The 57,671-nt window shown below is 72.1% G+C and carries 49 protein-coding genes (1 of these 49 running past the window's edge); 35 read left to right on the top strand and 14 right to left on the bottom strand.

Annotated features, from left to right (window positions below; all coding sequences use genetic code 11):
- Positions 1-230 precede the first annotated feature (230 nt).
- Positions 231-2,438: a 1,4-alpha-glucan branching protein GlgB gene (gene glgB, locus IC607_RS12820; protein ID WP_191787806.1), complete on the bottom strand. Its 2,208-nt coding sequence runs from the start codon at positions 2,436-2,438 to the stop codon at positions 231-233.
- Positions 2,439-2,664: 226 nt separating this feature from the next.
- Between glgB and IC607_RS12825 the strand changes: the two genes are divergently transcribed.
- Genes IC607_RS12825 through IC607_RS12835 form a run of 3 tightly spaced genes read left to right on the top strand, consistent with a single transcriptional unit; the run spans position 2,665 to position 5,803 of the window.
- The gene (locus IC607_RS12825) at positions 2,665-3,999 is read left to right on the top strand and encodes an ABC transporter substrate-binding protein (RefSeq protein WP_191787807.1); all 1,335 of its coding nucleotides are present in this window, start codon (positions 2,665-2,667) and stop codon (positions 3,997-3,999) included.
- Positions 4,000-4,007: 8 nt separating this feature from the next.
- A complete protein-coding gene (locus tag IC607_RS12830; protein WP_191787808.1) occupies positions 4,008-4,973 on the top strand; it encodes a carbohydrate ABC transporter permease in 966 nt (321 codons plus the stop codon).
- Entirely contained in the window at positions 4,970-5,803 is an 834-nt protein-coding gene (locus tag IC607_RS12835; protein ID WP_191787809.1) for a carbohydrate ABC transporter permease, read from the top strand. Before IC607_RS12830 ends, IC607_RS12835 begins: the two co-directional genes overlap by 4 nt.
- Before the next feature lie 46 nt (positions 5,804-5,849).
- Here the strand turns inward: IC607_RS12835 and IC607_RS12840 are convergent, their stop codons facing one another.
- Complete coding sequence (locus IC607_RS12840; RefSeq protein WP_191787810.1) at positions 5,850-7,985, bottom strand: alpha-galactosidase; 2,136 nt, start codon at positions 7,983-7,985, stop codon at positions 5,850-5,852.
- Positions 7,986-8,193: 208 nt separating this feature from the next.
- Between IC607_RS12840 and IC607_RS12845 the strand changes: the two genes are divergently transcribed.
- The 3 genes from IC607_RS12845 to IC607_RS12855 are packed head-to-tail and all read left to right on the top strand — an operon-like array spanning position 8,194 to position 11,281.
- Positions 8,194-9,180: an acetylxylan esterase gene (locus IC607_RS12845; protein ID WP_191787811.1), complete on the top strand. Its 987-nt coding sequence runs from the start codon at positions 8,194-8,196 to the stop codon at positions 9,178-9,180.
- A complete protein-coding gene (locus IC607_RS12850; RefSeq protein ID WP_370526208.1) occupies positions 9,177-10,394 on the top strand; it encodes an AGE family epimerase/isomerase in 1,218 nt (405 codons plus the stop codon). Before IC607_RS12845 ends, IC607_RS12850 begins: the two co-directional genes overlap by 4 nt.
- On the top strand, positions 10,391-11,281 hold the full coding sequence (locus tag IC607_RS12855) for a carbohydrate kinase (RefSeq protein ID WP_191787812.1): 891 nt from the start codon (positions 10,391-10,393) through the stop codon (positions 11,279-11,281). Before IC607_RS12850 ends, IC607_RS12855 begins: the two co-directional genes overlap by 4 nt.
- A 5-nt stretch (positions 11,282-11,286) precedes the next feature.
- Here the strand turns inward: IC607_RS12855 and IC607_RS12860 are convergent, their stop codons facing one another.
- From IC607_RS12860 to glgX, 5 genes are all read right to left on the bottom strand, one after another.
- On the bottom strand, positions 11,287-12,534 hold the full coding sequence (locus tag IC607_RS12860) for a phosphotransferase (RefSeq protein ID WP_191787813.1): 1,248 nt from the start codon (positions 12,532-12,534) through the stop codon (positions 11,287-11,289).
- Positions 12,531-14,246: a maltose alpha-D-glucosyltransferase gene (treS, locus tag IC607_RS12865; RefSeq protein WP_370526260.1), complete on the bottom strand. Its 1,716-nt coding sequence runs from the start codon at positions 14,244-14,246 to the stop codon at positions 12,531-12,533. The genes IC607_RS12860 and treS overlap by 4 nt, the downstream gene beginning before the upstream one ends.
- Positions 14,247-14,335: 89 nt before the next feature.
- Positions 14,336-16,447: an alpha-1,4-glucan--maltose-1-phosphate maltosyltransferase gene (locus IC607_RS12870; RefSeq protein ID WP_191788096.1), complete on the bottom strand. Its 2,112-nt coding sequence runs from the start codon at positions 16,445-16,447 to the stop codon at positions 14,336-14,338.
- 258 nt (positions 16,448-16,705) lie between these two features.
- Positions 16,706-18,361 (bottom strand): FAD-binding dehydrogenase, encoded by a 1,656-nt coding sequence (locus IC607_RS12875; protein WP_191787815.1) that lies wholly within the window; start codon positions 18,359-18,361, stop codon positions 16,706-16,708.
- A gap of 52 nt (positions 18,362-18,413) precedes the next feature.
- A complete protein-coding gene (glgX, locus tag IC607_RS12880; protein WP_191787816.1) occupies positions 18,414-20,603 on the bottom strand; it encodes a glycogen debranching protein GlgX in 2,190 nt (729 codons plus the stop codon).
- A gap of 102 nt (positions 20,604-20,705) precedes the next feature.
- Between glgX and IC607_RS12885 the strand changes: the two genes are divergently transcribed.
- Together IC607_RS12885 and IC607_RS12890 are read left to right on the top strand one after the other, a co-directional pair.
- A complete protein-coding gene (locus IC607_RS12885) occupies positions 20,706-21,494 on the top strand; it encodes an electron transfer flavoprotein subunit beta/FixA family protein (protein WP_191787817.1) in 789 nt (262 codons plus the stop codon).
- A 68-nt stretch (positions 21,495-21,562) separates the two neighbouring features.
- Positions 21,563-22,534, top strand: a complete 972-nt coding sequence (locus tag IC607_RS12890) for an electron transfer flavoprotein subunit alpha/FixB family protein (RefSeq protein ID WP_191787818.1) — start codon at positions 21,563-21,565, stop codon at positions 22,532-22,534.
- Between the two features lies 1 nt (position 22,535).
- Here the strand turns inward: IC607_RS12890 and IC607_RS12895 are convergent, their stop codons facing one another.
- On the bottom strand, positions 22,536-23,525 hold the full coding sequence (locus IC607_RS12895; protein WP_191787819.1) for an aminoglycoside phosphotransferase family protein: 990 nt from the start codon (positions 23,523-23,525) through the stop codon (positions 22,536-22,538).
- 90 nt (positions 23,526-23,615) lie between these two features.
- On the opposite strand from IC607_RS12895, the gene IC607_RS12900 reads away from it, so the two are divergent.
- From IC607_RS12900 to IC607_RS12925, 6 genes are read left to right on the top strand one after another with little or no spacing between them, the layout of a single operon-like run.
- Positions 23,616-24,797 carry a cysteine desulfurase family protein gene (locus IC607_RS12900; RefSeq protein ID WP_191787820.1) on the top strand — a complete coding sequence of 394 codons (1,182 nt, stop codon included), beginning with the start codon at positions 23,616-23,618 and terminating at the stop codon, positions 24,795-24,797.
- Entirely contained in the window at positions 24,797-25,885 is a 1,089-nt protein-coding gene (gene mnmA / locus IC607_RS12905) for a tRNA 2-thiouridine(34) synthase MnmA (protein ID WP_191787821.1), read from the top strand. The genes IC607_RS12900 and mnmA overlap by 1 nt, the downstream gene beginning before the upstream one ends.
- Positions 25,886-25,913: 28 nt before the next feature.
- A complete protein-coding gene (locus tag IC607_RS12910) occupies positions 25,914-26,930 on the top strand; it encodes a hypothetical protein (RefSeq protein ID WP_191787822.1) in 1,017 nt (338 codons plus the stop codon).
- Positions 26,927-27,334 (top strand): hypothetical protein, encoded by a 408-nt coding sequence (locus tag IC607_RS12915; RefSeq protein WP_191787823.1) that lies wholly within the window; start codon positions 26,927-26,929, stop codon positions 27,332-27,334. The genes IC607_RS12910 and IC607_RS12915 overlap by 4 nt, the downstream gene beginning before the upstream one ends.
- A gap of 47 nt (positions 27,335-27,381) precedes the next feature.
- Entirely contained in the window at positions 27,382-29,769 is a 2,388-nt protein-coding gene (ligA, locus tag IC607_RS12920) for an NAD-dependent DNA ligase LigA (RefSeq protein WP_370526209.1), read from the top strand.
- Complete coding sequence (locus IC607_RS12925) at positions 29,766-31,001, top strand: N-acetyltransferase (protein WP_191787824.1); 1,236 nt, start codon at positions 29,766-29,768, stop codon at positions 30,999-31,001. Before ligA ends, IC607_RS12925 begins: the two co-directional genes overlap by 4 nt.
- A gap of 8 nt (positions 31,002-31,009) precedes the next feature.
- Here the strand turns inward: IC607_RS12925 and IC607_RS12930 are convergent, their stop codons facing one another.
- Positions 31,010-32,191, bottom strand: coding sequence for an ROK family protein (locus IC607_RS12930; RefSeq protein ID WP_191787825.1), 1,182 nt, complete (start codon positions 32,189-32,191; stop codon positions 31,010-31,012).
- Positions 32,192-32,330: 139 nt separating this feature from the next.
- Here IC607_RS12930 and IC607_RS12935 point away from each other — a divergent pair, with 139 nt between their 5' ends.
- From IC607_RS12935 to gatB, 9 genes are all read left to right on the top strand, one after another.
- Positions 32,331-33,857, top strand: coding sequence for a sugar ABC transporter ATP-binding protein (locus IC607_RS12935; RefSeq protein WP_191787826.1), 1,527 nt, complete (start codon positions 32,331-32,333; stop codon positions 33,855-33,857).
- Positions 33,854-34,903: an ABC transporter permease gene (locus IC607_RS12940; RefSeq protein ID WP_191787827.1), complete on the top strand. Its 1,050-nt coding sequence runs from the start codon at positions 33,854-33,856 to the stop codon at positions 34,901-34,903. Before IC607_RS12935 ends, IC607_RS12940 begins: the two co-directional genes overlap by 4 nt.
- Before the next feature lie 57 nt (positions 34,904-34,960).
- Complete coding sequence (locus IC607_RS12945; protein ID WP_191787828.1) at positions 34,961-36,019, top strand: substrate-binding domain-containing protein; 1,059 nt, start codon at positions 34,961-34,963, stop codon at positions 36,017-36,019.
- A gap of 103 nt (positions 36,020-36,122) precedes the next feature.
- Positions 36,123-37,283, top strand: coding sequence for a Gfo/Idh/MocA family protein (locus IC607_RS12950; protein ID WP_191788098.1), 1,161 nt, complete (start codon positions 36,123-36,125; stop codon positions 37,281-37,283).
- A gap of 2 nt (positions 37,284-37,285) precedes the next feature.
- Positions 37,286-38,287 (top strand): sugar phosphate isomerase/epimerase, encoded by a 1,002-nt coding sequence (locus IC607_RS12955; RefSeq protein WP_191787829.1) that lies wholly within the window; start codon positions 37,286-37,288, stop codon positions 38,285-38,287.
- A gap of 61 nt (positions 38,288-38,348) precedes the next feature.
- Complete coding sequence (locus tag IC607_RS12960) at positions 38,349-38,765, top strand: pilus assembly protein CpaE (RefSeq protein ID WP_191787830.1); 417 nt, start codon at positions 38,349-38,351, stop codon at positions 38,763-38,765.
- A 44-nt stretch (positions 38,766-38,809) separates the two neighbouring features.
- On the top strand, positions 38,810-39,109 hold the full coding sequence (gatC, locus tag IC607_RS12965) for an Asp-tRNA(Asn)/Glu-tRNA(Gln) amidotransferase subunit GatC (protein WP_191787831.1): 300 nt from the start codon (positions 38,810-38,812) through the stop codon (positions 39,107-39,109).
- Positions 39,106-40,614: an Asp-tRNA(Asn)/Glu-tRNA(Gln) amidotransferase subunit GatA gene (gene gatA / locus IC607_RS12970; protein ID WP_191787832.1), complete on the top strand. Its 1,509-nt coding sequence runs from the start codon at positions 39,106-39,108 to the stop codon at positions 40,612-40,614. Before gatC ends, gatA begins: the two co-directional genes overlap by 4 nt.
- Positions 40,611-42,116, top strand: coding sequence for an Asp-tRNA(Asn)/Glu-tRNA(Gln) amidotransferase subunit GatB (gatB, locus tag IC607_RS12975; protein ID WP_191787833.1), 1,506 nt, complete (start codon positions 40,611-40,613; stop codon positions 42,114-42,116). The genes gatA and gatB overlap by 4 nt, the downstream gene beginning before the upstream one ends.
- 90 nt (positions 42,117-42,206) lie before the next feature.
- Here gatB and IC607_RS12980 read toward each other — a convergent pair whose 3' ends face one another.
- On the bottom strand, positions 42,207-42,800 hold the full coding sequence (locus IC607_RS12980) for a TetR/AcrR family transcriptional regulator (protein ID WP_191787834.1): 594 nt from the start codon (positions 42,798-42,800) through the stop codon (positions 42,207-42,209).
- Between the two features lie 96 nt (positions 42,801-42,896).
- Between IC607_RS12980 and IC607_RS12985 the strand changes: the two genes are divergently transcribed.
- Complete coding sequence (locus IC607_RS12985) at positions 42,897-43,946, top strand: hypothetical protein (RefSeq protein ID WP_191787835.1); 1,050 nt, start codon at positions 42,897-42,899, stop codon at positions 43,944-43,946.
- A 106-nt stretch (positions 43,947-44,052) separates the two neighbouring features.
- The gene (locus IC607_RS12990; protein ID WP_191787836.1) at positions 44,053-44,598 is read left to right on the top strand and encodes a GNAT family N-acetyltransferase; all 546 of its coding nucleotides are present in this window, start codon (positions 44,053-44,055) and stop codon (positions 44,596-44,598) included.
- A gap of 31 nt (positions 44,599-44,629) precedes the next feature.
- Here the strand turns inward: IC607_RS12990 and IC607_RS12995 are convergent, their stop codons facing one another.
- Both IC607_RS12995 and IC607_RS13000 read right to left on the bottom strand, forming a co-directional pair.
- The gene (locus tag IC607_RS12995; protein WP_191787837.1) at positions 44,630-45,208 is read right to left on the bottom strand and encodes a DoxX family protein; all 579 of its coding nucleotides are present in this window, start codon (positions 45,206-45,208) and stop codon (positions 44,630-44,632) included.
- A gap of 122 nt (positions 45,209-45,330) precedes the next feature.
- The gene (locus IC607_RS13000) at positions 45,331-46,692 is read right to left on the bottom strand and encodes a deoxyribodipyrimidine photo-lyase (RefSeq protein WP_191787838.1); all 1,362 of its coding nucleotides are present in this window, start codon (positions 46,690-46,692) and stop codon (positions 45,331-45,333) included.
- Positions 46,693-46,783: 91 nt separating this feature from the next.
- On the opposite strand from IC607_RS13000, the gene IC607_RS13005 reads away from it, so the two are divergent.
- From IC607_RS13005 to IC607_RS13025, 5 genes are all read left to right on the top strand, one after another.
- A complete protein-coding gene (locus IC607_RS13005; protein WP_191787839.1) occupies positions 46,784-48,370 on the top strand; it encodes a peptide MFS transporter in 1,587 nt (528 codons plus the stop codon).
- A gap of 36 nt (positions 48,371-48,406) precedes the next feature.
- Complete coding sequence (locus IC607_RS13010) at positions 48,407-49,117, top strand: VOC family protein (RefSeq protein ID WP_191787840.1); 711 nt, start codon at positions 48,407-48,409, stop codon at positions 49,115-49,117.
- Between the two features lie 179 nt (positions 49,118-49,296).
- Positions 49,297-51,159 (top strand): dihydroxy-acid dehydratase, encoded by a 1,863-nt coding sequence (gene ilvD, locus IC607_RS13015; protein WP_191787841.1) that lies wholly within the window; start codon positions 49,297-49,299, stop codon positions 51,157-51,159.
- A 26-nt stretch (positions 51,160-51,185) separates the two neighbouring features.
- A complete protein-coding gene (locus IC607_RS13020; protein ID WP_191787842.1) occupies positions 51,186-51,440 on the top strand; it encodes a hypothetical protein in 255 nt (84 codons plus the stop codon).
- Positions 51,437-51,778 carry a type II toxin-antitoxin system PemK/MazF family toxin gene (locus IC607_RS13025; protein ID WP_370526262.1) on the top strand — a complete coding sequence of 114 codons (342 nt, stop codon included), beginning with the start codon at positions 51,437-51,439 and terminating at the stop codon, positions 51,776-51,778. The genes IC607_RS13020 and IC607_RS13025 overlap by 4 nt, the downstream gene beginning before the upstream one ends.
- A gap of 12 nt (positions 51,779-51,790) precedes the next feature.
- On the opposite strand, the gene IC607_RS13030 is transcribed toward IC607_RS13025, so the two are convergent.
- Positions 51,791-52,474, bottom strand: coding sequence for a TIGR00266 family protein (locus IC607_RS13030; RefSeq protein WP_191787844.1), 684 nt, complete (start codon positions 52,472-52,474; stop codon positions 51,791-51,793).
- A 130-nt stretch (positions 52,475-52,604) separates the two neighbouring features.
- Between IC607_RS13030 and ilvD (IC607_RS13035) the strand changes: the two genes are divergently transcribed.
- Positions 52,605-54,299: a dihydroxy-acid dehydratase gene (ilvD, locus tag IC607_RS13035; RefSeq protein WP_191787845.1), complete on the top strand. Its 1,695-nt coding sequence runs from the start codon at positions 52,605-52,607 to the stop codon at positions 54,297-54,299.
- Between the two features lie 54 nt (positions 54,300-54,353).
- Here the strand turns inward: ilvD (IC607_RS13035) and IC607_RS13040 are convergent, their stop codons facing one another.
- Positions 54,354-54,758, bottom strand: coding sequence for a DUF3224 domain-containing protein (locus IC607_RS13040; RefSeq protein WP_191787846.1), 405 nt, complete (start codon positions 54,756-54,758; stop codon positions 54,354-54,356).
- Between the two features lie 93 nt (positions 54,759-54,851).
- Here IC607_RS13040 and IC607_RS13045 point away from each other — a divergent pair, with 93 nt between their 5' ends.
- From IC607_RS13045 to IC607_RS13060, 4 genes are all read left to right on the top strand, one after another.
- Positions 54,852-55,430: a pyridoxamine 5'-phosphate oxidase family protein gene (locus tag IC607_RS13045; protein ID WP_191787847.1), complete on the top strand. Its 579-nt coding sequence runs from the start codon at positions 54,852-54,854 to the stop codon at positions 55,428-55,430.
- Between the two features lie 92 nt (positions 55,431-55,522).
- The gene (locus IC607_RS13050; protein WP_370526210.1) at positions 55,523-56,515 is read left to right on the top strand and encodes an ABC transporter ATP-binding protein; all 993 of its coding nucleotides are present in this window, start codon (positions 55,523-55,525) and stop codon (positions 56,513-56,515) included.
- Positions 56,512-57,495, top strand: a complete 984-nt coding sequence (locus IC607_RS13055; protein WP_191787848.1) for an ABC transporter permease subunit — start codon at positions 56,512-56,514, stop codon at positions 57,493-57,495. The genes IC607_RS13050 and IC607_RS13055 overlap by 4 nt, the downstream gene beginning before the upstream one ends.
- A gap of 83 nt (positions 57,496-57,578) precedes the next feature.
- Positions 57,579-57,671, top strand: the 5' end (the start) of a protein-coding gene (locus IC607_RS13060) for an ABC transporter ATP-binding protein (protein ID WP_191787849.1). 831 nt of this gene lie beyond the right edge of the window; only the first 93 of its 924 coding nucleotides appear in the window; it begins with the start codon at positions 57,579-57,581; its stop codon lies beyond the right edge, outside the window.

Raw genomic sequence — 57,671 nt, forward strand, 5'->3', positions numbered from 1 at the left:
AACCCGGAAGCTAAGCCCCTCAGCGCCGATGGTACTGCACTCGCCAGGGTGTGGGAGAGTAGGACGCCGCCGGACATCATTCAGAAAGAGCCACCCCTACGGGGGTGGCTCTTTCTGTTTCCCCAGGAACCGTGACGTCCTGTGTCGAGGCTGATCTCGCAGTAGGCATGGGGAGACGTAGAAAGGGCCCAGCGCGACGCGCCGGGCCCTTTCTGGGTCGAAGAGCGTCCTCAGAACAGGTCGGGCTCCTGGCCGGCGGACGGAGCGACGAAGATCACGGCACCGAGCGGGGGGATGCGCACGAGAGCCGAGTAGGGGCGTCCGTAGTGGGGGTCGGGCATGGCGTCGACCGAGCCGAGGTTCCCCACGCCTGAGCCGCCGTAGAGCTCGGCGTCGGAGTTGTACGCCTCCGTCCACCGGCCGCCGCTCGGCAGCGCCAGGCGGTAGCTCTCGTGGGGTGTGCCGGCGAAGTTCACGACCACGACCGCGTCAGGTACGTCGTGGCCGTGGCGGATGTAGGCGAGCGTGTTGCGTCCGCTGTCGTCGGAGTCGATCCACTCGAACCCGTCGGGCGTGTGGTCGAGCTGCCACAGGGCCGGCGTGGCCTTGTAGACGGCGTTGAGGTCGCGCAGTGCCCGTTGGACACCCTGGTGGCCGGGGTCGTCGAGTGCCCACCAGTCGAGGCCACGTGCCTCTGACCACTCGTGCTGCTGGGCGAACTCCTGTCCCATGAACAGCAGCTGCTTGCCGGGGTGGGTCCACTGGTAGGCGAGCAGCGCGCGGACGCCCGCCAGCTTCTGCCAGTGGTCACCGGGCATGCGGCCATAGAGCGAGCCCTTGCCGTGCACCACCTCGTCGTGGCTGATGGGCAGGATGTACCGCTCGGAGTACGCGTACACCATGGAGAACGTGATCTCTCCGTGGTGGTAGCGGCGGTTGATCGGCTCCTCCTGCAGGTAGTGCAGGGTGTCGTTCATCCAGCCCATGTTCCACTTGAGCCCGAAGCCGAGTCCGTTGTAGTCCGTGGGAGCGGTGACGCCCGGCCACGCCGTGGACTCCTCGGCGATCATCATCGTGCCCGGGCTGCGGCGGTAGGAGGTCGCGTTTGCCTCCTGGAGGAACGAGATCGCCTCGAGGTTCTCGCGGCCGCCGTAGCGGTTGGGGCGCCACTGCCCCTCGTTGCGGGAGTAGTCGAGGTAGAGCATCGAGGCGACGGCGTCGACGCGCAGGGCGTCGACGTGGAACTCCTCGAGCCAGTACGTGGCGTTGGCGACCAGGAAGTTGCGCACCTCGGCGCGGCCGAAGTTGAAGATGTAGGTGCCCCAGTCGGGCTGCTCGCCGAGCAGCGGATCGGGGTGCTCGTACAGGGCCGTCCCGTCGAACTGGGCCAGGGCCCACTCGTCCTTCGGGAAGTGGCCGGGCACCCAGTCGACGATGACACCGATGCCGGCCCGGTGGAGGGTGTCGATGAGGTAGCGCAGGTCGTCGGGGTGCCCGAACCGTGAGGTGGGGGCGAAGTAGGACGTCACCTGATAGCCCCAGGAGCCGCCGAAGGGGTGCTCGGCGACGGGCATGAGCTCGACGTGCGTGAACCCCAGGTCGAGGACGTACTCGGTGAGCTGGTGGGCGAGGTCGCGATAGGACAGACCCTCGCGCCACGAACCCAGGTGCACCTCGTAGACGCTGAGCGCCTGGGTGTGGGGGTCGTTCGTGCGTCGGGCCGTCATCCAGTCGTCGTCGGACCAGCGGTGCGCGGACTGGACGACGACGGACGCGGTGGCCGGCGGCACCTCGGTCCCGCGGGCCATCGGGTCGGCCTTCTGCCGCCACGAGCCGTCGTTCGCGAGGATCTCGAACTTGTAGCGGGTGCCGGCGACGACGCCGGGGATGAACAGCTCCCAGATGCCGCTCTCGCCCAGCGAGCGCATGGCGTGCGTGGCGCCCTGCCAGTAGTTGAAGTCGCCGATGACACGGACGGCGCGCGCGTTCGGCGCCCAGACCGCGAACGAGGTGCCGTGCACCTGACCGAGCTCGCCGGGGTACTGCTGCACGTTGGCGCCGAGCACGGTCCAGAGCTGCTCGTGGCGACCCTCGCGGATCAGGTGGCGGTCGAGCTCCTGGACCGTCGGCAGGAACCGGTAGGGGTCGTCGATCTCGGTGGTCGTGTCGCCGTAGGTCGCCTCGACGCGGTAGTCGGGCACCTGGGTACCCGGGAGGACCGCGACCCAGACGCCGTCCTGCTCGTGCTCGGCGTCGTGCCTGCCCGAGGCGGTGCGGATCGACACCCTGTCCGCCAGGGGTCGCAGGACCCGGACGGTGACCGAATCGGCGCCGACGTGCGGACCGAGGATGCCGTGCGGGTCGAACCATGCGCCGTGGGCGACGGCGCGCAGGTGATCGGAGTCGACGGGGACCGGGGAGTGGGCGACCGGGCTCATGTCCCTACCCAACCACTGACCAGGTCACGGCGCAGGGAACACCGGTGTGGTCGCGCTCCCGCACGGGCGTGGCGGTGATCGAATCGAGACCAAAACGACATCGTCGAGGCGCTTGCGAGAACTTTATTCGTCTGTCAAAGTTACTCCATCGCGTCACCGACGACGCGCCGGGCATCGAAGCCCGGACCGCTTCCCGCTCCCTGCGGGCACCCCGAGGAGACCTACGATGCGCTCCATCCGACGACGCCGGGCCGTGCTCGGCACCACTGCCCTCCTGTCCGTCACGGCGCTGCTGACCGCGTGCGGTGGCAGTGACGACGACGCCACGTCGCAGGACTCGGCCAGCGCCGGCACCCCCAGCGGCTCGATCACCGTGCTGACGTGGCGCACCGACCTGGTCAAGGACGGCACGTTCGACAAGTACGTGACCGCGTTCAAGGCGAAGTACCCCGACGTCAAGGACGTCAAGGTCGAGGGCATCACCGACTACGAGGGTGAGGTCAAGACCCGGATGAGCACCGACGACTACGGCGACGTGCTCGCCATCGTCGGCTCGGTGAAGCCCCAGCAGTTCCAGCAGTTCTTCGAGCCGCTCGGGGACACCGCCGAGATGAGCAAGACCTACCGGTGGCTGAACGACAAGTCCTACGAGGGCAAGGCGTACGGCATCCCCGTGGTCGGCAACGTCCAGGGCATCGTCTACAACAAGAAGGTCTTCGAGCAGGCCGGCATCACCGAGTTCCCGACGACGCCCGACGCGTTCATCGCCGACCTGCAGGCGATCAAGGACAAGGTCCCCGGAACCGACCCGCTGTACACGAACTACAAGGACTCGTGGCCGGTCAGCGCGTGGGAGTACTACCGCGGCATCCCGTCCGCGGACCCCGACTACGTCAACGAGATGACGACGTGGGACGCGCCGTGGGCCGACGGCCACGACCACGAGGTCATCGACGGCCTGCTCTTCGACGTCGCGTCGAAGAAGCTCATCGAGGCCGACCCGACGACGACCAACTGGGAGCAGTCCAAGCAGCTGCTCGGCACCGGCAAGATCGGCACGATGCTGCTGGGCTCGTGGGCCATCCCGCAGATGCAGGCGGCCGCGGTGGCAGCCGGCAACTCGGCGGACGACATCGGCTACATGCCCTTCCCGGCGCAGAAGGACGGCAAGTTCCACGCCACGGCCGGCGGTGACTACAACCTCGCCATCAACATCCACTCGGACAACAAGGTGACGGCCCGCGCCTGGATCGACTGGTTCAACAACGACTCGGGCTACTCCGAGTCGCAGGTCGGCCTCTCGCCGCTCATCGACGGTGCGGTCCCGGCAGCGCTGAAGGACTTCACCGACCAGGCAGAGCTGATCACGCCGAACCCCGCGCCCGCGGGCAAGGAGTCCCTGTTCAGCGACATCGACACCGCGTCCGGCATCATCCTGACCGACGCCGGCTACCGCAAGAAGATCATCGACGACGCACGCTCCGGCAAGCGCACCAAGCAGCAGGTCTTCGACGACCTGAACAAGGCCTGGGCGAAGGGGCGCGCCGAGGCGGGTAGCTGAGTCGCTCCATGGCCAACGTCACCGGGGTGGTCCCCACCCCTGCCAAGAATGCCGGTGACGTCCGCAGCCGTGCCGCCCGGCTCATCAAGCCGGGCGGCACGCGCGGTGGGCGCCGCCGATCGCTGACGCCGTACTTGTTCCTGGTGATCCCGGTCGGGCTGCTCGTGCTGCTGACCTACGTCCCCGTCGCGAACATGTTCTTCTACTCGATCACCGACTGGGACGGCTTGGACAAGACCAAGAACGTCATCGGGTTCGACAACTACGTCTCGGTCTTCACCGAGCCCGACAACCTGCGCGTCTTCGTCGTCTCGCTGTACTACTTCGCGGGATCCTTCGTGCAGATGGCGCTGGCGCTCTACTTCGCGACGCTGCTGAGCTTCAAGGTGCGTTTCAAGAACCTCTGGAAGGGATTCCTGTTCTTCCCGTACCTGATCAACGGGGTCGCGATCGGGTTGATCTTCCTCAACTTCGTCAAGCCCGGCGGTGGGCTGGACTCGACGCTCATGGCGCTCGGGCTCGACAGCCTCGTCAAGCAGTGGACGGGTGACCCGGACGTCATCAACTACACGCTCGCCGGCGTCTCCGTCTGGCGGTACATGGGCCTGAACTTCGTGATGTTCCTGGGGGCGATCCAGTCGGTCCCGCGCGACATCTACGAGGCCGCCGACCTGGACGGTGCGACGCGATGGCACCAGTTCCGCCACATCATCCTGCCGTCGATCCGACCCATCGTCGGCCTCTCGTTCATCCTGGCGATCTCCGGTTCGCTGTCGGTGTTCGAGATCCCGTACATCATGACGGGCGGCGCGAACGGGTCGGAGACGTTCGTGATCCGCACGGTGCGGATGGCGTTCGTCAACAACAAGGTCGGCCTCGCGTCGGCGATGGCTGTGGTGCTGCTGATCATCGTGCTGCTCGTCACCTGGCTGCAGCGCCGCCTGGTCCCCGACGAGGAGGTCGACATCGTATGAACGGCGTGAAGAAGGGCGTGGGCGGAACCCTCAAGTACGCCTCGCTCGTGCTGGGCGCGGTGCTGGCGATGCTGCCCCTGGTCCTGATCATCACGGGCTCGTTCAAGACCGACCAGGAGTTCCTGTCGACCGGCCCGTTCAAGGCCCCGGCGAGCTGGACCAACTTCTCGAACTACGCCACCGCCTTCACCGAGGGCGGGATGCTGCGGGCGTTCGGCAACACGATCATCATCTTCACGGTGGCGATCATCGGGACGATCTTCATCGGGGCGGCAGCGGCGTACGCGCTCGACCGGTTCACGTTCTTCGGTCGCAAGGCGGTGCTGGGCCTGTTCCTGCTCGCCACCCTCGTCCCGGCGGTCACCACGCAGGTGGCGACGTTCCAGATCATCAAGGCGCTCGGCCTGTACAACACGCAGGGCGCGCTGATCCTGCTGTTCACGGGGACGGACATCGTCTCGATCTACATCTTCGTGCAGTTCATGCGGTCCATCCCGCGCTCGCTCGACGAGGCCGCGAAGATGGACGGAGCCGGCCACGTCCGGATCTTCCTGCGGATCATCGTGCCGAACCTCAAGCCCGCGATCGCCACCGTGGTGATCATCAAGGGCATCGCGATCTACAACGAGTTCTACATGCCGTTCCTCTACCTGACGGACCCGGAGAAGCGGCCGATCTCCACCACGTTGTTCGCGTTCAAGGGGCCGTACGGCTCGCAGTGGGAGGTGATCAGCGCGGGCATCGTGATCACGATCATCCCGATCCTGCTGCTGTTCCTGTTCCTGCAGAAGTACATCTACAACGGGTTCACGTCCGGCGCCACGAAGTGAGCGGGTCGCGGCCGCCCGTGGCGGCCGCGACCGTGCGTCACCCCGCTCAGGCGGTCGTCAGGTGCACGACGATCGCCTGAGCCGGCCACAGGGCCGGGATCTGCAGCCCCACCTCGGCCAGCACCCGTCCCGGCAGGACGACCTCCCGCGTCATCCAGCCGGGCGTGATCCAGCCGTGCCGAGCAGGTCCCACCTCGCCGCGCACCGCGACGCGGTAGCGCACGTCGGGCGCGAGGCCCGGCAGGACGACGCACTCGGGGCGGGCCTCTTCCACGGTGGCGACCGTCGCGATCGTGAAGACGGCCTCGTCCTGGTTGGCGCTGACGGCGCCGACGACGCGCAGCGCCGGGTCGGTCGTGTCGGGGTGGACCGCCGTCCCACCGTGCAGGACCGGTCGGAGCTCGCGGTACAGCGCGGCGAATGCCTGCAGCGTGGCGAGCTCGTCGTCGTCGCACTCGAGCACGTCCCACTCGAAGCCGGCCGAGCCCATGAGGCTCGTCGCCAGGCGGAACGCCAGGTCCGTGGTGCGCCCGGAGCTGTGCGCGGTGGGCGGTCCGACGTGGCCGCCGACGAGCTCGGGCGGCAGCAGGAGCTGCGTCCACCGCTGGATGTCCTGGCGTTCGACGGGGTCGTTCGAGTCGGACGCCCACACACAGTCCGTGACGGCGAGGATGCCGAGGTCGGTGCGCGCACCGCCGCTCGAGCACGACTCGATCTCGAGGCCGGGGTGGTCGGCCTTGAGGCGGGCGATCAACCGGTATGCCGCCAGCGTCTGGGCGTGCGTGCCGGGGCGGCCGTCGTGCAACGACTCGACGAGGTCGCGGTTGTGGTCCCACTTGATGAAGTCGATGCCGAGCCGGCCCACCAGCGCATCGATCTGGCCGTGCACGTGGTCCCAGGCCGCCGGGTTCGCGAGGTCCAGGACGTGCTGCGTGCGCCAGGAGACGCCCGGGGTGCCGGCCGCGTGCTCCGGACCGTGCAGCAGCCAGTCGGGGTGCGCGCGGGCGGCGTCCGAGTCCAGGTTGACCATCTCGGGCTCGAACCAGAGGCCGAACTGCATGCCCAGGCCGTGCACGCGCTCCGCGAGCGGCTCCAGCCCGTCGGGCCACACCGCCGGGTCCACCCACCAGTCGCCCAGGCCGCGCGTGTCGTCGCGCCGGTCGTGGAACCAGCCGTCGTCCAGCACGAACCGCTCGACGCCGATCGCGGCCGCGCGCTCGGCGAGCCGAAGCAGCGTGGCGGGGTCGTGGTCGAAGTAGACCGCCTCCCACGTGTTGAGCACCAGCGGGCGAGGGGTCCGCGGATGCTGCGGGCGGGCGCGCAGCCAGGTGTGGAAGCGCGCGCTGATCCCGTCGAGGCCCTCGTCGGACCAGGCGAAGTACGCCGGCGGCGTCGTGTACGACTCACCTGCGGCGAGCACGACCTCGCCGGGACGCAGCAGCTCGCCGGCGCCGGCGAGCGTCGTGTGCTCGGTCAGCCGGTCCGTACGGTACGTGGTGTCGGCGCTCCAGCCCAGGTGCACCGCCCAGAGGTGGCCGTCGCGGTTGCGGGGCGCGCCGTCCGAGGCGATCAGCAGGTGCGGGTTGTCGTGACCGGGGCGCCCGCGACGCGACTCGCGGGCGATCGAGCCGCGCGGGAACGCGATGGTCTGCGGCGCCTTCTCGCGCGTCCAGCGACCGGTGAAGGTCGTCAGGTGCGAGGCCGTCCGGTGCACGGGCATCGTCGCCTCGAGCCACCCGACCTCGAGCGGGGAGTCGGCGCGGTTGTCGAGGCGGTGCGTCACGGTCACGAGCCCGCCGACCTCCACGGCGACCCGCGTCGTCACGGCCAGCCCGGTGGCCTCGTCGTACGCGACGGCCTCGACGGACGTCGACGTCGTCGTGACCGCGCCGCGCTGCCAGCGGGGGAACACGGGCCGGCCCGCGCGCGTCACCTGGATGCCGGGCCGTCCGGCCCAGCCGTCGCCCTCGGTCGGCAGGACGGACAGCGACCATGCGGCGTCGAGGGTGCCGGGCGGCGTCTGGCGGTCCGTCGCGAGGACCAGGTTCGTCAGCTCGTCGGGCGTGAGGTCGCCCAGGTCGGCGCCCCACGTCACGACGCGTGCCATCGGGCCGCGCAGGTCCACGACCACCGCCGCTCCGTCGCGGCGCAAGTGGGCCCAGTCGGTGGTCTCGTGCGTCATCGCATGCAGTCCGTTCGTGCGTCCGGTTTGGTCTCACATTGTTCGGTCGCTAAATTTAGTCCATGTCAGGCCTCGGACGACGAGGCCCGACCGATCCCGCTCACGGGGCCGGTCGTACGGTCGACCACACGCTGGAGTGCATGGTGACGAACGAGGATCTTGCGAACCGCCGGGCTGTGCCCACGACGTACCGGGACGGGGCGGCGGCATGACCGCGATCGAGCTCGACGAGGCCTCGCTCGAGACCTACCGACCTACGCAGCACGCTCCCGCCGACTTCGACGACCTGTGGGCGCGGACCCTGCAGGAGGCGCGCACGTACCCGGTCGCGGTGGAGACGCGGCGCGTGGACGCCGGGCTGAGGCTCGTCGACGTGGACGACCTCACCTTCGCCGGGTTCGGCGGCGAGCGCGTCTCGGCGTGGCTCGTCCGTCCCGCGAACGCGACGGGGCCGCTGCCCGTCGTCGTCGAGTACAACGGCTACGGCGGGGGCCGCGGGGTCGCGCACCAGCACCTGCTGTGGGCGGCGGCCGGGTTCGCGCACCTGTTCATGGACACCCGGGGCCAGGGTTCCGCGTGGGGCAACGGCGGCGACACGCCGGACCCGCACGGCTCGGGCCCCGCGCTCCCGGGTTTCATGACGCGGGGGATCGAGAGCTTCGAGACGTACTACTACCGGCGCCTCATCACCGACGCCGTCCGGGCGGTCGACGCGGTGCGCGACCTGCCGGGCATCGACACCGACCGGATCGTCGTCAAGGGTGCGAGCCAGGGCGGCGGGCTCGCGCTCGCGACCGCCGGCCTCGTCGACGGTCTGGCCGGTGCACTCATCGACGTGCCGTTCCTGTGCCACATCCGCCGGGGCATCGAGGTGAGCGACACCGACCCGTACGGTGAGATCGTGCGCTACCTGGCCGTGCACCGAGGTGCGATCGAGCAGACCCTGGCCACGCTCGACTACGTCGACGGGATGCATCACGCCGCGCGGGCGAGTGCCCCGGCGCTGTTCTCCGTCGCGCTGCGCGACAACGTGTGCCCGCCGTCGACCGTCTTCGCGGCCCAGCACGCCTACGCCGGGCCGAGCGAGATCACCCGTTACGCGTTCAACAACCACGAGGGCGGGCAGGGGCACCAGGAGCGCGTCCAGCTCGACTGGCTCCGCGCGCGTGGCCTCACCCCTGCGGAGGCATCGTGATCGCGTGGCCCGATCTGCCCACCCACCACGACTGGCTGCAGCGCGAGCTGGTCCGCCTGCTCGGCTTCGGGCGCGAGCTGCCAGCGGCCGGTGGCGGCGCGGCGTGGCTGGACGACGACGGGCACCCCGACGCCTCCCAGCCCGTGCAGACCTGGATCACGGCGCGCACGGTCCACGTGTACTCGCTCGCGACGATGCTCGGCGAGCCCGGTGCGTCGGCGATCGCCGACGCCGCGCTGGCCGGCCTGACGGGTCCGCTGCACGACGACGAGCACGGCGGCTGGTTCGCCGACGCGGGGCCCGGCCGCGACGAGGGCACGAAGGCCTGCTACGACCACGCGTTCGTCGTCCTGGCGGCGTCGACCGCGACCCTGGCCGAACGTCCCGGTGCCCGTGCGCTGCTCGACGAGGCGCTCGAGACGTGGCTCACCCGCTTCTGGGACGACGAGGCGGGCATGTGCGTCGACACCTGGGACCGCACGTTCACCACGCTCGACGCGTACCGCGGGGTCAACGGCAACATGCACAGCGTCGAGGCGATGCTCGCGGCCTACGACGTGACGGAGGACCGGGCGTGGCTGGAGCGTGCCGCGCGCATCTGCACGAACGTCGTCGCGCACGCGAGCGCGGGCGACTGGCGCATCCCCGAGCACTACGACGCCGACTGGACGCCGCAGCCCGAGCTCAACGCCGACAAGCCGGGGGACAAGTTCAAACCCTACGGCGCCACGATCGGGCACGGCCTGGAGTGGGCGCGGCTGCTGCTGCACGTCGAGGCCGCGGGCGGCGAGGTGCCGGGCGGCGGGTTGGAGGCGGCGGCCGCGTTGTTCGAGCGGGCGGTCGCGGACGGCTGGGCCGCCGACGGCGCACCCGGCTTCGTCTACACGACCGACTGGTCGGGACAGCCCGTCGTGCACGACCGCATGCACTGGGTGATCGCCGAGGCGACTGCCGCGGCCGCCGCGCTGTACCGCCGCACGGGCGACGAGCAGTACGGCGCGGCCTATGCGCGGTGGTGGGACTACGCCGAGCAGCACGTGCTCGATCGTGAGCGCGGGTCATGGCACCACCAGCTCGACCGCGACAACCAGCCCGCTGCGACGGTCTGGCCCGGCAAGGCCGACCTGTACCACGCCGTGCAGTCGGTGCTCATCCCGCGGCTTCCGCTCACCCCGGCCATCGGCCTCGCCGTCGCACGGGGGCTGGTCGCATGAGCGTCCTGGTGGTGGGGGAGGCGCTCGTCGACATCGTGCGGCGGGCGGACGGCAGCATCGTCGAGCACCCCGGCGGGAGCCCGGCCAACGTCGCGCTCACGCTCGGGCGGCTCGGGCGCTCGCCCCGGCTGCTGACGTCCTTCGGCGACGACGAGCGCGGCGCCGAGCTCCGCGCCTGGCTGCAGGAGTCGCACGTCGACGTCGTCGTCGCGCCCTCCCCGCGGACGTCGACGGCGGTGGCGACACTGGATGCGGCGGGTGCCGCGACGTACGAGTTCGACCTCACCTGGGACCTGGGCGACGTCGACGTCGAGCCCGCCGACGTGCTGCACATCGGCTCAATCTCGGCGATCCTCGACCCGGGTGGGCGGCAGGTCGCCGAGCTCGTCGAGCGGGCGCGCCCCACGACGACGATCACGTACGACCCGAACGCGCGACCGGCCCTCATGGGCGACCCGGCCGTGGCGGCGGAGCGCGTCGCGCGGCTCGTCGCGCTCGCGGACGTCGTGAAGGTCAGCGACGAGGACCTCGCCTGGTTCCACCCCGACCGCGAGCCGCTGCAGGCGGCGCAGGACTGGTTGGCGCTGGGTCCGGCGATCGTCGTCGTGACGACCGGCGGGAGCGGCGCGCACTACCTCACCGCGGCCGGCGCCGGGCACGTCACGGCCCCGAAGGTCGCGGTGGTCGACACCGTGGGTGCGGGGGACACGTTCATGGGGACGCTCGTCGACGGGCTCGTGGGGGCGGGCGTCGCCGGGGACCGTGCCGCGCTGGGCGCGCTGGGCCACGACGCGTGGGACGCGATCCTGTCCCGCGCGGCGCGGGCCGCGGCCGTGACGGTGTCGCGGTCCGGGGCCAACCCGCCGCGGTCTAACGAGCTGGACTGAAGGCCTCAGCCGAGCAGACGCTCCAGCCCGGCCAGCGGGATCGGCAGCCAGGTCGGGCGGTTGCGGGACTCGTAGACGGCCTCGTACAGCGTCTTGTCGAGCTCGAGCACGGTGGTGAGCAGCGGGTCGCCCGCCTCGCCGTACCCGGTGGTCAGAGCGGCGCGGGCGTCCGCGGTCCAGGCTGCTGCCGCGTCGCCGGTGAGCCCGCCGACGGCCGCCGCGTAGTCCATCGAGCGCAGCATGCCTGCCAGGTCGCGGACGGCCAGGTCGGGGCGGGTGCGCTGCTCGAGCGGGGCCAGCGGCTCGCCCTCGAAGTCGGTGATGAACCACTCGTCCTGGGCGCGCAGGACCTGGCCCAGGTGCAGGTCGCCGTGGACCCGCTGGCGCGGCGGGGCCGCGGCGAGGTCCCGGACGCGCGCCAGCAGGTCCGCGATCGCGTCCGCGTGGCCCGCGAGCTGGGGGACGGCCGACGTCGCCCACGCGAACCGCTGCGCGACGGCGTCGGCCAGGACGGTGGGGCCGTCGGGCGCGTCGACGAGCGGGAAGACGCGTGCCAGCGAGGCGTGCATCGTGGCCATGGCCTCGCCCAGGTCGCGGGCGAGGTCGGCGAACGACTCTCCGCGCCCGGCGTACGCGCACGCGAGCTCGAAACCGTCCTGCGCGCCCGCGACGAACGTGCTCATCGCACCCAGGTAGCCGCGGCGCGGGGCGCCGTCCGGCCCGGTCCACTCGCCCTCGAGCCACGCCAGCGGTGCGGGGACGTGGCGCCAGCCGTCCTCGACGAGGCGGCGCGGGACGTCGACGTCAGGGTTCTCGCCGGGCTGCAGGGCGCGCAGCACCTTGAGGATCGCGGTGTCGCCCAGGATGACGGACGTGTTGGACTGCTCACCGGTGATCATCCGCGCCTGCGCGGGGTCGGCGTCCGTGCCGGGGCCGTCGGCCGCCGCGAGCCAGGCCCGCAGGAACGCGGGGTCGGCGGTGCCGTCGTGCACCTCACGCCCGTCGACGTGCCCGACGAGCTCCCCGACACCCGGTCCCAGGACGAGCGGGACCTGCAGGAGTGCGTCGATCGAGCCGGCGCGCGCGGCGACCAGCAGGACCCGGACGTCGTCGGCCAGCGGGACCACCCCCACGATGGTCAGCTCGGCCTGCGCCCCCTTGGCGGGGAACCAGCGGCGGCCGGGCAGCCACGGGGCGAGGACCGCGAGCAGCTGCTCGTCGAGCGGGGTGGGGGACTGGGCGACGAGCGTCATACGACCTCCGGGTCGGGTGCCGGCTCGAGCGAGAGCCAGTAGAACTCGCGCGAGCCGAGCGTGAAGCTGGCCGTGCCGTCCTCGCCGACCGACCCGAACTGAGCGCCGCCGAACACGTCGCGCAAGGGCCGGCCCGAGTACTGGGGGAGCTTGACGGTCGCGTGCCGGGCGGTGGACGCGAGGTTGGCGAGCACCAGCAGCGTCTCGTCGTCGGACCGCCGGCAGAACGTCAGGACCGACTCGTTGTCGCAGTCCACGACCTCGAACTCGCCCATGCCCAGCGCGGGGTGCTGACGACGGACCGCCAGCATGCCGCGCACCCAGTGCAGCAGGCTCGTGGGCTGGGCCAGCTGTGCCTCGACGTTGGTGTGGCCGTAGTGGTAGACGAGCGACTGGATCAGCGGCAGGTAGAGCTTGCCGGGGTCGGCGGTCGAGAATCCCGCGTTGCGGTCGGGTGTCCACTGCATGGGCGTACGCACCGCGTCACGGTCGGGCAGCCAGATGTTGTCGCCCATGCCGATCTCGTCGCCGTAGTACAGGCACGGGCTGCCCGGCAGGCTCAGCAGCAGCGCGTGCGCCAGCTCGATCTCCTTGCGGGAGTTGTCGAGCAGGGGAGCCAGGCGGCGGCGGATGCCGACGTTGGCGCGCATGCGCGAGTCCGGCGCGTACCAGCCGTACATCGACGCGCGCTCCTCGGTGGAGACCATCTCGAGCGTGAGCTCGTCGTGGTTGCGCAGGAACGTGCTCCACTGCGCGCCGCGGGGAATGGCCGGCGTGTCGGCCATGATGTCGACGATGGGTGCGGCCTTCTGGTCCCGGATCGAGTAGAAGATCCGCGGCATCACGGGGAAGTGGAAGCACATGTGGCACTCGGGCTCGTCCTCGGAGCCGAAGTAGTCGACGACGTCCTCGGGCCACTGGTTGGCCTCCGCCAGCATGATGCGACCCGGGAACTCGGTGTCGATCATGGTGCGGACCCGGCGCAGGAACGCGTGCGTCTCGGGCAGGTTCTCGCAGTTGGTGCCCTCGGCCTCGAACAGGTACGGCACCGCATCGAGGCGGAACCCGTCGACGCCCAGGCCCAGCCAGAAGCGGCCCACGTCGAGCATCGCGTCCACGACGCGTGGGTTGTCGAAGTTGAGGTCCGGCTGGTGGCTGAAGAACCGGTGCCAGAAGTACTGGCGCCGCACGGGGTCGAACGTCCAGTTGGACGTCTCGGTGTCGACGAAGATGATGCGCGCGTCGCGGTACTGCTCGGCGTCGTCCGACCACACGTAGAAGTCGCCGTACGGGCCCTCCGGGTCCGAGCGGGACGCCTGGAACCACGGGTGCTGGTCGCTGGTGTGGTTCATCACGAGGTCGACGACCAGGCGCATGCCGCGCCGGTGCGCCTCCTCGATGAGCTCGGTGAAGTCGGCGATCGACCCGTACTGCGACGCGACCGCCGTGTAGTCGGCGACGTCGTAGCCGCCGTCGCGCAGCGGGCTCGGGTAGAACGGCGGCAGCCACAGGCAGTCGATGCCCAACCACTGCAGGTAGTCGAGGCGGTTGATCAGCCCGCGCAGGTCGCCGCTGCCCTGGCCCGACGAGTCGGAGAAGCAGCGCAGCATGACCTCGTAGAAGACCGCCTTGCGGTACCACTCGGGGTCGTCGCTCAGGCCGCCCGGCTCGACGGACGGAACCTCCGGCTGCCGCGTGGCGGGCAGGCGGATCTGCGACGTGGTGGGTGCGGGCTCGCGCACCGTGGGCAGCGGCGTCGTGCGGGGGTGGTGCTGCTCGGTGGTCGTCCGGGGTTCGGTGCTCACAGCTCCTCCAGAGCCACGACGTGCGCCGGGCGCTCGGTGGGGTCCAGGCGGACATAGGCCGACGAGCCCCACGTCCACTCCTCGTGGGTCAGCAGGTCGCGGGCGCGCACCTGGGCCGGCAGGCCCAGTGCGGCGAGGTCGATCTCGACCGTCCCGTCGCGCGTGCTCCACGGGTCGAGGTTCACGACGACGAGCACCGTGTCCGACCGGCCCGTCGGCGAGTGCTCGGCGTCCAGGTGCTTGGAGAACGCGACGATCGCGTCGTCGCTCGTCGGGTGCACGCGCAGGTTGCGCAGCTGGCGCAGGGCCGGGTGCGACCGGCGGATCGCGTTGAGGTTGCCCAGCAGCAGGGCGATGCCCAGCTGGTCGGCCTGTGACCAGTCCCGCGGCTTGAACTCGTACTTCTCGTTGTCGATCTGCTCCTCGGCACCCGGCCGCGGAACCTTCTCGACGAGCTCGTAGCCCGAGTAGATACCCCACGTCGGGCTGCCCGTCGCCGCGAGGACGGCACGCACCGCGAAGGCCGGCCCGCCGCCGCTCGTCAGGTACGGCGGCAGGATATCGTGCGTCGTCGGCCAGAAGCTCGGCCGCATCCACGCGCCCTGCTCGCCCGAGACCTCTGTCAGGTACTCCTCGAGCTCCACCTTGGTGTTCCGCCAGGTGAAGTACGTGTACGACTGGTGGAAGCCGATCTTGGCGAGCGTCGCCATCATCGCGGGGCGCGTGAACGCCTCGGACAGGAAGATCACCTCGGGGTGGTCCTTGCGCACGTCCGCGAGCAGCCACTGCCAGAAGTCGAGCGGCTTGGTGTGCGGGTTGTCGACGCGGAAGAGCGTCACGCCGTGGTCGATCCACACCTGCAGGACGCGCCGGATCTCGCCTGCGATCCCCACGGGGTCGTTGTCGAAGTTCAGGGGGTAGATGTCCTGGTACTTCTTGGGCGGGTTCTCGGCGTAGGCGATGGTGCCGTCGGCCCTCGTCGTGAACCACTCCGGGTGCTGGGCCACCCACGGGTGGTCGGGGGAGCACTGCAGCGCGATGTCGAGCGCGACCTCGAGCTTCAGGGAGCGGGCACGGGTGACGAAGTCGTCGAAGTCCGCGAACGTGCCCAGCGTCGGCTCGATCGCGTCGTGACCGCCGTCGGCCGAGCCGATCGCGTACGGCGAGCCCGGGTCGCCCGGCTCGGTGAGCAGCGAGTTGTTGCGGCCCTTGCGGTTGCTGGTGCCGATCGGGTGGATCGGCGTCAGGTACACGACGTCGAAGCCCATCCCGGCGATGCGGGGCAGCTCGTCGGAAGCCGTGCGCAGCGTGCCCGAGACCCAGCGGCCCTCGTGCTCGTCGTAGTGGGCCCCGTGCGAGCGGGGGAAGAGCTCGTACCAGGAGCCGGCCAGCGCGAGGGGGCGGTCGACGACCAGGGGGTAGGCCGGCGACGCGCTGACCAGGTCGCGCACGGGGTTCCGGTGCAGGGCGTCCTGGACCGACCCGGCCAGCGCGAGGTCGAGGCGTTCGGTGGGCGACAGGTGCGCCTCCGTCAGTCCCGATGCCGCGGCGGAGATCGTCCGCGCGTCGTCGTCGGGCAGACCGTCCCGCCCCGCCGCGCGGCGCAGCAGCAGGGACCCTTCGGTCAGCATGAGCTCGACGTCGACGCCCGCGGCGATCTTGATGGTCGCGTCGTGGACCCACGTCGCCCACGGGTCGGACCAGCCCTCGACGCGGAACGACCACAGCCCCTCACGGTCGGGCTGCAACCGCGCCTCGTACCGGTCCAGGCCCGGGGCGATGTCGACCATGGGGGCGCTGGAGTGGTCCCGCCCGTCCGGGTCGACGAGGACGGCCGTCGCGGCGACCGCGTCGTGGCCCTCGCGGAAGACCGTCGCGCGTACGGGGAATGCCTCCCCGACCACGGCCTTGGCCGGGAACCGGCCCGCCTCCGCGACCGGTGCGACGTCCACCACCGGGATGCGTCCGATCGGTGCGGTCACGGGAGTCGAGGCCGCGCGCGACCGGGGTGCGTCCGCCGCAGGCCCGACGGCCTGCGGCGCCGCAGCTGTCGCGGGCGCGGTGCTCGGTACCGGGACGGTCGCGCGCAGGGCTTCGTCCGGCGTCATGGCCGGCACCGCCGTGCCGATCGAGGTCGTGGGCTTGCGGCGGCCGTTCGAGCGGCGGCCGCGGCCGGGGCTCGCGGGGGTAGTCGTCACAGTTCCCGAACCTATCCGGACCCCACGCACCTAGGCATCCGCAACGCCCAGTTGCCGGGCGCGCCGAGGTGTGCGCGCTGTGTTCGTCACCGGTCAGCGGCGGTGGATGTCCGGGTGAACGACACGCCGTGTCGTTCAACCAGCCATCCACCATCAGGACGACCCAGATCAGGCGAGGGTGTCCGCCAGGGCGCGGCCCGTCGTGCGGCCCGTGAACAGGCAGCCGCCCAGGAACGTGCCCTCCAGCGCGCGGTGACCGTGCACGCCGCCGCCGCCGAAACCGGACGCCTCTCCGACGGCCCACAGACCGGGCAGCACGCCGCCGTCCGGCCGCAGCACGCGCCCCTCGAGGTCGGTCGCCAGGCCGCCGAGGGTCTTGCGGGTGAGCACGGACAGGCGGACGGCGAGCAGCGGGCCGTGCGCGGGGTCGAGCAGCCGGTGCGGCTTGGCGACGCGGATGAGCTTGTCGACGACGAACTCACGGCTGCGCGCGGTCGCGATCACCTGCAGGTCCTTGCCGAGCCCGCTGGCGACCTGCCGGTCGCGGTCGACGATCGTGCGCTCGAGCGCGTCGGCGTCGATGCGCGACGTCCCCGTCAGCGCGTTCATCTTGGCCGCTAGCTCCTGCGGGGTGTCGGCCCAGAGGAACTCGTGGGACTTCTGCGCGAACGCCTCGACGGGCCCCACGGCGCCGGGCAGGACGCGCTGCAGGAGCTGCGGGACGCTGCGGCCCGTCAGATCGGGGTTCTGCTCGGAGCCCGAGAGGGCGAACTCGCTGCCCAGGATGGTCTTGTCGAGGACGAACCAGGAGTGGTCGTCGCCGCGGCCCGTGATGTGCTGCAGCGCCCCGAGGGAGTCGAAGCCCGGGAACAGCGGGACGGGCAGGCGGTGGCCGTCGGCGTCGAGCCACAGCGAGGACGGGCCCGGCAGGATGCGGATGCCGTGCCGCGACCAGACGGGCGTGTGGTCCGTGATGCCCTCGGGGTAGTGCCACATCCGGTCCTCGTGCACGACGGCGCCACCGGCTGCTCGGGCAGCGGCGATCCCGGAGCCGTCCACGTGGTCGGGGACACCCGCGAGCATGCGGTCGGGCAGGCGGCCGGCGGAGGCGGGCCACAGCTCGCGGACGCGCTCGTGGTTGCCGCCGATGCCGCCGGTCGCGACGACGACGGCCGCAGCGTCCAGCTCGAACGGCGCGACGACCTCGCGCGACGAGCGGGTCGCCCGCGGCACCGGGTCGGGCGCGAGGACGTCGCCGCGCACGCCGGTCACGCGACCGTCGGTCGTGACGAGCGACGTGACGCGGTGCCGGAAGCGCACGTCGACGAGTCCGGCGGCGCGCGCGTCGAGCAGGGCGCGCACGAACGGCTCGAGCACGCCGGGGCCCGTGCCCCACGTGACGTGGAAGCGGGGGACCGAGTTGCCGTGACCGTCGGCCAGGTACCCGCCGCGCTCGGCCCACTGGACCGCGGGGAACCAGCGCACGCCCTGGTCGTGCAACCAGCCGCGCATCGGTCCGGCGGCGAAGTCGACGAACCCCTCGGCCCACGCGCGGCCCCAGCGGTCGGAGCCGTCGTCGGCGAACTGCGCCGAGCCGAACCAGTCGGCGAGCGCGAGCTCGGCGCTGTCCCGGATGCGCAGCCGGCGCTGCTCGGGCGAGTCGACCAGGAAGAGGCCGCCGAAGGACCAGAACGCCTGGCCCCCCAGGGAGGCGGCGGGCTCGGCGTCGAGCAGGGTCACGTGGTGGCCCGCGGCGGTGAGCTGGGCGGTGGCGACCAGGCCGGCCAGGCCGGCGCCGACGACCACGACATCGGAGTGCGTCATGGCACGACGATACGCGTCATGGACGATTGTCCAGAAGTGACGCGCCCCGAGGTCAGCCGGCGAGCACGTAGACCTGCAGGCTGAGCGGCTCGAGCTCGGTCGTCGCGCCTGCCGCGACGTGCAGCGCGCCGGCGATCGCCGTGCCGCGCTCGTCGGCAGGCCGTTCCCACACCGAGTCCCAGGCGAGGCGCCACCGTTCGCCAGGCTCTCCCGCGAGCGTGACGTCCAGCCCCTCGAGCGACCCGTTGATCACGAGCAGCACGACGTCGCCGTCCTCGTGCGAACGCAGCATCTGCAGCGTGCGGATCGCGGGGTCGTGCCACCGGGCGTGGTCGAACGGGTCGCCGGCCGCGTCGAACCACGCGAGGTCGGGGCGCGCTCCCGGCGCCGAGGGACGGCCGCTGTAGAACCGGGCCGTGCGAAGCGCGGGGTGGTCGCGGCGCAGCGCCAGCAGCCAGCGGGACGTCGCGAGCAGGTCGAGCCGGCTGTCCGTGAGGTCCCACTGCACCCAGGAGATCTCGTTGTCCTGGCAGTACGCGTTGTTGTTCCCGCCCTGCGTGCGGCCCATCTCGTCGCCCGCGGTGATCATGGGCGTGCCCGCGGACAGGACCAGCGTGGCGAACAGGTTGCGGATGGACCGGCGACGCAGTGGCGCGATGTCGGCGGCGGGGGAGTCGTGACCGATGGGGCCCTCGACACCGTGGTTCCACGACCGGTTGTCGTCGCTGCCGTCGCGGTTGTTCTCCCCGTTGGCGGCGTTGTGCTTGTGGTCGTAGGAGACCAGGTCCGCGAGCGTGAAGCCGTCGTGCGCGGTGACGAAGTTGACCGACGCCACCGGGCCACGCACCAGCGGCGGGTCGCTGTGACCGAACAGGTCGACCGAGCCGGACAGGCGCGTGGCCAGGTCGCGGACGCGGTGGCCGGGCAGGCCGTGCGCGGCGCGTGCGGGATCGGCGAGCCAGAAGGAGCGGGCGGCGTTGCGGAACCGGTCGTTCCACTCGCCGAACGGCGCCGGGAACTGGCCCGTGCGCCAGCCGCCGGGCCCGATGTCCCACGGCTCGGCGACGAGCTTGAGCCCGTGGAGCGCCGGCGACGCCGCTGCGGCGACCAGGAGCGGGTGGTCCGGGGTGAACCCGTCAGCGTCACGGGCGAGCGTCACCGCGAGGTCGAAGCGGAACCCGTCGACGCCCACGATGTTCGCCCAGTACCGCAGCGAGTCCAGCGTCATGCGGACCACCTGGCTGCGGCGGAAGTCGAGGGTGTTGCCACAGCCGGTCACGTCGGCGAGCGCAGCCGGCACCCCGCCGTCGTGCACGTAGTACATCGTCGCGTCGAGCCCGCGCCACGAGACGTGCTGACCGGGCAGCCCGCCCTCGCACGTGTGGTTGTAGACGACGTCGAGCAGCACCTCGATGCCGGCCTCGTGCAGCGCGTGGACGGCAGCGCGGACCTCGGCGAGGACAGCGGCCGGGCCCGCCTCCTGCGCGGCGCGCGTGGCGTAGGCGGCGTGGGGCGCGAAGAAGCCGAGCGTCGAGTAGCCCCAGTAGTTGGTCAGCCCCTTGGCGACGAGGTGCGGCTCGTGCGCGGCGGCGTGGACGGGCAGCAGCTCGACGGCGGTCACGCCCAGGCGCACCAGGTGGTCGATCACGCTCGGGTGGGCCAGCCCCGCGTAGGTCCCGCGCAGCTCGGCGGGCACCTTCTCGTTCCGCATCGTCAGGCCGCGCACGTGCGCCTCGTAGACGACCGTGCGGTCCCACGGCACCCACGGGCGGTTCTCGGCCGGGTCGGGCCCGGGCAGGTCCCGCGTGTCGACGACGACCGAGTACGGGACGAAGCCGGCGGAGTCGCGCTCGTCAGCCGCGCCGTACGGGTCCCCGGCGAGGTCGTCGTCGACCACGTGGCCGTACGTCTGCGGGCCGTAGGTCATCTCCCCGACGAGCCCGCGCGCGTAGGGGTCGACCAGCAGCTTGGCCGGGTTGTGGCGCAGGCCCGCCGCCGGGTCCCACGTGCCGTGCACCCGGAACCCGTAGCGCGCGCCCGCGCCCACCCCGGGCACCTCCGCGCTGAACATGCCGAGGTCCGGGCCGTCGAGCCGCACGCGTCGCTCCGTGCCGTCGTCGTCGAAGAGGCACAGGTCGACGGCGCGAGCGTGCGTGGCCAGCACGGCCACGACGATGCCGTCGTCGGTCGGGTGGACACCGAGCTGGGGAGGCCTGCGGTGCGTGCGGGTGGGGGCGCTCACGCCCCCATTGTGGAGGAGGTGTGCGACGACGATGTTTCGCGCGGTCCCGACAGACGAACACCACCACCCGGTCCGTCGGCGGACCGGGGTAACGTTCCGGACGTGAGAATCGTCGTCTGCGTGAAGCACGTCCCGGACATCCAGTCGGACCGCGCCCTCGGTGAGGGCGGTCGCGTGGTGCGCGACGGCGGTGACGGCACCCTCAACGAGCTCGACGAGAACGCGCTCGAGGCGGCGCTCGTCCTGGCCGAGGAGGTCGGCGGCGAGGTCGTCGCGCTGACGGTCGGGCCCGACGACGCCGTCGACGCGGTCCGCAAGGGGCTGCAGATGGGCGCCGACGAGGCGGTCCACGTGGTCGACGACGCGATCGGCGGCTCGGACGTCGTCGGCACCGCGCGCGTCCTGGCCGCGGCGATCACGCACATCGGTGCCACCGACCCGGTGGACCTCGTCGTGCTCGGCATGGCGGGGCTCGACGGCCTGACGTCGCTGCTGCCGTCCGCGCTCGCCGCCCTGCTCGACGTGCCGGCGCTCCCGCTGGCCGCCGAGGTCACGGTGGCCGACGGGTCGGTGCGCGTGCGGCGCAACCTCGACCACGCGACCGAGGTGCTCCAGGCGTCCCTGCCGGCCGTGGTGAGCGTGACCGACCAGGCCAACCAGCCGCGCTACCCCAACTTCAAGGGCATGATGGCGGCCCGTAAGAAGCCCGTCACCACGCTGGGCCTCGCGGACCTGGGCATCGCCCCGGCCGACGTCGGCACCACCGGCGCGCGGACGGCCGTCGTGGCCGCCGCACCCCGCCCGGCGCGGGAGAACCGGGTGCTCGTCAACGGCGGGAGCGAGGCGGGCGTGCAGCTCGCCGCCTACCTCGTCGAGAACAAGCTCGCCTGAGCCTCCCGCCCGACCCACCCATCGCCAGGTCCGGCACCGCCGGCACCACGGAACCGAGGAACGCGAACGTGACCGACTCCCTCGTCCTGCTCGACCACTCCGCCGACGGCGTGCTGCGCGCACCGGTTCGTGAGCTCGTCACGCTCGGCCGCACCCTGGGCACCGTGCACGGCGTGTGGGCCGCGGACGGTGCCGAGCCCGACGCGCAGACGCTGGCCGACCTCGGCGCGCTCGGCGTGGCGCGCGTGCACCGGCTGTCGTCGACGGGCGACCTGCACGTGGCCGCCGTGCTCGCGGAGGCGCTGGCCGACCTGCTCGACGCGACCGGTGCCGGCCTTCTGCTCGCCACCTCGTCGTTCGAGAACAAGGAGGTCGCGGCGCAGCTCGCTGTCCTGACCGGGGCCGGTGTCGTCACCGACGCCGACGGCCTGGCCGTCGAGGGCGACGGGCTCGTCGCCAGCAAGACCGTGTTCGCCGGCACCTGGAACACGCGCTGCGCGATCACCAGCCCGCTCGCGATCGTCACGCTCAAGGCGAACTCGATCACCGTCGAGCCGGCGGAGCGGGCCGGCACGCCCGACCTCGTCGAGCACGCGTCCACGGCTAGCGCCGCCGCGCAGCGGGTGACCGTCGTCGAGCGGACCGAGCGGCCCGCGAGCGGTCGTCCCGACCTGGGATCGGCGCACGTCGTCGTCGCCGGCGGTCGCGGCACGGAGGGTGACTTCACGCTCGTCGAGGAGCTCGCGGACGTGCTCGGCGGCGCCGTCGGCGCGACGCGCGTCGCGACCGACGAGGGCTGGATCGGCCACGACGCGCAGATCGGGCAGACGGGCGTGACCATCTCGCCGCGCCTGTACATCGGCGTCGGCGTCTCCGGAGCCGTGCACCACCGCGGAGGCATGCAGGCCTCCGGCACGATCGTCGCGATCAACTCCGACCCCGACGCGCCGATCTTCGAGATCGCGGACTACGGCATCGTCGGCGACCTCAACGAGGTGCTGCCGGCGCTGAGCGCCGAGCTGCGCCGCCTGCGCGCCTGACTCAGGTCAGGTCGCGGAACCAGCGCACGGTCGCCATGCCCTGCGCGGCCTGGAACCGGCGCAGGTTGGGGATGCCGGGCGGCGGGGGCTGCATCGCGTTCCAGACGAAGTAGCCGGCCAGGCCGGCCAGGCCCGCGCGGAGCTCGTCGTCGGACACGCCCTCGGACGCCGGCTGCGAGCGGAACAGCTCGGCCGGGTTGCCACCGCCCTGCAGAGCGACGCTGGGCAGCATGAACGCGAGGTCGATCCACGGCGCGCCCACGCTGGCGTGCGGCCAGTCGATGAGCCAGACCCGGTCGTGGTCCGGGTCGATCAGCACGTTGTCGGCGCGCAGGTCGCCGTGCACGAGCCCGTCGCCGGACACCGCGGGCAGCGCGTCCTGCTCGTTGCGCAGCAGCAGCTCGAGGTTCGCACGGGCCCACTGCCCGACCTCGCCGCCGACGTCGATCGCCCGTGCGCGCTCGTGGTCGTCGAGGGCGGCGATCTGACGCCACCCCGTGAACTCGTGCGCGAGCTGCTCGTCCGTGCGCGGGAGCGTGTGCCCCGGCAGAGGCTCGGCCTCGGCCAACCTCCCGACGGCGTCGAGCACGGCCGCGAGGTCGTTGTCGTGCCACGGGATGTGGGGCGAGCGGCCCGGGACCACGTCGAGACCGAGGATCACCCAGTCGCCGTCGTCGGACGACCACTGCAACCGCGGTGCTGGGACCTCCGGCGGGAGGCACGCGGCCACACGGATCTCGGCGCGGGCGAGCTCGGGCGAGGCGGGGTTCTGCTCGCTGGAGACCGCCTTGACGAAGACCCCCCGACCGTCGGCGAGCTCGAGCACCGCGGCGAAGCCGGGGGAGAAGCCGCTGGTGGCGCTCGTCTCGGCCGTCACCTGGCTGCCCGCGAGCTCCGTGATGCGCGCGCGCACGTGCCGAGGGAGGTCGCGCCAGTCGAGGCGTTGGCCACTGAACGCGACCGGCAACGCGATGACGTCGTCGGCACTCACGGGCACATCCTGCCAGGTCGCGGCGTGTGCACTGCACAGTTCGCCGTCGCGCGTTCGGTCGGGCCGCCCCGCCTTCGTAGACTGGACCGCGTGAGCGTCTACCTGGATCATGCGGCGACCACGCCCATGCTCCCGGGCGCGGTCGCCGTGCTGACCGACCAGCTCGCCCGCACGGGGAACCCGTCGTCGCTGCACACGTCCGGCCGGGCGGCTCGTCGCGTGGTCGAGGAGTCGCGCGAGCAGCTCGCCGCGTCGCTGGGTGCGCGGCCCTCGGAGGTGCTGTGGACCTCGGGCGGCACCGAGGCGGACAACCTCGCGATCAAGGGCCTGTTCTGGGCCCGGCGCAGCCACGACCAGGACCGACGACGCATCCTCGTGTCCGCCGTCGAGCACCACGCCGTGCTCGACCCGGCGTTCTGGATGGCCGAGCACGCGGGCGCCGAGCTGGTGCTGCTGCCGGTGGACGGCGACGGGGTGGTGCTGGTCGACGCGTTGCGCGACGAGCTCGAGGCGCACGGAGACCAGGCCGCGCTGATCTCGGTGATGTGGGCGAACAACGAGGTCGGAGCGCTGCAGCCCGTGGCCGACGTCGTCGCGCTCGCGCACCAGCACGGGATCCCCGTGCACGCCGACGCGGTGCAGGCCGTGGGCCAGGTCCCGGTCGACTTCGGCGCCAGCGGCCTGGACGCCATGACGGTCAGCGCGCACAAGGTCGGTGGCCCCGGCGGCGCCGGGGCCCTGCTCGCACGCCGCGGCCTGGAGCTGATCCCCGTGCAGCACGGCGGCGGTCAGGAGCGCGGTGTCCGCTCCGGGACGCTCGACGCGCCGTTGGTGGCGTCGTTCGCGGAGGCGGTCCGCGAGGCGGTCGACGCGATGCCGACGTCGCCGGAGCGCATCGGCGCGTTGCGTGACGCGCTGGTCGCCGGCGTCCTCGAGATGGTGCCGGACGCCCGGCTGCGCGGACCCGCGGACGCATCACGGCGTCTGCCCGCCAACGCGCACTTCACGTTCCCCGGCTGCGAGGGGGACTCGTTGCTCTACCTGCTCGACTCCGCCGGCGTCGAGGCGTCCACGGGCTCGGCCTGCCAGGCCGGGGTACCGCGCCCGTCCCACGTGCTGCTGGCCATGGGCATCGACGAGGACGAGGCACGGGGGGCGCTGCGCTTCTCGCTCGGCCACACGTCGTCGGCCGACGACGTGCGCACGCTGCTCGAGGTGCTGCCGGGGGTCGTCGAGCGCGCGCGGGCCGCAGGCATGGCGGGGGTGCGCTGATGCGCGTCCTGGCGGCCCTGTCCGGGGGCGTGGACTCGGCCGTCGCCGCCGCGCGCGCGGTCGACGCGGGCCACGAGGTGGTCGGCGTGCACATGGCGCTGTCCCGCACGCGCGACCAGTTCCGCACCGGCTCGCGCGGGTGCTGCTCGATCGAGGACGCCGGCGACGCGCGCCGCGCGGCCGATGCGCTGGGCATCCCCTACTACGTGTGGGACCTGTCCGAGCAGTTCGAGCAGACGGTCGTCGCGGACTTCCTGGCCGAGTACGAGGCGGGCCGCACCCCCAACCCGTGCGTGCGCTGCAACGAGCACATCAAGTTCGCGGCGCTGCTCGACAAGGCCGTGGCGCTGGGGTTCGACGCCGTGTGCACGGGCCACTACGCGCGCATCGTCGTGCGCGACGACGGCACGCGCGAGCTGCACCGCGCGCGCGACGCGGCCAAGGACCAGTCCTACGTGCTCGCCGTGATGGGACCTGAGCGGCTGGCACGCTCGATGTTCCCGCTGGGCGACGTCGCATCGAAGGACGAGACGCGGGCCGAGGCCGCCGCGCGCGGGCTGTCGGTGTCCGCGAAGCCCGACTCCTACGACATCTGCTTCGTCGCCGACGGGGACACGCAAGGGTTCCTGCGCTCGCGGCTCGGTTCGCGGCCCGGTGAGGTCGTCGACACGTCGGGCGAGGTCGTGGGCGAGCACGACGGCGCCTACGCCTACACGGTGGGCCAGCGGCGCGGGCTCGCGCTCGGGCGCCCCGCCGCGGACGGCAAGCCGCGGTACGTGCTGTCGATCGAGCCGGTCGCCAACCGGGTGGTCGTCGGGTCGGCCGACGAGCTCGTCGTCGACACCGTCACCGCCGACCAGGCCGTCTGGTACTCGCGCCTCGACACGGGCGACTGCCAGGTGCAGGTCCGTGCGCACGGGGCACCCGTCGACGCGCGCGCGACCGTCCACGACGACCGCGTCGAGGTCGTGCTGCCGACGGGACTGCGGGGCGTTGCCGCCGGGCAGTCGCTGGTGCTCTACGACGGCACGCGCGTGCTCGGTCAGGCGACCGTGACCTCGAGCCGTCGCGCACTGGCAGCACGATGAGGGCGCCAGGCGACCGGCGGATCGCTCGATGACGGGTGTCAGCGGCACGGGCACATGGCCCGGGTCGGACGCGCTGGAGGCGGCGAGCACGGTGGTCGGCGACCTCGCCGACGTCGCCGACGCTCGCGGCCTGCCCTTCACCGTGACTCTGCCGGCGCGCGGACCGTGGGGCGACCAGGTGGGCGCGGCCGTCGGCGCGCTCCTCGAGATGCCCGCCGAGCTGGGGCCGCACGGCTGGAAGCTCGCCGACCGGCCGGGCGGTGACCTGGGCCGCGCGCAGGCGTACCTGCGCGAGGACCTCGACGCGCTCGCGGTCGCCGCGCACGGGTACGCGGGCCCGCTCGTCGTGCCCGTCCTCGGTCCGCTGACCACGGCCGCGACGCTCTACCTGGCCCGCGGTGACCGCGTCCTGTCCGACACCGGGGCCGTGCGCGAGCTCGCCGAGTCCTGCGCGGCCGGCTGGGCCGAGCGGCTCGCCGCCGTCCGGCGAGCGGTGCCGGGCGCCGAGGTCGGCGTCCTGCTGCACGAGCCGCTGCTGGCCCAGGCGATGGCCGGGGTGCTGCCGGGCTTCTCCGGCCGCGCGCCCCTGCGCCGCGTGCCCGGGCCCGTCGCCTCGGAGCGGATCGCCACGGTGGTGCGCGAGCTCCGCGACGCGGGTGCGACGTCGGTCGTCGTGCACGGCGGGTCCGCGTGGTCCGCCGTCGCGGCCGTGCGGTCCGCGGGGGCGGACGGCGTCGCGCTGGCCGTGGCCGGGATCGGCGAGCAGGGCTGGGAGCGGCTCGCCGAGGCCGTCGAGGCGGGACTGGCGCTGTGGGCCGAGGTCCCGCCGCAGGCCACGTCGCAGTGCGCGGGACCCGACGTCGCCGGGCAGGCGGACGTCGTCACACGGCCGTGGCGGTCCGTCGGGCTGCCGGCTGCGGGGCTCGCGGACGTCGTCGTGCTCGCCGGCGCGCCGCCCGAAGATTCTTCGCCCGACGAGGCGCGCTCAGCGCTCGCGGGTGCCGTGCGGTGCGCACGGATCGTCGCCGAACGGAGCGAGTCATGACCACCCCTGCCGTCCGCCGGTCCCTCGCGATGCTGGTCGCGACCGGCCTCGCCATCGCGGGGCTCGTGACGCTCGTCGTGCTGTGGCTGTCGATGTCGCGCCAGACGATCCTGGCGACCGACTCGCCGACCACGCCGTGCATGGTCGAGTACGCGAAGGAGGACTCGCAGGCGCACGTGCGCTACGAGATCCTGCCGCCGCGGTCCGTGTGCACGTGGGACGTCGCCGGTGCCGAGCAGGAGGAGACCGTGGTGCAGCCTTCCGAGGCCCTGGCCGTCGCGGCCGCGGTCGCGCTCGTCGTGGGCGTGGGCGGGACCGTCGCGCTCCTGGTGTCCGACCGGCGGCGCTCGCGCGCGGCGCGTCTCGCCCCCCGGACCGGCACCGGGCCGACCGACCCGCGCTGACGCGGCCGGCGACGACCGGTGTCGGTGGTGCAGGTCATGATGGACCTGTGAGCGACGCACCCGTGGACACCCCGCAGGACATCCCCGCACCCGCCCGCGCGCGCTGGACCGAGCTCGCGGACTCGATCCGCGCCGACCAGTTCGCGTACTACCTGCGTGACGCCCCGACGTCGTCGGACGCCGACTACGACCGGCGCATGCGCGAGCTCGAGGCGCTCGAGGACGAGCACCCGGGCCTGCGCACCCCGGACTCGCCCACGCAGCGCGTCGGCGGGACCTTCTCGACCGAGTTCACGGCCGTGGACCACGTCGAGCGCATGCTGTCGCTGGACAACGCGTTCTCGGACGAGGAGATCGGTGCCTGGGCGGACCGCGCGCACCGCGACCTCGAGCAGGACGCTCCGCTGCCCTACCTGTGCGAGCTGAAGATCGACGGGCTGGCCATCGCGCTGCTCTACGAGAAAGGCCGGCTGGTCCGGGCAGCGACCCGCGGCGACGGGCGCACAGGCGAGGACGTGACGCTCAACGTGCGCACGATCGCCGCGATCCCGGCGACGCTGGCCGGCGACCCGGCCACGCACCCCGAGCTCATCGAGATCCGCGGCGAGGTCTTCCTGCCGGTCGAGGCGTTCACCGCGCTCAACGAGGCCCAGGTCGAGGCCGGGCGCACCCCGTTCGCCAACCCGCGCAACGCCGCGGCCGGGTCGCTGCGGCAGAAGGACCCGCGCGTGACCGCGTCGCGACCGCTGCGGATGTACGCGCACGGGATCGGCGCACTGCGCTGGCCGGCCGGTGGCGGCGCCGGGATCGAGCGGCAGTCGCAGGTGTACGACCTGCTGGCGTCGTGGGGCGTGCCCGTCTCGGGGCACACGCGCGTGGTCGACGGGCTGGCCGGCGTGCGCGACATGATCGCGTACTACGGCGAGCACCGGCACGACGTGGAGCACGAGATCGACGGCATCGTCGTCAAGATCGACGAGATCGTGCTGCAGCGTCGCCTGGGCGCGACGAGCCGGGCGCCACGCTGGGCGATCGCGTACAAGTACCCCCCTGAAGAGGTGAACACCAAGCTTCTGGACATCCGCGTGAACGTGGGGCGGACCGGCCGGGTGACCCCGTTCGGCGTCATGGAGCCCGTGCTCGTCAGCGGCTCGACCGTGGCGATGGCCACGCTGCACAACGCGAGCGAGGTGGTCCGCAAGGGCGTGCTGATCGGCGACACCGTGGTGCTGCGCAAGGCGGGCGACGTCATCCCGGAGATCGTCGGGCCCGTGACCGAGCTGCGCGACGGCAGCGAGCGCGCGTTCGTCATGCCGACGACGTGCCCGTCCTGCGGGACGCCACTGGCCCCCGCGAAGGAGGGCGACGTCGACATCCGCTGCCCCAACGCGCGCTCGTGCCCGTCGCAGCTGCGCGAGCGGGTGTTCGGTGTCGCGTCGCGGGGGGCCTTCGACATCGAGGCGCTCGGCTGGGAGGCGGCCATCGCGCTCGTCGACCCCGAGCTGGACCGGCCCACCGACGTGGCGCAGTACCGCCCCGACGGCGTCGTCGGCGCCGAGCCGCCCACCGACCTGCCGCCCCGGCAGACGCCCGTGCTCGAGACGGAGGCGGGTCTGTTCGACCTGGCCGCTGAGGACCTGCGCGACGTGCGTGTGTGGCGCGAGATCAAGAAGGCGGGCGTCGGCACGGGTCTGTGGGAGGACCGGCTGTACTTCTGGACCAAGCCGACGACGAGGACGCCGAGCAAGCCGCACGCCAACACCGACCGCCTGCTCGTCGAGCTCGACAAGGCCAAGAGCCAGCCGCTGTGGCGCGCGATCGTGGCGCTGTCGATCCGGCACGTCGGCCCGACGGCCGCCCGCGCGCTCGCGGTGGAGTTCGGCTCGATGCAGGCGCTGCGCGACGCGCTCACGGACCGGGAGACGGCCATCGCCCGGCTCGCCGACGTGGAGGGGATCGGCCCGACGATCGCGGAGGCGGTCGTGTCGTGGTTCGACCCCGACTCGCCGGACGGCGCCTGGCACCGCGACATCGTCGACCGGTGGGCGGCCGCGGGCGTGCAGATGGCCGACGAGCGCGACGAGAGCTCGCCGCGCACGCTCGAGGGGCTGACCGTCGTCGTGACCGGCGGCCTGGAGCGGTTCAGCCGGGACGGCGCCAAGGAGGCGATCCTGGCCCGGGGCGGCAAGGCGGCCGGGAGCGTGTCGAAGAAGACCGACTACGTGGTGGTCGGCGAGAACGCGGGCTCCAAGGAGACCAAGGCTCGCGAGCTGGGACTGCGGATCCTGGACGAGGCGGGCTTCGAGGCCCTGCTCGCACACGGACCGGCGGGGCTCGGCGACGAGGGCACGACGGACGAGGGCACGACGGACGAGGGCACGACGGACGAGGGCACGACGGACGAGGGCACGACGGACGAAGGTGGGCAGGCATGAGCGCGGATGCACCGGTCATCGAGGTCGCGACCGGAGACCAGATCGCCGACGCGGGAGCGCTGACGGCCGAGGCGTACCTGGCCGACAGGCTCCTGCTCGACGACGACCCGTACGAGCTCGAGCTGCGCGACGCCGCGCGCCGCGCGCGCGAGGCGACCCTGCTCGTCGCAACCGTGGGCGGCACGGGCGGTCAGCGCGTCGTCGTCGGGACGTTGACGCTCGCGCCGTACGGGACCTCGTACGCGGAGATCGCGCAGCCCGGCGAGCTCGAGCTGCGCATGCTCGCGGTCGCGGCGGAGGCGCGCGGGCGAGGGATCGCCGAGAGCCTGATGCGGGCAGCGCTGCGGGAGTGCGTGACGTCGGGCGCCCGCCGCATCGTGCTGTCGACGCTGGACGAGATGCTGGCCGCGCGCCGCCTGTACGACCGGCTCGGGTTCGTGGAGCATCCGGATCGTCGGTGGGGACGGGAGAAGCAGCTCGGCGTGCGGACGTGGACGCCGCCCGATGCGCCGGGTGCGCTCGTGGAGTCGGCGACGTGGCCGCCGCTGCGCGTCGCGACGACCACCGCGGGATGGCGGGTCGGGCTCTCGGGTGGCATCACGCGCCGTGCCAACAGCGCGATCCCCACCGAGTCCGGTGCCGACGTCGCCGGCCAGCTCGACGAGGTCGAGGCCGCGTACGCCGACGCGGGTCTGCCGTGCGTGGTCCGGGTGGGCTCGTCGCCGGCCGACCGGTTGGTCGAGGCGGAGCTGGAGCGGCGCGGGTACGGCGTGCCGTCCGACGCCGACGTCCTCGTGCGGCCGCTCGACGACGACGCCCCGCGACCGGCGCGGCCGCACCTGCACGTGAGCGTCTCGGACCGTCCCGACGAGCGGTGGCTCGCCCAGTGGCTCGGCGTGAAGAAGGCGGACGCGGACACGGACGTGGCGCGGCGCATCCTGACGGGCGTCGACGCCGACTACCTGGCGGTGGTCGTGGACGGCGACCAGGGCGGCGTGATCCGGGTGGCGTACAGCGACGAGTGGGCCGGCCTGTCGTGCCTCGCGGTGCACCCGGGCGTGCGTCGCTCGGGGCTGGGGCGAGAGCTCACGCTGCGCGCCATGGAGCAGGCCCGTCGGCGTGGTGCGACGTCGGTGTTCCTCCAGGTCGAGTCGCACAACCGTCCGGCCGCGCGGCTCTACGCACAGCTCGGCTTCCAGCCGGCGGACAGCTACCGCTACCGCCAGCGCTGACGCGACGGTCAGGCGATGCGGGCGTCGATCGCGGCGGCTGACAGCACGTGGTCGGCGGCCATCGCACTCGCCCCGAGGACGCCCGCGCGTCCCTTGGTCCGGGAGGCGACGATCCGCAGGTGCTGCGTGGCCAGCGGCAGCGAGCGTCGGTAGACGACCTCGCGGATCCCGGCGATGAGGTGCTCGCCGGCCTCAGCGACCTGGCCGCCGACGACGATCACCGACGGGTTGAGCATGCTGACGCAGGCGGCGAGCACGCCACCGATGTGCCGGCCGGCCTCGCGGATCTCCCGGCTCGCGTCGAGGTCGCCCGCGCGCACCAGCGCCACGACGTCCGCGCTCGTGGTGGCCGGCGTCCCCTGGGCCGTCAGGGCCGTGGCGATGGCGGGGCCGCTCGCGACCGCCTCGAGGCACCCGGTGTTGCCGCAGCGGCACGGCAGGTCGAGTCCGCCGGGCACGGCGATGTGACCGAGGTCGCCGGCGGAGCCCTGCGCCCCCCGACGGATGGCACCGTCCGAGATGATGCCCGCGCCGATGCCGGTGGCGACCTTGACGAACAGCAGGTGGTCGACCGCAGGCCACTGCGAGGTGTGCTCGCCGAGCGCCATGATGTTCACGTCGTTGTCCACGAGCACCGGGACGTGGAGACGACGGCCCAGCAGGCCCGGGACGTCGGCGTCGTCCCAGCCGGGCATGATCGGCGGGTTGATCGGGCGTCCGGTGGAGTGCTCGACGGGGCCGGGCAGCCCGACGCCGACGCTGACCAGGTCCGACGACGGCCGGCCCGCGGCCGTCAGCAGCTCGGCTGCGACGGCGGCCACGCGGTCGAGGACGGGCCCGGGCCCCTCGGCGATGGCGATCTGCTCGGCGTGCTCGGCGAGCACCTGGCCGGCGAGGTCCGTGAGTGCCAGCCGGGAGTGCGTCGCGCCGAGGTCAACGGCGAGCACGACCCGCGCGGCCGGGTTGAACCGGAACGTGGCGGGAGGCCGGCCACCGGTGGAGCTGGCCTCGCCGGCGGGGGAGACGAGGCCGGAGGCGAGCAGGGTGTCGACCCGCGCGGCGATCGTCGACCGTGCCTGGCCGGTGAGGGTGGCCAGGTCGGCGCGCGTGCGCGGCTGGCCGTCGCGCAGGAGCTGGAACATGTCCCCAGCGCCGGTCGGCTTGGGGGTGATCGTCGTCAGCTCCTCCATCCGCACAGTGAACCATCCCCGTCCTGTCGCTCGTCGCACCGCGTCGCCGGTGGCTTGTGCGGGTCACATTCGCATAACTCTGTCATCAATCTAGCAACTTTTGCTTGACGTCCGTCATAAGTATCCCTAGTTTCGTCGCATGGTCACCGACGACCCCCAGGGCACCGCCGCTCTGCTCGAGATGCGCGGCATCGTCAAGCAGTTCCCCGGCGCACGCGCCCTCGACGGCGTGGAGCTCGACGTGCGGGCCGGGGAGGTCCACTGCCTGCTCGGCCAGAACGGTGCCGGGAAGTCCACCCTGATCAAGGTGCTCGCCGGTGCTCACCAGCCCGACGAGGGGCAGATCCTCCTCGACGGCGAGCCCGTCACGATCCCGCACCCGGTGGCAGGGCTCCGGCTCGGCATCGCGACGATGTACCAGGAGCTCGACGTCGTCGACGGCCTGTCGGTGACCGAGAACGTCTTCCTGGGCCACGAGCTCGCCACGGGCGGGTTCTCGCAACGCCGTGCCGCCACGCGCCGCACGCGCACGCTGCTCGCACGGCTCGGGCACTCCGGGATCTCGCCGCACCGCGAGGTCGGGACGCTGTCCGCCGCCGGCAAGCAGATCGTGTCGATGGCCCGCGCGCTGTCTCACGACGCACGTGTCATCGTGATGGACGAGCCGTCGGCCGTGCTCGACTCGGAAGAGGTGGCGAACCTCTTCCGGGTGGTGCGCGACCTGACGTCGCAGGGCGTCGCCGTGGTCTACATCTCGCACCGCCTCGAGGAGATCCGCCAGATCGGCGACCGGATCACCGTCCTCAAGGACGGACGGACCGTCGCCTCCGGTCTCGCGGTCGCGAGCACAACGACCGCCGAGCTCATCCGCCTGATGACGGGCCGCAACGTGGAGTACGCGATCCCGCGCCGACCGCCCGTCCGGGAGGACGCCGCGACGGTCGTACGCGTGCAGGGGCTCGAGCTGCGCGGTGTGTTCCAGGACGTCTCGTTCGACGTGCGCGCCGGCGAGGTCGTCGGGCTGGCGGGCCTGGTCGGGTCGGGGCGCTCGGAGATCCTCGAGACCGTGTTCGGCGCCCGCCGGGCGACAGGCGGCTCGGTGCAGGTGGGCGACCGGACGCTGCGGCCGGGGTCGGTGTCCGACGCGGTGCGTGCGGGCGTCGGCCTGTGCCCCGAGGAGCGTAAGAGCCAGGGGCTGATCCTCGACGAGCCCGTCTACAGGAACATCACGCTGTCGACCTTCGCCCGCACCGCACGGGGAGGCTTCCTCGACGAGGCCGCGGAGCGTCGCGCCGCCGGCGAGCAGATCGAGGCCCTCGACGTGCGGCCCGGCGACCCCGAGCGGGCGGCGCGCACGCTCTCGGGCGGCAACCAGCAAAAGGTGCTGCTCGCCCGGTGGCTCGTGCACGGGTGCCGGGTGCTGCTCCTCGACGAACCGACCCGCGGCGTCGACGTCGGTGCTCGGGCCGAGATCTACGCCCTGGTCGCGGCGCTGGCGGCGCAGGGGGCCGCCGTCGTCGTTGTCTCGAGCGAGATCGAGGAGGTCCTCGGCCTGGCCGACCGCGTGCTGGTGGTCTCCGAGGGGCGCGTGGTGCACGAAGGTCCGACGTCCGCGATCGACGAGCACCGCGTGCTCGACCTGGTGATGGAAGGAAGTGCCGCGTGAGCGAGCAGGACGTCACGATCCCGGCGGCGGACGAGTCCGCCCGGGTGGAGAAGGAGGCGCCGGCGGCGCGGGAGCGGCGGTCCGGGCTGCTGCACGGGGCCGCCGGACGCAACCTGGGCCTGGTGATCGCGCTCGCGGTCCTGTGCCTGGTCGGCGTGATCACTGCCGGCGACCGGTTCGTCGGGACCGCCAACATCCTGACCATCCTGCGGCTCGCTGCGGTGACCGGGGTCCTGAGCATCGGGATGACGTTCGTCATCACGGGCGCCGGGATCGACTTGTCGGTCGGCTCGGTCCTGGGCCTGTCCTCGGTGTGGGCCAGCACCGTCGCGACCCAGACGATGGCGCAGGACACGCACTGGATCGTCATGGTGGGTTGCGCCCTGCTCGTCGGCCTCGGCGCGGGCATCGTCAACGGCGTCCTCATCGCCTACGGCAAGGTGGTCGCGTTCATCGCGACGCTGGCCATGATGGTCTCCGCCCGAGGGCTGGCCGAGATCATCGCGAACCGGCAGACCCAGGTGGTCGAGGTCCAGGGTTTCCTGGACTTCTTCAGCGGATCCTTCCTCGGCGTCCCGGCGCTCGTCTGGATCTTCGCGGTCGTGTCCGTGATCGGTTGGGTGCTGCTCAACCGCACCACCTTCGGTCGCCGCACGGTCGCCGTCGGCGGCAACCCCGAGGCCGCGCGGCTCGCGGGGATCAACGTCAAGCGGCACACCATGTACCTGTACGCCCTCGCCGGCCTCGCCGCCGGGATCGGCGGCGTCATGATGCTCGGCCGCACCACGGCAGGGAGCTCGACGAACGGTCAGTTCTACGAGCTCGACGCCATCGCGGCCGTGGTCGTCGGCGGGACGCTCCTGGCGGGCGGCCGCGGCACCATCGTCGGCACCGTCCTGGGCGTGCTCATCTTCTCGACGCTGACCAACGTCTTCACGCAGAACAACCTGTCGATCTCGGCGCAGGCGGTGGCGAAGGGCGTGATCATCGTCGTCGCCGTGCTGCTCCAGCAGCGCATCGCCGAGCGCTCCCGCGCGGGCACCTGACCCCGCGACCCACAGCACACCCACCACCCCAGCAGCACCCGATCAAGGAGGATCGTCATGTCCGCAGGACCCCTGCGTCGCCGCTGGCTCGCCGCCGCCGGCGCCACCGCAGCACTCGCGCTCGTCGTCACCGGCTGCACGTCCAACACCCCCGACGAGACCCCGTCGGACACGGCGGCGGCCGCTCAGCCGGGCGCCACGTCCGACAACGACGCCCCGGGCGACAAGGTCGTCATCGGGTTCTCCGCACCCGCCGCCGACCACGGCTGGATGGGCGCCATCACGAAGAGCGCCGTCGCGGAGGCGGGCAAGTTCTCCGACGTGGAGCTCAAGCAGGCCGAGGGCACCAACGACGTCAACGTGCAGATCAGCCAGATCGAGCAGTTCATCAACGACAAGGTCGACGCGATCGTCCTGCTGCCGTTCGACGGGGCCGCGCTCACCGAGGTCGCGAGCAAGGCCATGAAGGCCGGCATCGTCGTCGTGAACGTGGACCGCGAGTTCTCCGACCCGAACGCCGCGCGGACCACCGTGCTGGGCGACAACTACGGCATGGGTGTGAGCGCCGGGCAGTACATCTGCGACCAGCTGGGCGGCAAGAGCGATGCCAAGGTCGCGGAGATCGCCGGCATCGACTCGCTGCCGCTGACGCAGGACCGCAGCAAGGGCTTCGCCGACGCGCTCGGGCAGTGTGGGCTCAAGGTCTCCAACCGCGTCGCCGCGGACTTCACGGTCCAGGGCGGCAACGCGGCAGCGGCGAGCCTGCTGCAGGCGGCGCCCAAGCTCGACGCGATCTGGAACCACGACGACGACCAGGGCGTCGGCGTCCTCGCCGCCATCAAGGACGCGGGCCGCGACGAGTTCTTCATGGTCGGTGGTGCGGGGTCCAAGAACGTCATGGACGCCATCAAGGCCGACAACACCGTCCTGAAGGCGACCGTCATCTACCCGTCCACGCAGGCGGCCGACGGCATCCGGCTGGCCCGGCTGCTCGTGCAGGGCAAGGCGATGAGCGACCTCGTCGAGGTCGAGGTGCCGCGCAAGGTGCAGCTGTACGCGCCGGTCGTCACCAAGGCCAACGTCGACCAGTACCTGCCCACGGCCTTCGAGTCCTGACGTCGACCGGGCGGGTCGGTGCAGCCCGGCGACCCGCCCGGTCCGGACCCGAGGAGGGCCCGTGCCTCAAGCACCCACCGACCGCCCACGCCTGGGCGTGGGGATGGTCGGCTACGCGTTCATGGGCGTCGCCCACTCCCAGGCCTGGCGCAACGCCCCGCGGTTCTTCGACCTGCCGATGTCCGTCGACATGGCCGTCGTCGCGGGCCGGAACGAGGAGGCGGTCCGGGCGGCGGCCGCCACCCTCGGTTGGCGCGACGTCGAGACCGACTGGAAGGCGCTCGTGCACCGCGACGACGTCGACCTCGTCGACGTCTGCACGCCCGGGGACGCGCACGCCGACATCGCGATCGCCGCGCTGCGCGCCGGCAAGCACGTGCTGTGCGAGAAGCCGCTGGCCAACTCCGTGGCGGAGGCCGAGGCGATGGTCGCGGCCGCCGAGCAGGCGCCCGGGGCGGCGATGGTCGGGTTCACCTATCGGCGCGTGCCGGCGATCCAGCTGGCGCGCCGGCTCGTGGCCGACGGGCGGATCGGCACCGTGCGGCACGTCCGGGCGCAGTACCTGCAGGACTGGATCGCGGACCCCACCGTGCCGCTGTCCTGGCGCCTCGACCGGCAGCGGGCCGGGTCCGGAGCGCTCGGCGACATCGGGGCGCACATCGTCGACCTCGCGCAGTTCGTCACGGGCGAGCAGGTGACGGGCGTGTCCGCGGTCCTGGAGACGTTCGTGCACGAACGGCCGGTGGCCGACTCGTTCACGGGGCTGTCCGGCTCCGCCTCGGGCGACCGGACGGGCCCGGTGACCGTGGACGATGCGGCGATCTTCCTGGGTCGCATGTCCGGCGGCGGCCTGGCGACGTTCGAGGCGACCCGCTTCGCGTACGGGCGCAAGAACGCCATCCGCCTGGAGATCAACGGGTCGGCGGGTTCGCTCGCGTTCGACTTCGAGGACATGAACGTGCTGCACCTGTTCGACGCGACCGAACCGGCGGCGACCGCCGGCTTCCGCCGCATCGTCGTCACGGAGCCCGAGCACCCGTACGTCGGGGCGTGGTGGCCGGCGGGTCACGGGCTCGGGTACGAGCACGCGTTCACCCACCAGGTCGTGGACCTCGTCGGCGGCATCGCCTCCGGCACGGCGCCCGAGCCGACGTTCGCGGACGGACTGCAGGTGCAGCGCGTCCTGGACGCGGTCGAGCGCTCGTCGGCTGCACAGTCCGTCTGGACACCGACCGCCCCCACGCGTTCGACGAAGGAGAGCTGACCATGGCACGACCGATCACGCTGTTCACCGGCCAGTGGGCGGACCTACCGTTCGAGGAGGTCGCCCGGCTGGCCGCGGGGTGGGGGTACGACGGGCTGGAGATCGCCTGCTGGGGCGACCACCTCGACCCGTGGCGCTGGGACGACGAGGAGTACGTGGCCTCGCGCCGCGAGATCCTCGACCGGCACGGCCTGCAGGTCTGGGCGATCTCCAACCACCTCAAGGGCCAGGCGGTGTGCGACGACCCCATCGACCAGCGCCACCGCGACATGCTGCCCGACGTGGTGTGGGGCGACGGCGACCCGGAGGGGGTCCGCGGCCGGGCGGCCGAGGAGATGAAGCACACCGCGCGGCTGGCCGCGAAGCTGGGCGTCAAGACCGTCGTCGGGTTCACGGGCTCGAGCATCTGGAAGTACGTCGCGATGTTCCCGCCGGTCTCGCAGGAGGCGGTCGACGCGGGCTACGAGGACTTCGCGCGGCGCTGGAACCCGATCCTCGACGTGTTCGACGAGGTGGGGGTGCAGTTCGCGCACGAGGTCCACCCGAGCGAGATCGCCTACGACTACTGGACCACGGTGCGCACGCTCGAGGCGATCGGGCACCGCGAGTCGTTCGGGCTCAACTGGGACCCGAGCCACTTCATCTGGCAGGACCTCGACCCCGTCGACTTCATCGGCGACTTCGCGGACCGGATCTACCACGTCGACTGCAAGGACGTGAAGCTGCGGCTCGGCAACGGACGCAACGGGCGGCTCTCCTCGCACCTGGCGTGGGCGGACCAGCACCGCGGGTGGGACTTCGTCTCCACCGGGCGCGGCGACGTGCCGTGGGAGGCGTCGTTCCGCGCGCTGAACGCGATCGGGTACGACGGCCCGATCTCGGTGGAGTGGGAGGACGCGGGGATGGACAGGCTCCTGGGCGCGCCGGAGGCGCTGGAGTTCGTGCGGCGGAACGCGTTCGCGCCGCCGGCGGCCGCGTTCGACGCGGCCTTCAGCTCGCGGTGAAGGTCGGGCCGGCCGCGTCTTGAGGGGGACGCGGCCGGTCCGACGTGCCCATACTGGCGACATGATCTCGCTGAGCAGTGCCCGTGCCCTGCGGGACTCTGGCCTGCGCTGGACGCCGACGTCGGGTGACCGGTTCGTGATGCTCCAGGTGGGCATGGAGGACGACGTCTTCACGATCAGCGAGATGACGATCGAGGCCCACCAGTTCCCCACCGGCACGGTGCTGGGCTTCAACGGCACCACGGAGTGGGCGCTCGACTCCGTGGCGCAGGAGGACGCGCTGTGGCTCCCGCGCGAGGACCAGCTGCGCGAGCTGCTCGGGGGCGCCTTCCGGTCGCTCGCTCGATCCACCGACGGCCGCTACCAGGTCCTCGCCGAGCTGCCGGGCCGCCCCGAGCAGCTCTTCACCGCGGTCCAGGCCACCGAGGCGTACGCGCAGGCGCTCCTGGCGCTCATCCGGGCTGCGGTCGACGCCTGACGCCCGGCCGCGGGCCCCGCGACGTCCCGACTAGACTGCCAACCATGTCCTCCCTTTCCCGCGACGAGGTCGCGCGTGTGGCGGGGCTGGCCCGGATCGACCTGACGGACGCCGAGCTCGACCGCCTCGCGGGTGAGCTCGACGTGATCGTCGAGTCGATCGCGCGCGTGAGCGAGATCGCCACGCCCGAGGTGCCGGCCACCAGCCACCCCCTGCCGTTGTCCAACGTGTTCCGCGCCGACGAGCCCGTGGCGGGAGTCGACCGCGACGCCGTGCTGGCCGCAGCCCCGGCAGCCGAGGACGGCAAGTTCCTCGTCCCGCAGATCCTGGGGGAGGAGGCATGAGCGACCTCACGCGCCTGTCCGCCGCCGCGCTCGCCGACGCGCTGACGTCGGGCGAGGCGTCCAGCGTCGAGGCGACGCAGGCACACCTGGACCGGATCGCCGCCGTCGACCCGGCCGTGCACGCGTTCCTGCACGTCAGCGGCGAGCAGGCGTTGGCCACCGCGGCCGACGTGGATGCCCGCCGGGCGTCCGGCGAGGAGCTGCACCCGCTGGCCGGCGTGCCGATCGCCGTCAAGGACGTCGTGGTCACGCAGGGTCTGCCGACGACGGCGGGCTCGAAGATCCTCGAGGGCTGGGTGCCGCCGTACGACGCGACCCTCGTCGAGCGGATCAAGGCCGCGGGCCTGCCCATCCTGGGCAAGACCAACATGGACGAGTTCGCGATGGGCTCGTCGACCGAGCACTCCGCCTACGGCAACACGCACAACCCGTGGGACCTGGACCGGATCCCGGGCGGTTCCGGCGGCGGCTCGGCCGCAGCGGTCGCCGCGTACGAGGCCCCGCTGGCCATCGGCACCGACACCGGCGGTTCCATCCGCCAGCCTGCGGCCGTCACCGGCACGGTCGGCGTCAAGCCGACGTACGGCGGTGTCTCGCGCTACGGCCTCATCGCCATGGCGAGCAGCCTGGACCAGGCCGGCCCCGTCACGCGCACCGTGCTGGACAGCGCGCTGCTGCACGAGCTCATCGGCGGCCACGACCCGCGTGACTCGACGAGCCTGGCCGAGCCGCTGCCCGACCTGGTGGGCGCCGCCCGCCTGGGGGCGACCGGCGACCTGAGCGGCGTGCGGGTCGGGGTCATCACCGAGCTGCAGGGCGAGGGCTACCAGTCCGGCGTGCAGGCGCGGTTCGACGAGTCGCTCGAGCTGCTGCGCCGGGCCGGCGCGGAGATCGTCGAGGTCTCCTGCCCGCACTTCACGTACGCGCTGGCCGCGTACTACCTGATCATGCCGGCGGAGGCCTCCAGCAACCTGGCCAAGTTCGACGGCATGCGCTTCGGCCTGCGCGTCATCCCCGAGGACAACCCCACCGCAGAGCGCGTCATGTCCGCGACCCGCGGCCAGGGCTTCGGTGACGAGGTCAAGCGCCGCGTCATCCTCGGCACCTACGCGCTGTCGGCGGGGTACTACGACGCCTACTACGGCTCGGCCCAGAAGGTCCGCACGCTGATCCAGCGCGACTTCGCTGCCGCGTTCGAGAAGGCGGACGTCCTCGTCTCCCCGACGGCGCCGACGACGGCGTTCAAGCTGGGCGAGAAGCTGGACGACCCGCTGGCGATGTACCTCAACGACGTCGCCACGATCCCCGCCAACCTGGCGGGCGTGCCGGGGCTGTCGCTGCCGAGCGGCCTGTCGGACGACGGGCTGCCCGTCGGCTTCCAGGTGCTGGCACCGGCCAAGGCCGACGACCGCCTGTACCGCGTCGGTGCCGCGCTCGAGGCGCTGCTGGAGAACGAGTGGGGCGGTCCGCTGCTGACGCGCGCCCCGGAGCTGGAGACCCGATGAGCGCGCTGGTGGACCTGGTCGACTACGACGAGGCCGTGTCCCGGTTCGACCCCGTGATCGGCATCGAGGTGCACGTCGAGCTCGGCACGCGCACCAAGATGTTCGACGGCGCACCCGCCGGCTTCGGCGAGGAGGCCAACACCTCGGTGACGCCGGTGTCGCTCGGCCTGCCCGGCGCGCTGCCCGTCGTGAACGAGAAGGCGGTCGAGTACGCGATCCGCATCGGGCTGGCGCTCAACTGCTCGATCGCGGAGAGCTGCCGGTTCGCGCGCAAGAACTACTTCTACCCGGACGTCCCCAAGAACTTCCAGACGTCGCAGTACGACGAGCCCATCGCGTACGACGGCTGGGTGGACGTCGAGCTCGAGGACGGCACGGTGTTCCGCGTCGACATCGAGCGTGCGCACATGGAGGAGGACGCCGGCAAGAACACGCACGTCGGCGGTGCGACCGGTCGCATTCAGGGCGCCGAGTACTCGCTGGTCGACTACAACCGTGCCGGCATCCCGCTCGTCGAGATCGTCACGCGGCCCATCCTGGGCGCCGGCGAGCGCGCGCCGGAGGTGGCGCGCGCCTACGTGCAGACGCTGCGTGACCTGTTCCGGGCGCTCGAGGTCTCCGAGGCGCGCATGGAGCGGGGCAACGTCCGCGCGGACGTCAACGTCTCGCTGCGGCCGACGTCCGCGGACCCCCTCGGCACCCGGACCGAGACCAAGAACGTCAACTCGTTCCGGTCGGTCGAGCGGTCGGTGCGCTACGAGATCAGCCGGCAGGCCGCCGTGCTGGACTCCGGTGCGACCGTCACGCAGGAGACGCGGCACTGGCACGAGGACACCGGCACGACGACGTCGGGTCGCCTGAAGTCCGACGCCGAGGACTACCGCTACTTCCCGGAGCCGGACCTCGCACCCATCGTCCCGGACCGGGCGTGGGTCGAGGAGATCCGCGCCGCGCTGCCGGAGCTGCCCGCCGCGCGTCGTCGTCGGCTGCAGGGGGAGTGGGGCTACGCCGACGCCGAGATGCGCGACGTGGTCAACGCCGGCGCGGTCGAGCTCATCGAGGCGACGGTCGCAGCGGGGGCGTCGCCCGCCGCCGCGCGCAAGTGGTGGATGGGCGAGCTCGCCCGTACGGCCAAGGAGCAGGACGTCGAGCTGGCGGACCTGCCCATCACCCCGGCCCAGATCGGGGAGCTGCAGGCACTCGTCGACGCCGGCCGCATCAACGACAAGCTCGCCCGTCAGGTGCTGGCCGGCGTGCTCGCGGGAGAGGGCGACCCGGAGGCCGTCGTCGTCGCGCGTGGCCTGGAGGTCGTGTCCGACGACGGCCCGCTGCTGGCCGCCATCGACGAGGCCCTGGCCGCCCAGCCGGACGTGGCCGAGAAGATCCGCTCGGGCAACCTCGGTCCGGTCGGCGCCATCATCGGCGCCGTCATGAAGGCGACCCGCGGTCAGGCCGACGCCGGCCGCGTCCGCGAGCTGGTGCTGGAGCGCGTCCAGGCCTGAGTGACCGGCGCCGAGCGCGCCCCTTCGTCGTCGAGCGCACCCGTTGCAGCGGGTGCGCTCGACGCGTCTCGGGCGCGCTCGCGGTGGGTGTCAGCGGGGGAGGTACTTCTCCTGGGCGCGCAGGTACGACTCGCCGTCGAAGTCCGGCAGGAGCGACGCTTGCACGATGTAGCTCTGCACCGCCGCGACGAAGAGCACCGCCTGCTCCGCGCCCAGCGCGTCGGCCTCGTCGGCGGCTCGCCCGTGCTCGCGCTGCTGCCACCGTGAGACGTACCGCCCGACGACGGTCCGCAGCCGGCTGACCACCGAGCCCGCGAGCTCGCGGACCGTGGGGTCGGTGACGGCCTCGCCCCAGAGCTGGAGCATCACGCTCGGTGAACCGAGCTCGCGCTGCATGCCCTCGACCAGCATGCGCGGGAGCGCCGACGGCGCCGGCATCGGGTCCAGCGAGGCCAGGTGCTCGACGTCGGCGACCCTCGTGTCGATGATGCGGGTGGCCACCTCCATGACGAGCGCTTCCTTGCTGGGGAAGTGGCCGTAGATCGCTCCTGCCGAGAGTCCTGCCTCGCTGATGATCTCCGCCATCGACGTGGCGTGGAAGCCCTTGCGCCGGAACGCGCGCAGGGCAGCGTCGGCGATCTCCTGCCGGCGCGCGATCCGGTACTCCTCGGTGACCTTGGGCACACGGCAGCATAAAAACGAACGAACGTTCTTGACAACTTCCCGGCACGGGCGGAGCCTGGTAACAGAACGAACATTCGGTTTACAAGGAGTTCTGTCATGACTGTCCAGCCGCACACCCCGTGGCGCCGCCTCGTCGGCCTGGGCGCAGCCCTCGCCGCCGTGGTCACGCTCATCGCCCTCGCGTTCCTGTGGCCGAGCGCCGCGTCCGACGCCCATGACCTCCCGCTCGCCGTCGCCGGGCCGGCCACCGCGACGGCCCCGGTCGAGCAGGGGCTCGAGCAGCGCGCGCCCGGCACGTTCGACGTCGTCGAGGTCGCCGACCGGGGTGCCGCCGAGCACCTCGTCCTCTCGCGCGACGTCTACGGCGCGATCGTTCTGGGTGACCAGCCCGAGATCCTCACGGCGACCGCCTCGAGCTCCGTCGTCGCCCAACAGCTCGCGGCGCTGTCGCCGGTCCTGGCCCAGCAGCTCTCCGAGGTGACCGGCACGGACGTGAGCGTGCCGGTCACCGACCTCGTCCCCCTCGCGGCCGGCGACCCGCGCGGGACGATCCTCGGGCTCGTCACGTTGCCCATCGTCATCGGCGGCATGATCGGCGGCATCGGCATCTCGTTGCTCGTCGTCGGGGTGTGGCGCCGCGTCGCAGCCGCCGGCGTCTACGCGGCCGTCGGTGGACTGGCGGTGGCCGGCGTCCTGCAGGGCCTGTTCGGCGCACTCCAGGGCAGCTACCTCGTCAACGCGGGCATCATCGCCCTGACCCTCGCCGGCATCGCGAGCGTGATCATCGGGTTCGTCTCGATCGTCGGCCGCGCCGGCATCGCCATCGGCCCCGTCCTGTTCCTGCTCGTGGCCAACCCGCTGGCCTCGACCGCCGCGCCCTGGCAGATGCTGCCGGCGCCATGGGGGCAGATCGGTCAGTGGTTCCCGCCGGGCGCGGCCGCCGCGCTGCTGCGCGACCACTCCTACTTCCCGCAGGCCTCGACGGCCTCGCTGTGGCTGGCACTGGTGGGCTGGGTGGTCCTGGGCCTGGTGCTCTCGACCGTCGGGCACTTCCGCAACACGGGTGGCGCGACCGCCGGCGCCATCGAGGAGGCGGAGGAGGCCGAGGGCATCGAGGTCGGCGACCCGAAGGCCGCGTTCGCCTGACCGGCGACCGGGCTCGGAGTGGGGCCACGGCGCGCGTGAGACACGGCGGTAACGTCGTCGCCACACGCGCGCCGTACCGTCCGTGGGGACGCGAGAGGAGACGTCGATGGACAAGCCGACGTTGCAGGGCGAGATGATCACCCTGCGCCCCATCCGACCCGACGACGCGGACGCGATGTGGGAGATGCTGGCCGACCCCGAGGGCAAGCGGCAGACCGGGACGACGGCCACGTTCACCCGCGAGAGCATCGCCGCCTGGTGCGCGAGCCGCGCCTCCGCGAAGGGCCGCTACGACTTCGCGGTGACGGCCAACGGTGACGACTCGTTCCGCGGCGAGATCGTGCTGAACGAGGTCGACGAGGGCCGGCGCTGCGCCAACCTGCGGCTGTCGATGGGGCCGACCTACCGGGGCCGTGGCTACGGCACCGAGGGGATCCAGCTGGTGCTGGGGTTCGCGTTCGACGGCATCGGGCTGCACCGGGTGGAGCTGGACGTGCTGAGCATCAACGCCCGGGCCAAGTCCCTCTACGAGAACCTCGGGTTCCGCGTCGAGGGTCGCAAGCGCGACGCCTACCGCGACGGGGACGGGTACTGCGATGCCATCGTCATGGCGATCCTGGAGGACGAGTACCGCGCCGGTCAGCTGGGCTGACCGGCGCGGGTCGATCGGGTGCGGAAGGCGATCACCGCAGCCAGGAGTGCTTGCGCACGGCGGGAAGGTTGGCCCACCACTTGCCCAGGCCCCACGTGTCACCGGCGAACGTGAGGGCGGCGATGATCAGCACCAGCGCGTAGATGACGTGGTAGTCGATCAGCGGGTTGGTCGAGCCCTGCTGCAAGGGCCACTCGGCCAGCCACATCATGGCCATGATGAGTGAGCCGGCCACGGCCGAGACGCGCAGGCCGATGCCGAGCATCACCGCCGCGCCCACACCCAGCATGCCGAGCATGAACAGCCAGTCGGTCAGCGGGCTGGCCATGTTGGCGAACACGTCCTTGAACGGGCCGATCGCGGCGAACTTCATGAATCCCTGGCTGGGCTGCCCGCCGTCGATCCAGGACAGGGTCGGCGAGCCCTCGGTGACGGCGGCGCCCGTGCTGTAGTGCAGTCCGAACGTCTTGTCGAGGAACGCCCACAGGAAGATGAACCCGGTGGCGAGACGCGCGATCGCCAGGGCGGTGCGGGCGCGGCCCGAGGTGACGATCGCGGGCTCGGTGCGTACAGCGGCGGTGCTGGTCGTGGGATCTGCGAGGGCGGTCATGATCGGACTCTCCGTGTGAAGGTCGGTCGCCGTGCTCGGCGCCGTAGTCACACTCTCGTCCCGGTGCGAGCGGATGTTCCGGGACGTTCGTCCCCACTTCTTCACACCGTCTTCACGAGCGCTCAGCCGCGTGCCGCGTGGTACGCCTCCAGGGTGGCCTCACGCTCACGGGCGTGGTCGACGATGCGGTCGGGGTAGTCGGCAGGCGCCTCGAGACCGAGCCGCCACGGTTGGTGCACGGCTCGGCCGGGGATGCCGCGGAGCTCCGGGACCCACCGGCGCACGTACGTGCCGTCGGGGTCGAACTTCTCGCCCTGCAGCACGGGGTTGAACACGCGGAAGTACGGTGCGGCGTCGCGGCCCGTCCCGGCCACCCACTGCCAGTTCAGCTGGTTCTGCGGTACGTCGCCGTCGACGAGCCACGCCATGAAGTGGTCCGCGCCGCGCTGCCAACGGATGTGCAGGTCCTTGACCAGGAACGACGCGACCACCATGCGCACCCGGTTGTGCATCCAGCCGGTCGCGCGCAGCTGCCGCATGCCCGCATCGACCAGCGGGTAGCCCGTCCGTCCCGTCGCCCACGCCTCGAAGGCGGCGTCCGCGCCCGGTCCGTCGGCCCACGCGTCGTCCGGCACCACGGCTCGCAGCGAGCGCCTCGTCGCCCCGGGGTGGTGCCACAGCACGTCGGCGTGGAACTCGCGCCAGGCCAGCTCGGAACGGAACGTCGCCGCAGACGCGCCCCGGTCGTGGGCGAGGTCGGCCAGCAGGGTGCGGGGATGGACCTCGCCGTACTTGAGCGGGATCGACATCGACGACGTCCCGTCCACGTCGGGACGGTCACGGTCGGTGCCGTAGTCGCCCAACGCATCGGCGACAAAGGTGTGCCACCGCTCGCGCGCCGCACGCTCGCCGGCGCGCGGAAGTTCGACGCCCGTGTCCGGGGCGTCGGGCAGTGGGTCGGAGCGGATGCCGGCCCACGGGACCGAACGTGGGCGGGGGGCCGGCGCCGACCACCCGTGGTCCAACCACGCCCGACGGAACGGGGTGAACACCTGGAACGGCGAGCCCGCGCCCGTCGTCAGCAGACCGGGGCCGACGGCGTAGGGGGAACCCGTGGGCACGAGCTCGACGCCCGCGTCGTCGAGCGCCGCGCCGACGGCCTCGTCGCGTCGTCGGCCGAATGGCTCGGTGGCCGCGGTCACGTGCACGGACGACGCGGCGACCTCGCGGGCGAGGTGCGGGACGACCTCCGCCGGGTGACCCCGTCGCACGACGAGGCGGCCGCCCAGCTCGTCGTCGAGCGCCCGCAGGCTCGCCGCGAGGTACGCCAGCCGCGGGGCGCCTGCAGACGACCACAGGGCGGGGTCGACGACGAAGAGCGCGACCACGTCGCCCTCGTCGGCCCGCGCCCGCTCCACGGCGGCGACCAGGGCGGGGTTGTCCGCGAGCCGCAGGTCGCGGCGGAACCAGTGCACGCTCGTCACCGGGCCACGCTAGGTCCCGTCGGCGTCCGCGGCGACCCGCCGACCTGGGTGGACACTGGCGCACACGGCAGGGACCGGCCACGATGGCCTCATGGCAGACGGGGACGAATCGGGCGTCTCGCGCGGCCGGCGACGCGGCGACGGAGCCGACGACGCGGCGGGCGCCGGTGGGCTCACCACGGCCGACGCGCCCGTCGTCCCCCGTGACCACGCGTTCTTCGGGCACCCGCTGGGCCTCTTCACGCTGTTCGGCACGGAGCTGTGGGAGCGGTTCAGCTACTACGGCATGCGGGCCATCCTGCTGCTGTACCTGACGGACACCGCGGCCAACGGTGGCCTCGGGATCGACGAGACGACCGGGCTGGCGATCTACTCGGCCTACGGCGCGTCGGTCTACCTGGTCTCGGTGCTCGGGGGCTGGCTCGCCGACCGCATGATCGGCGCGCGGCGCTCGGTCCTGTACGGCGGCGTCGTCATCGCGGCCGGGCACGTCTTCCTCTCGATCCCCGGCGCGGGCTTCTCGTTCACGGGCATCGTGCTGGTGGCCCTGGGAACCGGTCTGCTCAAACCCAACGTCTCCTCGATGGTGGGGGAGCTGTACTCGCGCGAGGACCAGCGTCGCGACTCGGCGTTCTCGATCTTCTACATGGGCATCAACATCGGCTCGCTCGCGGCACCGTTCGTGGTGGGCGCGGTGCGCGAGCGCTGGGGCTACCACGCCGGGTTCGCGGTCGCCGCCGTCGGCATGGCGCTCGCGCTCGTCGTCTTCATCCTGGGGCGCAACCTGCTGGGTACGGCCGGGGTGCGGCCGCCCAACCCGATGACCGCGGCCGACCGCGGTCCCGTCACGCGCCTGGTGGTCGGGGTCGCCGTCGGCTGCCTCGCCGCGGTCGCGCTCGCGTGGGCGATCCAGGGGGACTTCAGCGCGGACACGTTCGTCGACGCGCTGTCCTACATCGCGCTCGCGGCGCCCGTCGCGACGTTCTGGGTCATGTTCCGGTCAGCGAAGGTGACGGCGCCGGAGCGCTCCCGGCTGCGGGCGTACATCCCCCTGTTCGTCGCGGCGATGCTCTTCTGGATGATCTTCGAGCAGGCCGGCGGCACGTTGACCACGTTCGCGGAGGACAGCACCGACCGGACGATCGGTGGCATCACCATCTCCACGGTCTTCTACCAGTCGCTCAACCCGGCGTTCATCATCCTGCTCGCGCCGGTGTTCGCCTGGATCTGGCTGAAGCTGGACGACCGACCGCCCACCGCGGTCAAGTTCGCCATCGGGCTGACGCTGGTCGCGCTCAGCTTCGTGTTCCTCGGTGGCGCCGCATGGCAGGCCGGCGACGGGAAGTCCCCGTGGTGGGTGCTCGTCGTCGTCTACCTCGTGCAGACGCTCGGCGAGCTGTGCCTGTCGCCCGTCGGTCTCGCGGCGACCACGCTGCTGGCGCCCAAGGCCTTCCGCGGGCAGGCGATGGCCCTGTGGTTCCTCGCGACGAGCGCGGGGAACGCGATCACGGCCCAGCTGGTGCAGGCCACGGCGGACGTCGGCGACGCCGCGTACTTCGGTGGGATCGGTGTGGTGACGCTCGTCTTCGCGCTCGTGATGTTCGCGCTCGCCCCCTGGGTGAGCCGGCACATCCGGGAGGGTGCGGAGAGCGGCGGCGACGAGGCGCTCAAGGGCTGACGCGCACGTGTGGGTGGCCGGTGCCAGGCTGGTGCTATGGCCGACCCAGCGCAGAACCTTCGCTCCTCCGTCGTCACCGAGGCCGTTGACGACCGTCACTGGCGGGTGATCCTGCGGCGTCTTCGCGCCACGTTCAGCGCGCCGGACTTCGCGACCGGCGCGACGTTCGTGGCGAGGGTTGCGGCGGCCGCGGACGAGGCGAACCACCATCCCGACGTCCTGCTGCGCTGGGGTCAGGTCACAGTGACGACGCGTAGCCATGACGTCGAGGGCCTCACCCAGCGCGACATCGACCTGGCGCGCGTCGTGTCCGCGATCGCCGACGACCTCGGGCTCGAGGGTGCGGTGCCGCGCAGCGAGATCCTGGAGATCGCCGTCGACGCGCTCGACATCCCTGCGGTCCGGCCGTTCTGGGCCGCGGTCCTGGGATACGAGGAGGCGACGATCCTGCCGTTCGACGGTGCGCCCGCGGACTCGTCGGCCGACGACTACGTCGAGCTCCGCGACCCTGCGGGCGTGGGCCCCACCGTGTGGTTCCAGCAGATGGATGCGCCGCGGCCGCAGCGCAACCGCATCCACTTCGACATCGCGGTCCCGCACGACCAGGCGGAGGCCCGGGTCCAGGCGACGATCGACGCCGGCGGGCTCCTGGTCAGTGATCGCGAGGCGCCCGCGTTCTGGATCATGGCAGACCCCGAGGGCAACGAGGTCTGCATCTGCACGTGGCAGGCGCGCGGCTCGAGCTGACGGGCGCAGTGGCCCGTTCACGCCTTGCACCCGAAGTCCTCGGTCCCGTCGTCGGGCTCCTCCATCCCTGCATGGACCACCTTTCGGACGTCCCCCGCCTGCCAACCTACGCAGACGTAACCTGACCTCCGCCGCTTCAAGCCCCCACGGCGGCATGGGTTTCGTCGAAGGAGTCCGAGATGAGTCGTCCGCTGCGTTCGCGCACGTCCACCCACGGTCGCAACATGTCCGGCGCTCGTGCGCTGTGGCGCGCCACCGGCATGGGCTCGGAGGACTTCGGCAAGCCGATCATCGCGATCGCCAACTCCTACACACAGTTCGTGCCCGGTCACGTGCACCTCAAGGACATGGGCGATCTGGTGGCGTCCGCCATCCGTGAGGCCGGCGGCGTGTCCAAAGAATTCAACACCATCGCGGTCGACGACGGCATCGCGATGGGTCACGCGGGGATGCTCTACTCGCTGCCGAGCCGTGACCTGATCGCGGACTCCGTCGAGTACATGGTCAACGCGCACTGCGCCGACGCCCTGGTCTGCATCTCCAACTGCGACAAGATCACGCCCGGCATGCTCAACGCGGCGCTGCGGCTGAACATCCCGGTCGTCTTCGTGTCCGGCGGCCCGATGGAGGCCGGCAAGGCGATCGTCGCCGACGGCGTCGCGTCCACGCCGCTGAACCTCATCAACGCGATCAACTACGCGGCCGACGACAACGTCACCGACGAGGCGCTGGCCAAGGTCGAGGAGTCGGCCTGCCCGACCTGCGGCTCGTGCTCCGGCATGTTCACGGCCAACTCGATGAACTGCCTGACCGAGGCGCTCGGCCTGTCGCTGCCGGGCAACGGCTCGACGCTGGCCACGCACGCCGCCCGTCGCGAGCTCTTCCTGGAGGCCGGCCGCACGATCGTCGACCTGGCCCGCCGGTACTACGACGACGAGGACGACACCGCGGCCCCCCGCGGCATCGCGACGAAGGCCGCGTTCACCAACGCCATGGCGCTGGACGTCGCGATGGGCGGGTCGACCAACACGGTCCTGCACATCCTGGCCGCCGCGCAGGAGGGTGAGGTCGACTTCGACCTGTCCGACATCGAGGGCCTGTCGCGTCGTGTGCCGTGCCTGTCCAAGGTGGCACCCAACCACCCGCGCTTCCACATGGAGGACGTGCACCGAGCGGGCGGCATCCCCGCGCTGCTCGGCGAGCTGAACCGGGCCGGTCTGCTGGAGACCGACGTGACGTCGGTGCACACGCCGACGCTGCAGGCGTGGCTCGACGACTGGGACGTGCGCGGCGGCAAGGCCACCGACCGGGCGATCGAGCTGTTCCACGCCGCGCCCGGTGGCGTCCGCACCACGCAGGCGTTCTCGACCACCAACCGCTGGGACCACCTCGACACGGACGCGGCCGACGGTTGCATCCGCGACGTCGAGCACGCGTACACGGTCGAGGGAGGCCTGGCCGTGCTGCGCGGGAACATCGCCCCCGACGGTGCCGTCTTCAAGACCGCCGGCGTCGACCCGGATGTCTTCCACTTCGTCGGCCGCGCGCTCGTGTGCGAGTCGCAGGACGAGGCCGTCGAGAAGATCCTCACCAAGCAGGTGCAGCCCGGTCACGTGGTGGTCGTGCGGTACGAGGGGCCGGCCGGTGGGCCGGGCATGCAGGAGATGCTCTACCCGACGTCGTTCATCAAGGGCCGCGGGCTGGGCAAGGTGTGCGCGCTGATCACCGACGGCCGGTTCTCGGGCGGGTCGAGCGGCATCTCGGTGGGGCACGTCTCCCCGGAGGCTGCGGCCGGCGGGACCATCGGCCTCATCGAGGACGGCGACGAGATCGAGATCGACGTGGACACGCGCCTCATCCGGGTCAACGTGCCCGACGAGGTGCTCGCCGAGCGCCGCGCCAAGATGGAGGCGTCGGAGAACCCGTGGCAGCCGAAGGACCGTGACCGCGTGGTCTCGCCCGCGCTGCAGGCCTACGCGGCGATGGCGACGTCCGCCGACCGCGGTGCCGTCCGCGACGTCTCCCGCATCCGCCGCACCTGACGGGTCATACCGGTTATACTCGACGGGTGAAGACGGCGATCTCAGTCCCTGAACCCACGTACAGCGCTGTCGAGGCGCGCGTCGAGGAGCTCGGCATGAGCAGGTCCGAGTTCTACACGCGGGGTGCAGAACTCTTGCTGGCTCGCACGGACGCCGCGACCGTGACCGCGAGGATCGACCTGGTCGTCGAGTACGCCGGCGAGCAGGATGCGAGCCACGCTGCGGCAGTCGCCGCGGGGCGTGCCGTCCTCGTGGACGGTGGAGCGCAGGACGCTTGGTGATCTCGCGCGGAGACGTGTTCTGGCTCGATCTGGGCGAGCCCGACGGCAGCAGGCCGGCACTGCGTCGGCCCGTCGTCGTGATCCAGGCCGATGCCTACAACGCGAGCCGACTCGCGACCACGGTCGTCGCAGTGATGACTTCCAACACGGCACTCGCGGCGATGCCCGGCAACGTGGTTGTCCCCTCCGGCGCCGCCGGGCTGCCGAAGGACAGCGTCATCAACGTCACAGCACTCGTCACGGTGAACAAGGTCGAGCTCGTCGAACGAGCAGGGGCATTGCCGGCGCCGTTGGCCCACGAACTGACGCGAGGCCTCACCCTGGTCCTCGGGCCGTGAGCCGTCGAACGGTCAGTTGTTCGACGAGTCGTGGCGGGGGAGGCGGGCGTCGAGCCAGCTGATGAGGTCGCTGGTGCTGCGGGTCTGCATCCAGACCTGCCCGGGGCCGACGAACTCGGCGACCAGGCCCTCGCCGCCCAGCAGGGTCGTCTTCCAGCTGTTGCCTGCCTTGCGGATCGCGTACTGCACCGTGCTCTCGAAGGCGACGATGTGCCCGGTGTCGATGACCATCCGCTCGCCGGGCGCGAGGGTCGTGCCACGGATCGCTCCGTAGGTCGCGATGAGCATGTCGCCCTGGCCCGAGCAGCGCAGCAGGATCAGCCCGGCCCCGGAGAAGAACCCGCGAGCGCCGCCCCACTGGGAGTCGACCTGGACCGTGGGATCGGAGGCGAGCCAGCCGCCCGACTGGACCAGCAGCTCGTCGCCCCCGGACAGGTTCACCAGCGCGATGTCGCCGGGGTAGGGCGGGGCGACGCCGACCGAGCCGCCCAGCTGCGACGTGAAGTCGTTGACGAAGAAGCTCTCGCCGCCGAAGGCGCGCTTGAGGCCGGACATGAAGCCGCCGCGGGTCGATGTCGCGACCGTGACGTCGCCGCGCTGCGTCGCCATCGCGCCCGACTCCACGCGGAGGGCGCCGCCCGGAGGAAGCGTCGCCTCGGCGAACGCGAAGGCGCCCTCTTCAATGTGTACCTGCACGATGCTCTCCTCACGACGACCCGCGGCCCCTTGCGGCTCGGCCATCATGCCCGGTCGGCGCCCGCGGCGTCGCTCATTCTCGCCGCGCGGTTCCGGGTGCATCCGCGCAGGTCGTCCCTAGAGTGGGGACATGAGCACCCCGGACATCAAGCCGCGCTCGCGCCAGGTCACCGACGGGTTGGAGGCGACCGCGTCGCGCGGCATGCTCCGGGCCGTCGGGATGGGCGACGACGACTTCGCCAAACCCCAGATCGGTGTCGCGAGCTCGTGGAACGAGATCACGCCCTGCAACCTGTCCCTGGACCGGCTGGCCGACGCCGTGAAGGCCGGCGTGCACGCCGGCGGCGGGTACCCGCTCGAGTTCGGCACGATCTCCGTGTCCGACGGCATCTCGATGGGGCACGAGGGCATGCACTTCTCGCTCGTCAGCCGCGACGTCATCGCGGACTCGGTGGAGACGGTCATGCAGGCGGAGCGGCTCGACGGCTCCGTGCTGCTGGCCGGCTGCGACAAGAGCCTGCCCGGCATGCTCATGGCCGCCGCCCGGCTGGACCTCGCGAGCGTCTTCCTCTACGCCGGTTCCATCGCACCGGGGTGGGTCAAGCTGAGCGACGGCACCGAGAAGAACGTGACGATCATCGACGCGTTCGAGGCCGTCGGCGCCTGCGCCCGTGGGCTGATGAGCGAGGACGACCTGGGCCGCATCGAGCGAGCCATCTGTCCCGGCGAGGGTGCGTGCGGCGGCATGTACACCGCCAACACGATGGCGTCCGTCGCCGAGGCGATGGGCATGTCGCTGCCGGGCTCCGCGGCGCCGCCGTCGGCCGACCGCCGCCGGGACGCCTTCGCGCACAAGTCCGGCGAGGCCGTCGTCGAGCTGCTGCGCCGGGGCATCACGGCGCGGCAGATCATGACCAAGGAGGCGTTCGAGAACGCGATCTCCGTGGTCATGGCGTTCGGCGGCTCGACGAACGCCGTGCTGCACCTGCTCGCGATCGCGCACGAGGCCGAGGTGGACCTGACGCTCGACGACTTCAAGCGCGTCGCCGCACGTGTGCCGCACCTGGGCGACCTCAAGCCTTTCGGCGCCTACGTCATGAACGACATCGACCGCATCGGCGGCGTCCCCGTGGTGATGAAGGCGCTGCTGGACGCCGGGCTGCTGCACGGCGACTGCCTGACCGTCACCGGCAAGACGATCGCCGAGAACCTGGCCGACGTGAACCCGCCGGACCCGGACGGCAAGATCCTGCGCGCCCTGGACAACCCCATCCACCACACGGGCGGCATCACGATCCTCGACGGGTCGCTGGCGCCGGAGGGCGCGGTCGTGAAGAGCGCCGGCTTCGACTCCGACGTCTTCGAGGGCACCGCGCGCGTGTTCGACCGCGAGCGGGCGGCGATGGACGCGCTGGAGGACGGCACGATCGTCGCGGGCGACGTCGTCGTCATCCGCTACGAGGGCCCCAAGGGCGGCCCGGGCATGCGCGAGATGCTGGCCATCACCGGGGCGATCAAGGGCGCGGGCCTGGGCAAGGACGTGCTGCTCCTGACGGACGGCCGGTTCTCCGGCGGGACGACGGGCCTGTGCGTCGGTCACGTCGCGCCGGAGGCCGTCGACGCCGGGCCCATCGCGTTCATCCGCGACGGCGACCGCGTCCGGCTCGACGTGGCGAACGCGAAGCTGGACCTGCTGGTGGACGCGGCGGAGCTCGAGGCGCGCCGCGAGGGCTGGGAGCCGCTGCCGCCCACCTACACGCGTGGTGTCCTGGCCAAGTACGCGAAGCTGGTCCAGTCGGCGAGCAAGGGCGCGGTCCTCATCTGACCGTTCGGCGGGGACGACAAGACCACGCCTCGGGAGGGTCGCCCGTCGGCGGTCTCACCGGAGCGTGTAGTCGAACGTCACGCGGTGCGTGCCGTCGGCTTCGATGACCAGCGAACCGCCGCCCTCGATCCCGGCCAGGTCCCCGGTGCCGCTGCCGGGGACGATGGTGAAGTACTCGGCCGACCTGCCCGCGCCGCGGGTGGTGGCTGCGTGCGCGAAGTTGAACGCACCGGTGCGGCCGTCGAGCGAGCCCACGAACGACTCGATGGCGACATACGTACCGACCCCGCGCTCGGGGTCGAACGCCGACGTGAACAGGGTCGTCGACCGGCCCTCGGCGCCGCCCGAGTACAGCTTCTCCATCGTCGCGACCCCGACCCCGAGCGCCGTCGGCGCCTGCACCGCGTCGACCGGGACCGGCGTGAACCCGCTGACCGTGAACGTCGTCTCTGTGAGCATGCGGTGACCGTAGCGCCGGACACCGACACGCCCGCCGGGCGCGGCGCCCTAGGGTGAGGGTGTCTGCTGGTTCGGGAGCGAGGGAGTGTCGTCGTGGGCAAGGTGCACGAGAGCATCGACGGGCGCCTTCGGACGTTCATCGAGCGGCAGCCCATGTTCTTCGTCGCGAGCGCGCCGAGCGGGCCGGACGGCCACGTCAACGTGTCGCCCAAGGGGATCCCCGGGTCGTTCGTCGTGATCGACGACCACACGGTCGCGTACGTCGACATCACCGCGAGCGGCTCGGAGACCATCGCGCACCTGCGCCAGAACGGCCGCATCACCATCATGTTCTGCGCGTTCGACGGGCCGCCCAACATCGTCCGGCTGCACGGGCACGGCCGGTTCGTGACGCTCTACGACGAGGGGTTCGACGACCTGCTCGCGATGTTCCCGGGCGACCTGCCGGAGGAGCGCGGCACGCGGGCGGTGATCGTCGTCGACGTCGAGCGAGTCTCGGACTCGTGCGGGTACGGGGTGCCGCTCATGACCTTCGCCGGCGAGCGGGACCTCCTGCCCCCGTACATGGAGCGCAAGGGCGTCGAGGGCCGCGCCGACTACCGCCGGCTCAAGAACCGCGTGAGCATCGACGGCCTGCCGGCGTTCGACATGGATCCCGACGTGGCCGACTGAAACTGCCTGGTGAAACCGGCCACACGGCCCTCGCGGAGCCGGTACGGTTCGGGCAGTCACGACGACGGTGCGTGACGTGACGAGGGGGACACGTGACCGCCGACCTGGCGATCTCCACGCGCGGCCTGCGCAAGACGTACCGACGGTTCAACCTGACGCGCTCCGTCGCGGTCGAGGGACTCGACCTCGACGTTCCGGTGGGCGGCGTGCACGGGTTCCTGGGGCCCAACGGGTCGGGGAAGACGACGACGATCCGCATGCTGCTGGGCCTCATCCGGGCCGACGAGGGCACGATGCGCTTGTTCGACCAGGAGGTGCCGCGCGCGCTGCCGCAGGTGGTCGGCCGCGTGGGGGCCATCGTCGAGCAGCCCAAGTTCTTCCCGAACTTCTCCGGGCGCCGCAACCTCATGCTGCTGGCGGGCGCGATCCACGCCGACCCGTCGCTCGTCGACGTCGTCCTGTCCGACGTCGGCCTCGCCGACCGCGCCAAGGATCGCTTCCGCAGCTACTCGCTGGGCATGAAGCAGCGGCTCGCCATCGCTGCGACGCTGCTCAAGGACCCAGACCTGCTGATCTTCGACGAGCCGACCAACGGCCTGGACCCGGCGGGGATCCGGGAGATCCGCGGCACCATGCGCGGGCTCGCGGACCGCGGCAAGACGGTGCTCGTCTCGAGCCACATCCTGGGCGAGGTCGAGCAGGTCGCCGACACCGTCTCGATCATCGCGCGCGGACGGCTGCTGGCCAGCGGTCGCGTGCAGGACCTCATCGGTGCCTCGGCTGTGACCACGGTGCGCGTCGGCGTGCACGACCCCGACGCGGCCGCGCAGGTCATCGCTGCGCGCGGCTGGGGCGTGCGGCGCGACGAGCGGATGCTGGTCGTCGACGGTGCGCCCGCGCCCGCCGCGATCACCGAGCTGCTGGCCGGCCACCGGCTGTTCGTCGACGAGCTCGTCCCGGTGCGCGCCGACCTGGAGTCGGTGTTCCTCGAGCTCACCGCGGGCCAGGGGCCCGGCTCGCGAGCCGACGGCGGTGAGCACGGCCCGCACGGACGCCGCGCCCAGCCCGAGGGAGGTGCGCGATGAACCTCCTGCGCGTCGAGCTCGCCCGGTTCTACGCCCGCGTCCTGCTCTGGTGCGTGGCGGTGGGTCTGTTCGTCGTGTCGGGGCTGGTCGTCTTCGACGCCTGGCACTCCTCCCGGCCGCCGTCGGCTGCAGCCGTGGCCGAGGCGCAGACGTTCTACGAGCAACAGCTCAAGGACTTCGAGGAGAACGGCGAGCAGATGGTCGCCGACTGCAAGGACCAGCAGTCGCAGGACCCGGACCCGAAGGCGGACTACGGCTGCGACCAGATGAAGCCGAAGCTCGAGTACTACCTCCCGTACACGCCGAGCTTCGCCGGTGAAGGGGTCAGGTCGCTCGGGAACATCAGCATGGCGATCCTGCTCGTCGCGGGCCTGATGGGCACGAGCTTCGTCGCCGCCGAGTTCGCGAGCGGCGCGATCAGCAACTGGCTGACGTTCGCGCCGCGCCGCGTTCCCGTGTTCGCCAGCAAGCTCGGCGCCGCGTTCTTGGGCGTCCTGCCCGCCGTGATCCTGGCGGTGGGCGTCACCGCCGGTGGCATCGTGCTCGCCTACAGCTCCCACGGCCTGCTCGACGGTGTCACCGACGCTGCGTGGGCGGGCTTCCGCGACACGTCTCTGCGCCTCCTCGCCGTCGGACCGATCGCCGCCGTGGCGGGCGCCGCGCTCGCCTTCCTGCTGCGGCACACGGCGGCCGTGCTGGGCGTGGTGATCGGCTGGGCCGTGGTGTGGGAGGGGTTGCTGCGGTCGCTCATCCCGACCCTCCAGCCCTACACGGTGGTGCTCGACGTCACCGCGTGGGTGCAGGGCGGGACGACCTACTCCGTCGAGGACTGCGGCGTGCGTGCGCCGGACGGATCGATGACCTGCGAGTACGTCGAGCACACGCTGCACATGACGCAGGCCGGGCTGCAGCTCGGCGGGCTCGTCGTCGTGCTCGTCGTCGTCGCCCTGCTCGTGTTCCGCCGACGCGACGTGGCCTGACCTGCAAGAACTTCAGTCCGGGGCGTTCCGCGCCGATGTCACCGGTGCACCGCGGCCGACCGGCCCGGGCGGACGGGTGGGCGATGGGTGACGAGCCGGCGATCTGGACCCGGGGGCTGCGCAAGACGTACCGGTCGTTCACCATGCGCGAGGTCGTCGCGGTCCAGGGCCTCGAC

This window comes from Cellulomonas sp. JH27-2 (genome assembly GCF_014837175.1).
GTDB lineage: Bacteria > Actinomycetota > Actinomycetes > Actinomycetales > Cellulomonadaceae > Cellulomonas.

What these genes read in the sequence shown, in the direction of transcription:
- glgB (WP_191787806.1), bottom strand. Translation starts at nt 2,438, where the DNA reads ATGAGCCCGGTCGCCCACTCCCCGGTCCCCGTCGACTCCGATCACCTG.
- IC607_RS12825 (WP_191787807.1), top strand. Translation starts at nt 2,665, where the DNA reads ATGCGCTCCATCCGACGACGCCGGGCCGTGCTCGGCACCACTGCCCTC.
- IC607_RS12830 (WP_191787808.1), top strand. Translation starts at nt 4,008, where the DNA reads ATGGCCAACGTCACCGGGGTGGTCCCCACCCCTGCCAAGAATGCCGGT.
- IC607_RS12835 (WP_191787809.1), top strand. Translation starts at nt 4,970, where the DNA reads ATGAACGGCGTGAAGAAGGGCGTGGGCGGAACCCTCAAGTACGCCTCG.
- IC607_RS12840 (WP_191787810.1), bottom strand. Translation starts at nt 7,985, where the DNA reads ATGACGCACGAGACCACCGACTGGGCCCACTTGCGCCGCGACGGAGCG.
- IC607_RS12845 (WP_191787811.1), top strand. Translation starts at nt 8,194, where the DNA reads ATGACCGCGATCGAGCTCGACGAGGCCTCGCTCGAGACCTACCGACCT.
- IC607_RS12855 (WP_191787812.1), top strand. Translation starts at nt 10,391, where the DNA reads ATGAGCGTCCTGGTGGTGGGGGAGGCGCTCGTCGACATCGTGCGGCGG.
- IC607_RS12860 (WP_191787813.1), bottom strand. Translation starts at nt 12,534, where the DNA reads ATGACGCTCGTCGCCCAGTCCCCCACCCCGCTCGACGAGCAGCTGCTC.
- IC607_RS12870 (WP_191788096.1), bottom strand. Translation starts at nt 16,447, where the DNA reads ATGACGCCGGACGAAGCCCTGCGCGCGACCGTCCCGGTACCGAGCACC.
- IC607_RS12875 (WP_191787815.1), bottom strand. Translation starts at nt 18,361, where the DNA reads ATGACGCACTCCGATGTCGTGGTCGTCGGCGCCGGCCTGGCCGGCCTG.
- mnmA (WP_191787821.1), top strand. Translation starts at nt 24,797, where the DNA reads ATGCGCGTCCTGGCGGCCCTGTCCGGGGGCGTGGACTCGGCCGTCGCC.
- IC607_RS12910 (WP_191787822.1), top strand. Translation starts at nt 25,914, where the DNA reads ATGACGGGTGTCAGCGGCACGGGCACATGGCCCGGGTCGGACGCGCTG.
- IC607_RS12915 (WP_191787823.1), top strand. Translation starts at nt 26,927, where the DNA reads ATGACCACCCCTGCCGTCCGCCGGTCCCTCGCGATGCTGGTCGCGACC.
- IC607_RS12925 (WP_191787824.1), top strand. Translation starts at nt 29,766, where the DNA reads ATGAGCGCGGATGCACCGGTCATCGAGGTCGCGACCGGAGACCAGATC.
- IC607_RS12930 (WP_191787825.1), bottom strand. Translation starts at nt 32,191, where the DNA reads ATGGAGGAGCTGACGACGATCACCCCCAAGCCGACCGGCGCTGGGGAC.
- IC607_RS12935 (WP_191787826.1), top strand. Translation starts at nt 32,331, where the DNA reads ATGGTCACCGACGACCCCCAGGGCACCGCCGCTCTGCTCGAGATGCGC.
- IC607_RS12945 (WP_191787828.1), top strand. Translation starts at nt 34,961, where the DNA reads ATGTCCGCAGGACCCCTGCGTCGCCGCTGGCTCGCCGCCGCCGGCGCC.
- IC607_RS12950 (WP_191788098.1), top strand. Translation starts at nt 36,123, where the DNA reads ATGGTCGGCTACGCGTTCATGGGCGTCGCCCACTCCCAGGCCTGGCGC.
- IC607_RS12955 (WP_191787829.1), top strand. Translation starts at nt 37,286, where the DNA reads ATGGCACGACCGATCACGCTGTTCACCGGCCAGTGGGCGGACCTACCG.
- IC607_RS12960 (WP_191787830.1), top strand. Translation starts at nt 38,349, where the DNA reads ATGATCTCGCTGAGCAGTGCCCGTGCCCTGCGGGACTCTGGCCTGCGC.
- gatC (WP_191787831.1), top strand. Translation starts at nt 38,810, where the DNA reads ATGTCCTCCCTTTCCCGCGACGAGGTCGCGCGTGTGGCGGGGCTGGCC.
- gatA (WP_191787832.1), top strand. Translation starts at nt 39,106, where the DNA reads ATGAGCGACCTCACGCGCCTGTCCGCCGCCGCGCTCGCCGACGCGCTG.
- gatB (WP_191787833.1), top strand. Translation starts at nt 40,611, where the DNA reads ATGAGCGCGCTGGTGGACCTGGTCGACTACGACGAGGCCGTGTCCCGG.
- IC607_RS12985 (WP_191787835.1), top strand. Translation starts at nt 42,897, where the DNA reads ATGACTGTCCAGCCGCACACCCCGTGGCGCCGCCTCGTCGGCCTGGGC.
- IC607_RS12990 (WP_191787836.1), top strand. Translation starts at nt 44,053, where the DNA reads ATGGACAAGCCGACGTTGCAGGGCGAGATGATCACCCTGCGCCCCATC.
- IC607_RS12995 (WP_191787837.1), bottom strand. Translation starts at nt 45,208, where the DNA reads ATGACCGCCCTCGCAGATCCCACGACCAGCACCGCCGCTGTACGCACC.
- IC607_RS13005 (WP_191787839.1), top strand. Translation starts at nt 46,784, where the DNA reads ATGGCAGACGGGGACGAATCGGGCGTCTCGCGCGGCCGGCGACGCGGC.
- IC607_RS13010 (WP_191787840.1), top strand. Translation starts at nt 48,407, where the DNA reads ATGGCCGACCCAGCGCAGAACCTTCGCTCCTCCGTCGTCACCGAGGCC.
- ilvD (WP_191787841.1), top strand. Translation starts at nt 49,297, where the DNA reads ATGAGTCGTCCGCTGCGTTCGCGCACGTCCACCCACGGTCGCAACATG.
- ilvD (WP_191787845.1), top strand. Translation starts at nt 52,605, where the DNA reads ATGAGCACCCCGGACATCAAGCCGCGCTCGCGCCAGGTCACCGACGGG.
- IC607_RS13040 (WP_191787846.1), bottom strand. Translation starts at nt 54,758, where the DNA reads ATGCTCACAGAGACGACGTTCACGGTCAGCGGGTTCACGCCGGTCCCG.
- IC607_RS13055 (WP_191787848.1), top strand. Translation starts at nt 56,512, where the DNA reads ATGAACCTCCTGCGCGTCGAGCTCGCCCGGTTCTACGCCCGCGTCCTG.